The 57,671-nt window shown below is 59.7% G+C and carries 46 protein-coding genes (1 of these 46 running past the window's edge); 19 read left to right on the forward strand and 27 right to left on the reverse strand.

Features of this window, described 5'->3' with window-relative positions:
- Positions 1 to 327: 327 nt before the first annotated feature.
- Genes DK871_RS10750 through DK871_RS10770 form a run of 5 tightly spaced genes read right to left on the reverse strand, consistent with a single transcriptional unit; the run spans position 328 to position 5,885 of the window.
- Positions 328 to 1,101: an enoyl-CoA hydratase gene (locus tag DK871_RS10750; RefSeq protein WP_161905004.1), complete on the reverse strand. Its 774-nt coding sequence runs from the start codon at positions 1,099 to 1,101 to the stop codon at positions 328 to 330.
- A gap of 11 nt (positions 1,102 to 1,112) precedes the next feature.
- Positions 1,113 to 2,240 (reverse strand): acyl-CoA dehydrogenase, encoded by a 1,128-nt coding sequence (locus tag DK871_RS10755; protein WP_161905005.1) that lies wholly within the window; start codon positions 2,238 to 2,240, stop codon positions 1,113 to 1,115.
- Positions 2,241 to 2,249: 9 nt separating this feature from the next.
- Positions 2,250 to 3,434, reverse strand: a complete 1,185-nt coding sequence (locus tag DK871_RS10760) for an acetyl-CoA C-acyltransferase (RefSeq protein ID WP_161905006.1) — start codon at positions 3,432 to 3,434, stop codon at positions 2,250 to 2,252.
- 12 nt (positions 3,435 to 3,446) lie between these two features.
- Positions 3,447 to 4,214 carry an SDR family NAD(P)-dependent oxidoreductase gene (locus tag DK871_RS10765; RefSeq protein WP_161905007.1) on the reverse strand — a complete coding sequence of 256 codons (768 nt, stop codon included), beginning with the start codon at positions 4,212 to 4,214 and terminating at the stop codon, positions 3,447 to 3,449.
- Positions 4,215 to 4,235: 21 nt separating this feature from the next.
- A complete protein-coding gene (locus DK871_RS10770; protein ID WP_161905008.1) occupies positions 4,236 to 5,885 on the reverse strand; it encodes an AMP-binding protein in 1,650 nt (549 codons plus the stop codon).
- A gap of 336 nt (positions 5,886 to 6,221) precedes the next feature.
- Here DK871_RS10770 and DK871_RS10775 point away from each other — a divergent pair, with 336 nt between their 5' ends.
- The 5 genes from DK871_RS10775 to DK871_RS10795 all read left to right on the forward strand — a co-directional run bounded on the left by DK871_RS10775 (position 6,222) and on the right by DK871_RS10795 (position 15,007).
- Complete coding sequence (locus tag DK871_RS10775) at positions 6,222 to 7,115, forward strand: bestrophin family protein (RefSeq protein WP_161905009.1); 894 nt, start codon at positions 6,222 to 6,224, stop codon at positions 7,113 to 7,115.
- Between the two features lie 72 nt (positions 7,116 to 7,187).
- Positions 7,188 to 8,246, forward strand: a complete 1,059-nt coding sequence (locus tag DK871_RS10780; protein WP_161905010.1) for a tetratricopeptide repeat protein — start codon at positions 7,188 to 7,190, stop codon at positions 8,244 to 8,246.
- Between the two features lie 206 nt (positions 8,247 to 8,452).
- Positions 8,453 to 9,952 (forward strand): ATPase domain-containing protein, encoded by a 1,500-nt coding sequence (locus DK871_RS10785; protein ID WP_161905011.1) that lies wholly within the window; start codon positions 8,453 to 8,455, stop codon positions 9,950 to 9,952.
- Positions 9,952 to 11,622, forward strand: a complete 1,671-nt coding sequence (locus DK871_RS10790) for an ATP-binding protein (protein WP_161905012.1) — start codon at positions 9,952 to 9,954, stop codon at positions 11,620 to 11,622. The genes DK871_RS10785 and DK871_RS10790 overlap by 1 nt, the downstream gene beginning before the upstream one ends.
- 121 nt (positions 11,623 to 11,743) lie before the next feature.
- Positions 11,744 to 15,007 carry a hypothetical protein gene (locus tag DK871_RS10795; RefSeq protein WP_161905013.1) on the forward strand — a complete coding sequence of 1,088 codons (3,264 nt, stop codon included), beginning with the start codon at positions 11,744 to 11,746 and terminating at the stop codon, positions 15,005 to 15,007.
- Positions 15,008 to 15,076: 69 nt separating this feature from the next.
- On the opposite strand, the gene DK871_RS10800 is transcribed toward DK871_RS10795, so the two are convergent.
- The 5 genes from DK871_RS10800 to DK871_RS10820 form a co-directional block, all read right to left on the reverse strand.
- On the reverse strand, positions 15,077 to 15,454 hold the full coding sequence (locus DK871_RS10800; protein WP_003217591.1) for a response regulator: 378 nt from the start codon (positions 15,452 to 15,454) through the stop codon (positions 15,077 to 15,079).
- Positions 15,455 to 15,532: 78 nt separating this feature from the next.
- Positions 15,533 to 16,726, reverse strand: coding sequence for a hybrid sensor histidine kinase/response regulator (locus tag DK871_RS10805; RefSeq protein WP_161905014.1), 1,194 nt, complete (start codon positions 16,724 to 16,726; stop codon positions 15,533 to 15,535).
- Positions 16,720 to 17,319: a chemotaxis protein CheB gene (locus DK871_RS10810; protein ID WP_161905015.1), complete on the reverse strand. Its 600-nt coding sequence runs from the start codon at positions 17,317 to 17,319 to the stop codon at positions 16,720 to 16,722. The genes DK871_RS10805 and DK871_RS10810 overlap by 7 nt, the downstream gene beginning before the upstream one ends.
- The gene (locus DK871_RS10815; RefSeq protein ID WP_171905487.1) at positions 17,316 to 18,146 is read right to left on the reverse strand and encodes a protein-glutamate O-methyltransferase CheR; all 831 of its coding nucleotides are present in this window, start codon (positions 18,144 to 18,146) and stop codon (positions 17,316 to 17,318) included. Before DK871_RS10815 ends, DK871_RS10810 begins: the two co-directional genes overlap by 4 nt.
- Positions 18,147 to 21,644 (reverse strand): response regulator, encoded by a 3,498-nt coding sequence (locus DK871_RS10820; RefSeq protein ID WP_161905016.1) that lies wholly within the window; start codon positions 21,642 to 21,644, stop codon positions 18,147 to 18,149.
- Positions 21,645 to 22,059: 415 nt separating this feature from the next.
- Between DK871_RS10820 and DK871_RS10825 the strand changes: the two genes are divergently transcribed.
- The 3 genes from DK871_RS10825 (at position 22,060) to DK871_RS10835 (ending at position 27,656) form a co-directional block, all read left to right on the forward strand.
- A complete protein-coding gene (locus DK871_RS10825; protein WP_256677433.1) occupies positions 22,060 to 25,647 on the forward strand; it encodes a hypothetical protein in 3,588 nt (1,195 codons plus the stop codon).
- 140 nt (positions 25,648 to 25,787) lie between these two features.
- A complete protein-coding gene (locus DK871_RS10830) occupies positions 25,788 to 26,141 on the forward strand; it encodes a response regulator (RefSeq protein WP_161905017.1) in 354 nt (117 codons plus the stop codon).
- A 114-nt stretch (positions 26,142 to 26,255) separates the two neighbouring features.
- On the forward strand, positions 26,256 to 27,656 hold the full coding sequence (locus tag DK871_RS10835; RefSeq protein WP_161905018.1) for a DUF1254 domain-containing protein: 1,401 nt from the start codon (positions 26,256 to 26,258) through the stop codon (positions 27,654 to 27,656).
- Positions 27,657 to 27,710: 54 nt separating this feature from the next.
- On the opposite strand, the gene DK871_RS10840 is transcribed toward DK871_RS10835, so the two are convergent.
- The 5 genes from DK871_RS10840 to DK871_RS10860 form a co-directional block, all read right to left on the reverse strand.
- Positions 27,711 to 28,382, reverse strand: coding sequence for a DUF3313 domain-containing protein (locus tag DK871_RS10840; RefSeq protein WP_161905019.1), 672 nt, complete (start codon positions 28,380 to 28,382; stop codon positions 27,711 to 27,713).
- 176 nt (positions 28,383 to 28,558) lie between these two features.
- Positions 28,559 to 28,891, reverse strand: a complete 333-nt coding sequence (locus tag DK871_RS10845) for a hypothetical protein (RefSeq protein WP_161905020.1) — start codon at positions 28,889 to 28,891, stop codon at positions 28,559 to 28,561.
- A 111-nt stretch (positions 28,892 to 29,002) separates the two neighbouring features.
- Complete coding sequence (gene idi, locus DK871_RS10850; protein ID WP_161905021.1) at positions 29,003 to 29,536, reverse strand: isopentenyl-diphosphate Delta-isomerase; 534 nt, start codon at positions 29,534 to 29,536, stop codon at positions 29,003 to 29,005.
- Between the two features lie 87 nt (positions 29,537 to 29,623).
- A complete protein-coding gene (locus DK871_RS10855) occupies positions 29,624 to 30,421 on the reverse strand; it encodes a trans-aconitate 2-methyltransferase (protein ID WP_161905022.1) in 798 nt (265 codons plus the stop codon).
- The gene (locus DK871_RS10860) at positions 30,418 to 32,643 is read right to left on the reverse strand and encodes a cytochrome P450 (RefSeq protein ID WP_161905023.1); all 2,226 of its coding nucleotides are present in this window, start codon (positions 32,641 to 32,643) and stop codon (positions 30,418 to 30,420) included. The genes DK871_RS10855 and DK871_RS10860 overlap by 4 nt, the downstream gene beginning before the upstream one ends.
- A 358-nt stretch (positions 32,644 to 33,001) precedes the next feature.
- Between DK871_RS10860 and DK871_RS10865 the strand changes: the two genes are divergently transcribed.
- Positions 33,002 to 33,727 carry an aspartate/glutamate racemase family protein gene (locus DK871_RS10865; RefSeq protein WP_161905024.1) on the forward strand — a complete coding sequence of 242 codons (726 nt, stop codon included), beginning with the start codon at positions 33,002 to 33,004 and terminating at the stop codon, positions 33,725 to 33,727.
- 106 nt (positions 33,728 to 33,833) lie between these two features.
- Here the strand turns inward: DK871_RS10865 and DK871_RS10870 are convergent, their stop codons facing one another.
- The gene (locus DK871_RS10870) at positions 33,834 to 34,346 is read right to left on the reverse strand and encodes a GNAT family N-acetyltransferase (RefSeq protein ID WP_094774749.1); all 513 of its coding nucleotides are present in this window, start codon (positions 34,344 to 34,346) and stop codon (positions 33,834 to 33,836) included.
- A gap of 227 nt (positions 34,347 to 34,573) precedes the next feature.
- On the opposite strand from DK871_RS10870, the gene DK871_RS10875 reads away from it, so the two are divergent.
- The 4 genes from DK871_RS10875 to DK871_RS10890 all read left to right on the forward strand — a co-directional run bounded on the left by DK871_RS10875 (position 34,574) and on the right by DK871_RS10890 (position 38,799).
- On the forward strand, positions 34,574 to 35,545 hold the full coding sequence (locus DK871_RS10875) for a LuxR C-terminal-related transcriptional regulator (protein WP_161905025.1): 972 nt from the start codon (positions 34,574 to 34,576) through the stop codon (positions 35,543 to 35,545).
- A gap of 96 nt (positions 35,546 to 35,641) precedes the next feature.
- Entirely contained in the window at positions 35,642 to 36,514 is an 873-nt protein-coding gene (locus DK871_RS10880; RefSeq protein WP_161905026.1) for a transporter, read from the forward strand.
- Positions 36,515 to 36,535: 21 nt separating this feature from the next.
- Positions 36,536 to 37,690 (forward strand): MFS transporter, encoded by a 1,155-nt coding sequence (locus tag DK871_RS10885; RefSeq protein ID WP_161905027.1) that lies wholly within the window; start codon positions 36,536 to 36,538, stop codon positions 37,688 to 37,690.
- Entirely contained in the window at positions 37,687 to 38,799 is a 1,113-nt protein-coding gene (locus DK871_RS10890; RefSeq protein ID WP_161905028.1) for a class II histone deacetylase, read from the forward strand. The genes DK871_RS10885 and DK871_RS10890 overlap by 4 nt, the downstream gene beginning before the upstream one ends.
- Here the strand turns inward: DK871_RS10890 and DK871_RS10895 are convergent.
- On the reverse strand, positions 38,789 to 39,928 hold the full coding sequence (locus DK871_RS10895) for a glycerate kinase (protein ID WP_161905029.1): 1,140 nt from the start codon (positions 39,926 to 39,928) through the stop codon (positions 38,789 to 38,791). The genes DK871_RS10890 and DK871_RS10895 overlap by 11 nt on opposite strands.
- Before the next feature lie 205 nt (positions 39,929 to 40,133).
- Positions 40,134 to 41,234, reverse strand: coding sequence for a sugar diacid recognition domain-containing protein (locus tag DK871_RS10900; RefSeq protein ID WP_161905030.1), 1,101 nt, complete (start codon positions 41,232 to 41,234; stop codon positions 40,134 to 40,136).
- Positions 41,235 to 41,391: 157 nt separating this feature from the next.
- On the opposite strand from DK871_RS10900, the gene DK871_RS10905 reads away from it, so the two are divergent.
- Complete coding sequence (locus DK871_RS10905; protein WP_069558598.1) at positions 41,392 to 42,702, forward strand: MFS transporter; 1,311 nt, start codon at positions 41,392 to 41,394, stop codon at positions 42,700 to 42,702.
- Between the two features lie 48 nt (positions 42,703 to 42,750).
- Here DK871_RS10905 and DK871_RS10910 read toward each other — a convergent pair whose 3' ends face one another.
- A complete protein-coding gene (locus DK871_RS10910) occupies positions 42,751 to 43,455 on the reverse strand; it encodes an SDR family oxidoreductase (RefSeq protein WP_161905031.1) in 705 nt (234 codons plus the stop codon).
- Between the two features lie 101 nt (positions 43,456 to 43,556).
- Here DK871_RS10910 and DK871_RS10915 point away from each other — a divergent pair, with 101 nt between their 5' ends.
- The 3 genes from DK871_RS10915 (at position 43,557) to rarD (ending at position 46,469) form a co-directional block, all read left to right on the forward strand.
- The gene (locus DK871_RS10915; RefSeq protein ID WP_161905032.1) at positions 43,557 to 44,459 is read left to right on the forward strand and encodes a LysR family transcriptional regulator; all 903 of its coding nucleotides are present in this window, start codon (positions 43,557 to 43,559) and stop codon (positions 44,457 to 44,459) included.
- Positions 44,460 to 44,540: 81 nt separating this feature from the next.
- Positions 44,541 to 45,551 carry an aldo/keto reductase gene (locus tag DK871_RS10920; RefSeq protein WP_161905033.1) on the forward strand — a complete coding sequence of 337 codons (1,011 nt, stop codon included), beginning with the start codon at positions 44,541 to 44,543 and terminating at the stop codon, positions 45,549 to 45,551.
- 36 nt (positions 45,552 to 45,587) lie between these two features.
- Complete coding sequence (gene rarD, locus DK871_RS10925) at positions 45,588 to 46,469, forward strand: EamA family transporter RarD (RefSeq protein WP_161905034.1); 882 nt, start codon at positions 45,588 to 45,590, stop codon at positions 46,467 to 46,469.
- A gap of 69 nt (positions 46,470 to 46,538) precedes the next feature.
- Here the strand turns inward: rarD and DK871_RS10930 are convergent, their stop codons facing one another.
- The 7 genes from DK871_RS10930 to DK871_RS10960 all read right to left on the reverse strand — a co-directional run bounded on the left by DK871_RS10930 (position 46,539) and on the right by DK871_RS10960 (position 55,114).
- Positions 46,539 to 47,750, reverse strand: coding sequence for a dermonecrotic toxin domain-containing protein (locus DK871_RS10930; protein WP_218581388.1), 1,212 nt, complete (start codon positions 47,748 to 47,750; stop codon positions 46,539 to 46,541).
- A gap of 167 nt (positions 47,751 to 47,917) precedes the next feature.
- The gene (gene hppD / locus DK871_RS10935; RefSeq protein ID WP_161905035.1) at positions 47,918 to 48,994 is read right to left on the reverse strand and encodes a 4-hydroxyphenylpyruvate dioxygenase; all 1,077 of its coding nucleotides are present in this window, start codon (positions 48,992 to 48,994) and stop codon (positions 47,918 to 47,920) included.
- Between the two features lie 327 nt (positions 48,995 to 49,321).
- Entirely contained in the window at positions 49,322 to 50,053 is a 732-nt protein-coding gene (locus DK871_RS10940; protein WP_161905036.1) for a molecular chaperone, read from the reverse strand.
- 8 nt (positions 50,054 to 50,061) lie between these two features.
- Positions 50,062 to 50,787 carry a fimbrial protein gene (locus tag DK871_RS10945; protein WP_161905037.1) on the reverse strand — a complete coding sequence of 242 codons (726 nt, stop codon included), beginning with the start codon at positions 50,785 to 50,787 and terminating at the stop codon, positions 50,062 to 50,064.
- A gap of 315 nt (positions 50,788 to 51,102) precedes the next feature.
- Positions 51,103 to 53,724, reverse strand: a complete 2,622-nt coding sequence (locus tag DK871_RS10950) for a fimbria/pilus outer membrane usher protein (RefSeq protein WP_161905038.1) — start codon at positions 53,722 to 53,724, stop codon at positions 51,103 to 51,105.
- A 2-nt stretch (positions 53,725 to 53,726) separates the two neighbouring features.
- Positions 53,727 to 54,500, reverse strand: a complete 774-nt coding sequence (locus DK871_RS10955) for a molecular chaperone (RefSeq protein WP_161905039.1) — start codon at positions 54,498 to 54,500, stop codon at positions 53,727 to 53,729.
- Positions 54,501 to 54,553: 53 nt separating this feature from the next.
- Entirely contained in the window at positions 54,554 to 55,114 is a 561-nt protein-coding gene (locus DK871_RS10960) for a fimbrial protein (RefSeq protein WP_161905040.1), read from the reverse strand.
- A 290-nt stretch (positions 55,115 to 55,404) separates the two neighbouring features.
- Here DK871_RS10960 and DK871_RS10965 point away from each other — a divergent pair, with 290 nt between their 5' ends.
- Both DK871_RS10965 and DK871_RS10970 read left to right on the forward strand, forming a co-directional pair.
- Positions 55,405 to 56,949, forward strand: a complete 1,545-nt coding sequence (locus tag DK871_RS10965) for an EAL domain-containing protein (RefSeq protein WP_161905041.1) — start codon at positions 55,405 to 55,407, stop codon at positions 56,947 to 56,949.
- 194 nt (positions 56,950 to 57,143) lie between these two features.
- On the forward strand, positions 57,144 to 57,509 hold the full coding sequence (locus tag DK871_RS10970; RefSeq protein WP_161905042.1) for a histone-like nucleoid-structuring protein, MvaT/MvaU family: 366 nt from the start codon (positions 57,144 to 57,146) through the stop codon (positions 57,507 to 57,509).
- Positions 57,510 to 57,620: 111 nt separating this feature from the next.
- Here DK871_RS10970 and DK871_RS10975 read toward each other — a convergent pair whose 3' ends face one another.
- Positions 57,621 to 57,671 carry the 3' portion of a DUF4946 domain-containing protein gene (locus DK871_RS10975; protein ID WP_161905043.1) on the reverse strand. It continues 486 nt past the right edge of the window, so only the last 51 of its 537 coding nucleotides appear in the window; its start codon lies off the right edge, out of view; the stop codon is at positions 57,621 to 57,623.

The raw sequence follows: 57,671 nt of genomic DNA on the forward strand, positions 1-57,671 counted from the left end.
CACCGAGCCCAAGCGAGGTGCCGAGTGGTGGGGCAAGAGCCTTTTGGTTACTTTGGGGCTTTTCCAAAGTGACCCGCTGTCAGAGCGGAACCCTAAGCGGCCGTTACCGCAGCAATGGATATGTACACAATCCAACTGTGTCGCCTGTCAGGCCGCCTTCGCGAGCAAGCCCGCTCCCACAGTTGGATTGTGGGGTATCAGGTAGAGAAGTGTCGGCTGGTAGGCCGTCATCGCAGGCAAGCCAGCTCCCACAGTTGGATCGTTGGGGTGTCAGGTAGATAGGTGTCGGCTGGGAGGCCGCCATCGCAGGCCACACACCCATCAGGCTTACTTATCCTTGAATTCCGGCGCCCGCTTGGCCACAAACGCAGCCATGCCTTCCTTCTGGTCCTGGGTCGCAAACGCCGCATGAAACACCCGGCGCTCAAAACGCACGCCTTCGGACAGGCTGACTTCAAACGCACGGTTCACACTTTCCTTGACCATCATGCTGATCGGCACGGATTTACCGGCGATCAGGGTAGCCACCTTCAGCGCTTCCTCCAGCAGTTCATCGGCGGGCACGATGCGCGCCACAATCCCGCAGCGCTCGGCCTCTACCGCGTCGATAAAACGTCCGGTCAGGCACATCTCCATGGCCTTGGCTTTGCCCACCGCACGGGTCAGGCGCTGGGTGCCGCCCATGCCTGGCAGCACGCCCAGGTTGATTTCCGGCTGGCCAAACTTGGCGGTGTCGCCGGCGAGGATGAAGTCGCACATCAAGGCCAGTTCACAGCCGCCGCCCAGGGCGAAACCATTCACTGCGGCAATGATCGGTTTGCGGCGGTTGGCCACCCGGTCGCTGTCGCTGAACAGATCGTCCATATAGATCTGCGGGTAGGTCAGTTCGGCCATTTCCTTGATGTCTGCACCGGCCGCGAAGGCTTTTTTCGAGCCGGTCAGCACGATGCAACCAATTTCAGGGTTAGCTTCCAGGCTGTCCAACGCCTGGTTCAACTCGCTGACCAGTTGCGCATTCAAGGCGTTCAGCGCGTTCGGGCGGTTAAGCGTGATCAGCCCGACACGGCCCTGGACGTCAAACAGGATGGTTTCGTAACTCATGTATCGGCTCCTTAAAGATTGCGTGAGATGACCATGCGTTGAATATCGCTGGTGCCTTCGTAAATCTGGCAGACCCGCACATCGCGGTAGATCCGCTCCAGGGGGAAGTCGTTCAGGTAACCGTAACCGCCCAGGGTTTGCAAGGCGGCCGAGCAGACTTTCTCGGCCATTTCCGAGGCAAACAGCTTGGCCATGGACGCTTCCACCAGCGCTGGCTTGCCGCTGTCACGCAGGGCGGCGGCGTAATGCACCATCTGCCGGGCAACGGCGATCTGGGTGGCCATGTCGGCCAGGCGAAAGGCGACGGCCTGGTGTTCGATCAGCGGCTTGCCAAAGCTTTCACGTTCACGGGCATAGTCGCGGGCCGCTTCGAAGGCAGCGCGGGCCATGCCCACCGACTGGGAGGCAATACCCACGCGGCCGCCTTCAAGGTTGGCCAGGGCAATCTTGTAACCTTCGCCCTCCTCGCCCAGACGATTGGCCACCGGCACTTTCACGTCTTCAAACAGGATCTGGCAAGTGTCAGAGGCATGCTGCCCCAGCTTGTCTTCCACCCGTACCACGGTATAACCGGGCGAATCGGTGGGCACGATAAACGCGCTGATCCCACGTTTACCCGCAGCTGGGTCGGTGACAGCAAATACAATCACGACCCCGGCGTTTTGCCCGGAGGTGATGAACTGTTTGCAGCCGTTGAGCACATAGTGGTCGCCTTCAAGGCGCGCACGGGTTTTCAGGCTGCTGGCATCGGAGCCGGCCTGGGGTTCGGTCAGCGCAAAAGCACCCAGCATGGCGCCGCTGGCCAAGGGCGTGAGGAACTGCGCTTTCTGCTGGTCATTGCCAAACTTGAGGATCGGCACGCAACCCACCGAATTGTGCACGCTCATGATCGTGGAGCAGGCACCGTCGCCCGCGGCGATTTCTTCCAGGGCCATGGCGTAGGCAAGGTACCCGGTGTCGCAACCGCCCCACTGCTCCGGGACGAGCATGCCGAAAAAGCCCAGTTCGGCCATTTGCGCGATGGCCTCCTTGGGAAAGCGATGTTCGCGGTCCCACTCGGCAGCGAAGGGTTTCAAACGTTCCTGGGCAAATTGCCGCGCGGCGTCGCTGATCTGCAATTGTTCGTCATTGGGCAACATAGGTCATCCTCAATACAGGCATTCAACGGCCATGGCCGTGGCTTCACCACCGCCAATGCAAATGGCTGCGACGCCACGCTTGAGCCCTTTCTGGCGCAGGGCCGCGAGCAATGTCACCAGGATGCGTGCGCCAGAGGCGCCAATGGGGTGGCCCAGTGCGCAGGCGCCGCCGTGCACGTTGACCTTGTCGTGGGGAATCTCCAGCTTGCTCATGGTCACCAGGCTGACCACGGCGAAGGCCTCGTTGATTTCGAACAGGTCCACCTCGTCGAGGCTCCAGCCGGTCTTGCTCATCAGCTTACGGATCGCCCCCACCGGCGCCACCGGAAACAGCCCAGGCTCATCGGCAAACGCGGCGTGCCCGTGGATCACTGCCAAGGGCTTGAGGCCACGCTTGAGCGCCTCGGACTCACGCATCAGCAACAACGCCGCCGCGCCATCGGAAATCGAGCTGGAATTGGCTGCTGTCACTGTACCGCCGTCACGGAACGCCGGTTTAAGGCTGGCAATCTTGTCCAGCTTGGCTTTCGGCGGTTGCTCATCGTGCAGGATGGTTTTTTGTTCCTTGCCCAGGGTGACCTGCACGGGGACGATTTCGCTGGCAAAGCTGCCGTGGGTGATGGCCTCTTGTGCGCGGGTCAGGGAAGCGATGGCAAACGCGTCCTGGGCCTCACGGGTAAAACCATTGTGCTCGGCGCAGTCCTCGGCAAAGGTGCCCATCAGGCGGCCCTTGTCGTAGGCATCTTCAAGGCCGTCGAGGAACATATGGTCGAGCACTTTGCCGTGGCCCATGCGGTACCCGCTGCGCGCGCGGTCCAGCAGGTACGGGGCGTTGGACATGCTTTCCATGCCGCCGGCGATCACCACATCGACGCTGCCAGCGCGCAGCGAATCGTGGGCCAGAATTGTCGCTTCCATACCGGAACCGCACATTTTGTTGAGGGTGGTGCAGCGCGTGCCCTTGTTTAACCCGGCGCCCAGGGCGGCCTGGCGGGCAGGTGCCTGCCCAAGCCCGGCGGGCAGTACACAGCCGAACAGTACTTCGTCGACAGCATCGGTGGCGATACCGGCACGCTCGACCGCCGCACGAATGGCGGCAGCGCCCAGTTGCGGCGCGGTCAGGCTTTTGAGGTCGCCCTGGAACCCGCCCATGGGCGTGCGCACGGCGCTGACAATCACAATAGGGTCGTTCATAGCCATTGCTCCTTATTTGGCGGCCATGCGCAAGGCACCGTCGAGACGGATCACCTCGCCATTGAGCATGCTGTTTTCAATGATGTGGCGTACCAGCGCGGCATATTCGGCGGGTTTGCCCAGGCGTGGCGGGAACGGCACGCCGGCAGCCAGGGACTCACGAACCTCTGGGGTCATGCCGGCCATCATTGGCGTTTCGAAAATGCCCGGTGCGATGGTCATCACGCGGATACCAAAGCGCGCCAGTTCCCGTGCGGCAGGCAAGGTGAGGCTGGCAATCGCGCCCTTGGAGGCGGCATACGCAGCCTGGCCTATCTGCCCATCGAACGCCGCCACCGAGGCGGTATTGATGATCACGCCACGCTCGCCGTCGGCATTCGCCTCGGTTTCAGCGATAGCCGCAGCGGCCAGGCGCAGCAGGTTGAAGCTGCCGATCAGGTTGACGTTGATCACCTGGGTGAAGTTTGCCAGGCCATGCGGGCCATTCTTGCCGAGGATCTTCTCGCCGCGCACCACACCCGCGCAGTTGACCAGGCCATGTAAGCCACCAAATGCGTCTATCGCTGCCTTCACGGCCGCTTCTGCAGCGGCTTCCTGGCTGATGTCTGCCACGGCACTGCGGGCATTGTCGCCCAGTTGCTGGGCCTTGGCGGCCACGGCGTCGGCGTTCAAGTCCACCAGCATCACCTTGGCACCCGCGGCAATCAGCATTTCAGCCGTGGCCGCGCCGAGGCCCGACGCGCCGCCGCTGACCAGGAATACTTTGTTTTCAATCTGCATCGTTGTTTCCTTTTAAAGAGATCAAGCCACGGCCGCCTGGGCCTTGGCTATTTCCTGATTGCGCAAAATAAAGCGTTGCAGCTTGCCGCTCGGGGTCTTGGGCAAGTCGCTGACAAATTCGATTTCCCGTGGGTACGCATGGGCGGCCAGGCGCTGGCGCACATGCAGGCGCAGCTCTTCGGCCAGCTCCGGGGTGGCGCGGTATTGCTCGCTGATCACCACAAAGGCTTTGACCAGCTCGGTGCGCTCCGGGCAAGGCTTGCCGACCACCGCCGCCTCAACCACCGCCGGGTGTTCGACCAACGCGCTTTCCACATCGAAGGGGCCCACGCGATAGCCGGACGTGGTGATCACGTCGTCGCTGCGCCCGACAAAGCTGATGCTGCCGTCCGGGTTCAGCTCCACGGTGTCGCCGCTGAGGTAGTACTTGCCAACGAACGCTTTGGTTTTCACGCCGTCGTATCCGGCGAACCAGCACATGGGCGATTGCTCGCGGTCGATGGCCAGGATGCCGGGCTGGCCGGCCGGCAGCTCTTGATGGTCGTCATCCAGCACCACGATGCGATGCCCTGGCGAGGCAAAACCCGCCGAGCCCACGTGCACTGGATGCGCCAGGCCATGGTGGTTGCACAGCACCATGCCCAGCTCGGTCTGGCCGTAATGGTCGTGGATGGTCACGCCCAGGTGGTCGGCGAACCAGCGGATCACCTCCGGGTTCAACGGCTCGCCGGCGCTGCTGACGATGCGTAGCTTGCCCTTGATCGAACGCGCGAACTGTTCGCCACCGGCAATCAGCAGGCGATACGCCGTGGGCGAACCGGTCAGGTTGGTGATTGCGTATTTATTGATCACCCGGCAGGTGCTTTCCAGGGTGAACGGGCCATCGTAGAAGGTGATCGGATGCCCCATGGACAACGGCCCGGTCACGCCGAAATAGATGCCATAGGCCCAGCCAGGGTCTGCGACGTTCCAGAACGCGTCCTCGGGGCGCAGATCCACGGCGTCGCGCATGTAACCCTGGAACGCAACGATGGCCTTGAGCGGCACCGACAGCGCCTTGGACGGGCCGGTAGTGCCCGAGGTGAACATCAGCAGGAACGGCTCCTCTGCGCCCAGCAGCACTGGCTCACACTGAGGGGAGTAATTGGGCAGTTCGGCCCAGAAACTGTAATCGCCACGCACGATGCCTTCACCCTTGGCCCCGGCGACCGTGACGATGGTCGGGCAGTCGGCGACTTCCGCCAGCTTGGGGCGGTTCACTGCATCGGTGACCACCAGCGCTGCACCGGAACTGTTCAAGCGGTGTTCAATCGCCTTGGGACCGAACGCGGTAAACAGTGGCTGATAGACCGCGCCGATGCGCCAGGTTGCCAACACCACCACCAGCAATTCGGCGGTACGCGGCAGCAGGCCCGCCACCTTGTCACCGCGCTTGACGCCCCGGGCCAGCAGGAAGTTGGCAAAGCGCGCGGCCTGCTCCTGCAGTTCGGTAAAGGTCAAGGTGGCGCTACGCCCGTCCTTGCCTTCCCAGAACAACGCAATACGCCCCGGCAGCGCGTGACGGTCACAACACTCCACACAGGCATTGAGCGCTTGCAGATTGCCAGCCAGTGCGGCGTCGACGGTGTGCTGGTAATCAAACTCGGTGGTGGCAGCCAAATACTCACGCATCGCTTTCTATCCTTCTGTGTTTTTATTTTCAGGACATTTTCAACTCGATAAAACCGCTGGAATAGTCGCTCCAGAGCCGCGCAGCGGCAATGGTCAAAGCTTTCAACTTGGCTGACTGGTTTGGCCATGGCTATCTGTAGGAGCGAGCTTGCTCGCGAAAAACTCACAGGCGTTGCGTTTACTCAGGAAGCCCGCGTTATCGTTGACGTTTTTCGCGGGCAAGCTCGCTCCTACAAAGAGTCATTGAGTCGACTGATCAGGCGGTCGATCCAAGTGATTGGACGCGATGCATAGCAGGTTCTAATCTGACGGCCTGCACCGCTACAGAAGCCCGCCATGATCGTTCGCCCCAAACCCAACGTCCTGGGTATCCTGTTCTCCCTCAAAGGCTCCATTGCCAAGCGCATCGCCTGGCGCAGCCTGTTGGTCACGCTGTTGGCCTCGGTCATCGTGCTGGTGGAAACCCTGCACCCCGCCTACTTTTCCAAGGTCAATGCCACACCCTTCACCTTGCTGGGCTTGTCGCTGTCGATCTTCATGAGCTTTCGCAACAACGCCTGCTACGACCGTTGGTGGGAGGGCCGCAAGCAACTGGGGCAAATGGTCATTGATGTGCGCTCGCTGATTCGCGAGACCCAAGTACTGGGCGACACCGCCGAGCGTGCTGGCCTGCTGCGCGGCCTCTGCGGTTTTGCCCATAGTTTGGTCGCGCATTTGCGCCATGAGGATCAAGCCCGGGTGATACACCCTTGGATCACTGTGCCAGCAAACCACCCCAACCTGCCGGACAGTGTGTTGCAAACGGTCGGTGCCCGCTTTTCGGTCCTGGCCCAACAGGGCGTGATCAGCGAATGGCGCTACACCCAGCTGGAAACCCGGTTGGTCAGCCTGAGCCAGGTGCAGGCGGCGTGCGAACGGATCAAGACCACGCCACTGCCCTTCCCCTACACCCTGCTGTTACACCGCACCATTTACCTGTTCTGCATCCTGTTGCCATTCGCCATGGCCGAGCCACTGGGCTGGTTGACGCCAGTGTTCACGGCGATTGTCAGCTACACCTTCTTTGGCCTGGATGCGATCGGCGATGAACTGGAAGACCCGTTTGGCTTCGACGAAAATGACTTGCCGTGCGATGCCATTTTGCGGACATTGGAGCGTGAGATCCTTGCCGCCCTTGGTGAAGCCGACCTGCCGCCTGCCATGGAACCCGCAGACTATGTGCTGACCTGACTCGGGTTTGACACTCGCCGTGCACTGACCGAAGCTGTCCACTTTCAGCTGCCCAAGCTTTCGGACGCCTGCATGACAAAGTCACGCCGTTACTCCATCATCGGCCTGTGCGCCCTGTTGCTGATCGTACTGATCACCTGGTTTTTCTCCCGCACCCCGGCAGTGGCCGTCCCCCCGGCCATCGCTCATGGCTATTCCAAGGCCTTGAAGCAGGCGCATAACGGCGAGCCCGGCGCTGCACGTGTGTTGTACCAACAGCTGGGCCGGCCGGACCTGTCGCCGGAGCGCCGCGCCGCCTTGCATGCCGAGCTGCCCAATTACCCCAGCCCCCAGGCGCTGAAGCTGGCCGATAAAGACCTGGCCAATGAATCGGCGCAGGTGCGCGAGGCCGCGATTCACAGCATCGTCGGCCTGGTACCCACGGGCCAGCGCACTTTGCTGCTCGGCCCGGTACTGGATGATCCCGAGCAATCCGTGCGCTTTGCCGCCGCCGATGCTTTGCTTGGCCTGTCGCCCGACACCCTGGGCTTGTACTTCGGGCCGCTGCAGCAGGTGCTCGACGAATTTGTGAAAACCCTCAAGGCCCAGCCCGAAACCGCCGAAGGCTGGATTCAACTGGCGCGCCTGTACATCCACAGCGCCCTGCTGCCGGAGGCGCAAAACGCCCTGGAGCAGGCAATGCGTTTGCAGCCAGACAACCTGCAAGCGGTGGTGTCGCAAATCGAACTGCTGGACAAGCAAGGCAAGACCGACGAGTCGCGCCAACTGCTGGCCCGGCAACTGGCGGCGCACCCAGAGTCGGCCTACCTGCAACATGCCTTGGGTATGTGGCTGCTGCACCATGGCGAGCGCCCCTACGCCCTGCTCGGCCTGTCCAAGGCGGTGGAACTGGAACCGGACAATGCCGATTATCGCTACGACCTGGCCACCACCCTGCACGACCAGGACGAAGTAGAGGCGGCCCAGCGCCAGTTGGAAGAAATCGTCCAGCGGGATCCCGCCAACCGTAAAGCCCGCGTGTTGCTGGTCAACTACTGGAAAGAGACCGGGCAGTTGCAGAATGTCCAGGTGCTGCTCGCCCAACTGGAGCAACAGAACCCGGATGATCCGGCACTACAACAAGGCCTGTAGGAACGAGCTTGCTCGCGAAGGTCGTTAACGATAACGCGGGCGGCCTGGTTCACAGCGGCGCCCTCTGGGTCTTCGCGAGCAAGCTCGCTCCTACACGGCTGCAATTCATCCAAAACGTTGAACCGCTACGTGCCGCTACGGTCAAGTGAATATGGCGCGTCCCATTCGGCGTGCCCCTCTACTTGTACGTGACCTGAGGGCACTTCTTGAGTACATCCAAACAGCTGTTAAGTGAAAAGGCGGCCACCGGCATCGAAGGTCTTGATGACATTCTCGCCGGGGGGCTATCGCGCAGCCACGTGTTTTTGCTGGAGGGCGAACCCGGTACCGGTAAAACCACCGTGGCCCTGCACTTCCTGCAGGCCGGCGCACAGAACGGCGAACGTTGCTTGTATATCACCTTGTCCGAAACCGAACACGAGTTGCGCCAGGGCGCCAAATCCCATGGCTGGGACCTGGATGATCATATTCATATCTTCGAACTGACCCCACCGGAAAGCCTGCTCAACGCCGACCACCAGCAGAGCCTGCTGTATTCCTCCGACCTGGAACTGGGCGAAGCCACCCGCCAGATTTTCGAAGTGGTGGAACGCGTCAAGCCGACCCGCGTGGTGGTGGATAGCCTGTCGGAGATCCGCCTGTTGGCGCAAAGCTCCTTACGCTATCGCCGGCAGATTCTGGCGATCAAGCACTATTTCGTGCGCTATGACGCCACCGTACTGCTGCTCGACGACCTGACCACTGAATCCCTGGATAAAACCGTGCACAGCGTGGCCCACGGGGTGATTCGCCTTGAGGAACTGACCCCCAACTACGGTGCCGAGCGTCGTCGCATCCGGGTGGTGAAATACCGGGGCCAGAAATACCGTGGCGGCTTTCACGACTTCACCATCATGGGCGACGGCATACACGTATTCCCGCGCCTGGTGGCGGCCGAGCATCGCGGCGGTTACAGCCGCCAGACCTTGAGCAGCGGTATCCAGGAGCTGGATTCTTTACTTGGCGGGGGTATCGAGACCGGCTCCAGCAGCCTGATTCTCGGTCCGGCGGGTACCGGCAAATCCTTGATTTCGATGATCTTCGCGGCTGCCGCTGTGGCGCGAGGCGAAAAGGCTGCGCTGTTCATCTTTGATGAGGAGCTGGGCCTGTTGTTCGAACGCATGAAGAACATGGGCATTGACCTTGCCGCTTTACGGGACACCGGCAACCTGCTGATCGAACAGGTAGACGCCGCCGAACTTTCTCCCGGTGAATTTTCGCACCGGGTACGTCGCTGCGTGGATGAGCGCGGTATAAAAACTGTGGTCATCGACAGCATCAACGGTTACCAGGCCGCCATGCCCGAAGAAAACGCGCTGATCCTGCATATGCATGAGTTGCTGCTGTACCTCAACCGCCGTGGTGCCGCGACCTTCATGACGGTGGCCCAACATGGTCTGGTGGGTGATATGCAGACGCCGGTGGACATTACCTATCTGGCCGATACCGTCATTCTGCTGCGTTATTTCGAGGCCCTGGGCAAAGTTCGACGGGCGATTTCGATCATCAAGAAAAGGACTGGCTCCCATGAGTCGACCATTCGCGAATACCGCATTGGCAGTCACGGCATGACCGTCGGCGTGCCTCTGGATAATTTCCAAGGCGTGCTGCGGGGCATTCCAACCTATATGGGCGCAGGCTCGCCTCTGCTCAAGGATGAGGACTAGTGCCGGCCCTGTCTCCCCTCTCCGAGCGCGCGATCGTGCTGGCGCCCATGGGCCGCGACGGCTCATTGGCGCTGATGATGCTTAACGAAGCCGGCTACAGCGGCATGGTTGCCAATAACCTGGCCGAACTGTGCGAAGCGCTGGCGCAAGGTGCCGGCCTGCTGCTCATTGCGGCTGAAGCGCTGCGTGGCGTAGACCTGGAGCCCTTGCTTGAGCATTTGCATCAACAGCCGGCCTGGTCAGACCTGCCCATCGTCTTGATGACGCATCATGGCGGCAAAGAGCAGAACGGCTCGACCCGGCTCAGTGGCTTACTGGGCAACGTGACGTTTCTGGAGCGGCCGTTCCATCCCATCACCCTGATCAGCCTGGTCAGCGCCGCCCTGCGCGGTCGGCGGCGTCAGTACGAAGCGCGGGACCGGTTGATTGATTTGAGCGAGAGTGAGCTGCGCCTGCAGCGCACCCTGGAAACCCTCGAGCAGCAAGTGGAAGAACGCACAGCCCAACTGCGTCACAACGAAGAGGCCTTGCGCCAGTCGCAGAAAATGGAAGCCGTTGGTCAGTTGACCGGCGGTATCGCCCATGACTTCAACAACATGCTTACCGGCATTATCGGGAGCCTGGAACTGCTGCGCCGACGGGTGGCGCGAGGCAAGCTGGATGACCTGGACAGCCTGATCGACCTGGGTGTGACCTCTGCCAACCGCGCGGCCAGCCTTACCCACCGCCTGTTGGCGTTCTCCCGTCGACAATCGCTTGATTCCAAACCCGTGCAGATCAATCAGTTGGTCACGGCCATGGGCGAATTGTTGCAACGCAGCATCAACGAAAGTATCAGCCTGAACATGCGCTTGAGCGACGCCTTGTGGACGGCCGAAGCCGACCCAAACCAACTCGAAAGCGCCCTGCTCAACCTGGTGATCAACGCACGCGACGCCATGCCCACGGGCGGCACGCTCACGGTGGAAACCACCAACCGCCACCTCGACAGTGTCTTCACCGCCGCCTACGGCACCTTGACCCCAGGCGATTACGTAGAGCTGAGTGTCAGCGACAACGGCTGCGGCATTCCACAACACTTGATGGGCCGCGTATTCGATCCGTTTTTCACCACCAAACCTATCGGCCAGGGCACAGGGCTGGGGCTATCGATGATCTACGGCTTCGCTCGCCAGTCTCGCGGGCATGTGACCATCCACAGTGAAGTCAACAAAGGCACGACGGTCAGCTTGTTCCTGCCGCGTTTTATCGGCGAGCCCCAAGCCCAGGAGCCGCTCAACCCGACATTGCTGCCGTTTGCCAATGCAGGGGAAACGGTATTGATCGTCGAGGATGACCCCGCGGTTCGGGTGCTGGTCAGTGCAGTGCTCAAAGAACTGGGTTATGGGTTTATCGAGGCTGGGGACGCCAATACGGCAGTGCCAATCATCGAGTCCGAACGGCGTATTGACCTGATGATCAGCGATGTCGGTTTACCCGGTATGAATGGCCGGCAACTGGCGGAAATCGGCAGGCAAATTCGCCCTGAACTCAAGGTGTTATTCATTACCGGTTATGCCGAGCACGCAGCGGTGCGCGGTGGTTTTCTCGACCCTGGTATGCAACTGATTACCAAGCCGTTTACGTTCGATTTATTGACCGCCAAGGTCCGGGAGATGATCAAGGCCTAGAGTGGCCGCGCTACGTAATACGGCGTTACGGTTGAGCAGGAAATAGATGGAATCGTTGTGGTTGTTTTCCCACATATGTGGGCGAACAACATGTTACCCACATCGATTAGGAACATTTCTGATGACTGCTATTTCCAACTCACGCGTGCCGGATTTGCATACCCCTCAACTGGCAAAAGCCGATTCAACACCGCCACCTGCCCACCTCGAGATCGCGACAGAGCTTGCGGGACGGGGAGGAAGCCTTCAGCAAAGGGGGGACCGAAAGTTACTCGAGTTCTACACCCAGGACTTGAAGGAATTGTCGGCCGGCAATCAAGACTATCGACAGGCCACTGTTGAACGTATTCCGCCCGATTCGTCCTTCGGGCAGTCGCGTGCGCTGTTGGATAACATCCTTAAAAGCCCGGCGTTCAAAGACTGGGCCAAGGCGAATGACGTCGATCTCTCAAAAGAGATCACTATTAATCTCGCCAGCGGTACCATCGGCTTCACCACTATGGGTACCAAACCCCGAGATCCCTTCGACTTTTCGCCGCCCAAGCCATCCGCCGGATCCGCCGATATTCACAGCTTTATGGGTTGGCCGCTGCTCAAGAGCGCTGCCAAAACGCTGGCAGGCTCCGGCAACGTCATAAAGTTTGACCCCGCGACCACCGCGACCACCGCGACGATCGCTGAGATCGCCCAGTTTCATGGTCATACACTGCCTTTTGACAGTGCTCTTTCGCCTGCTGAGCAACAGGCAGCCATCACGCAGTACATCAACCAATGGGAGCATAAAGATGACCTGTTCCCTGAAAATTTCGATAAGCCCTCCCAAAAACATCTGGATAGTCAAGCCTCGCAACTGGGCGATCTGAATAACCGGAGTTCTGTGATTGCGGCAATAACGAAGGTTGCAGACAGTGTCGTTGAGGGGCTGGAAAACCACGGTTCCAAAAGTTCACCCGCCAATGAAAAAGACCGCGCAGAATACAATCTAATTATTAAGCAAAGGATTAACGCTATTCTGGATACGCCCATCCAGATAGATCCCGCGTCATCCTACTTCAAGGACCGCAATCTGAAACCAGGGGTGGCCGTGACGCTGCGCGACTACCTCGTAGGAAGTGGCCTATCACTTCCAACTAATGAGACTGAGTTAAAGAGCATTGCGCAGTCGTTGGCTAGTCCGCCAATTGAAACACCGACGCATGGCAATCTAGGGGGGGCGCTTTCATGGCCAACACCAATGAGTAATGCTGATCAGCGCGCACTCATCGCCATGACAAATAAGTTTTTGGAAGGCCAACCAGAACGCAACTTGCTCGACTATCTGACACGCGGTCTTGATCTGGGAGACGACGTCTCGAACGATCGTAGCAGTGCCATCGACCGCATCCTCAAGTCACCCAATGCTGAAATCTTCGCCCGCGCAGCCGAACGCGAATTTGGCGAAATTGCGTCGCCCGACGTAATCGCAGAATGGGTGTTGACAGCCCTCTACACGTCGATGGATGCCCTTGACGTCAACACGACTGCGCCAGACTCCAGCCGGACCAAAGTTGCAGGGTTCGACCTGGCCCACGTTAACCTCTCAGGCAAGAACACCGCCGAAATACACAGGGAGCTGGCTCATTACTTACTCGTAAACAAAATCGCTTCAGTGGAAAACCTGGAGCTTGCCATGGAAATCCTGTTGTCCCGCAAGGCACCGGAACTTCTGGTCAAGGACATACCTGCCGAGTTGGTCAAGGGCACCCACTCTTGGGTCAGTTTTACCACTGCAGTAGCGCGTCTCGAAGCCGAGGCCCCTGGCTCGACCAGCAAAATGACGTACGCCCAGGTCATGATGCGAAATGAGCTGGCACCGGTAACGCTGGCAGACAAACTGGTTGAGCAGCAGGCTCAAAACGACGCATTGAAAGACTGGAGTGTTCAGAACGGTGTGCTGGATTGGAACAGCGCAGATAGCTACTCAGAAGAAGATATGGCGAAGGTGCGTGCTGCATTCAAAGACCAGGTGGATCGCTTGAATGAGGCTTCCAATACGTTTGCAAAGATGCCCCCTAATCTTCATGACATGACAGTGGCCTACATAAAAGAGCTGAACCCGCATTTGTCGGAAGAGCAAATCAAACAAAAAGTGCTGACGCCAAAGGACTCCACCTTTTTGTCATTTCCAGGCCCCTACTCACTGCTGGATATATTCGTCCACACCGCGCAACTCCATAAGGAAGTGGATTTACATACCTATACCTCCAGCGATAAAAATATTGACCTTAGCACTATTTCCGTTCCGAAATTCCAAAACAATTTTGTGAACAGTCATTTTGAAGGCGGGTTGAGAGTGTATCTCGATGGATATGAACGAGCCACGCAATCGCAAGTCAAGCATCTGATTTCAAAGCTGCCACTTGAAGATCGGAAAATCATTGAACATGGGAAAATCTCGGTTTCTAAGGAAGTTGATGTTACGTACACCCCTTACTCTCTAATTCAAGAACAAAAAGACTCTTCCACCACCAGTGTATTTGTGCAAAGCGAAGTTGTGGATGCACGCGGCAATAAACGCACCCACACGTATGAGATAGACAGCGCCAAGAACACCATTCGAAAACGCCCCGATCTGGATGACACACGCCCAGGCCCCATTCCCGACGATAAAAGGAATGCAAAGCACCTCGTCCCCCTCGTCCCTGATGGCGACTACAAAGAAAATGTCCTCTCGCCCTGGCCTGATAACAGCACCAACGACGCGCCCAACAGTTTCTCCAGTGAAAAGACACAGTACATTGCTGATGCCATGGTGAAAAAAATTAACATCCGCAGTTACGCAAACGAACTGCGAGGTACTACCACATTCGATGGTGAAGTACCTTTTTATCAAAAATTGGAAGATTTCCTGGTGGGTCTTATTCCGGGTTACAACGCCATCACTCACTTTATCAAGGGCAACTGGCGAGAAGGCCTCATCGATTTGGCGTTCGACGCGTTCGGTTTTATCCTGGCCGGCGCCGGCGGTGCCGTACGGGCCGCGGGCGCTGGCGTCAGGACGGCCACATCTACGCTGGGAAGCACCGCGAAAAAGCTGTTGCGTGGCGCAATAGGCGCGCTCAACCCCATAGATGCCCAGGGCCTGCTACTGGCCGGAGCGCAGGAAGGTATCAGCTACTTGGCCAGCCGCGGCCCCGAGGGAAATAACCAACCCCGGATAAAAATCAACTATGACCCCGTAAAGGTATTCAGGAACGTTGAAAACGCCACCGTGGGCAGCGCCAAGATGCAGGGCAGCATGACTAAAATTGCGGCCACCCAGAAAAATGGCAAGTGGTATGCACTTGATCCCGTCAGCAAACAGCCCTATGGCCTGCCTTTAAAGGATTTCGTGCCTTCGGCATAAAGCCGGTATCAAGCTGAAAACACTTTGTATTAAAAGGTTCTTCTCAGCGTTCGAGAAGAACCCTGTTTATTACGCCAATAACCTCTGGATATGCTCCTGCAGCGTATCCAGATCAAACGGCTTGGCCAAAATCGGCGCATTGCGCGTGATCGGGCTGTTGCAGTCGAGAATCTCCTGCGGGTAGCCGCTGATAAAAATCACTTTCAACTCGGGACGCAATTTGATTGCAGGCTCGGCAATCTGCACGCCAGAAATCCCACCCGGCAGGCGGTAGTCAGTCACCATCAGGTCCAGGTGCGGCTTGGTCGCAAGGATTTCGAAGGCCTGCTCCCCGTCAATCGCCTTCAATACCCGGTAACCCAAGCCCGCCAGGTACTCACCCAGCACAAACATAATGGATTCGTCGTCCTCGACGATCAGTACGACATCTTGTGCATCTTCACTCATGGGAAGCCTTTGTCCGGTCAATTGCTGCAGTTACGACCATGGGGTCACGCAGAGGTTGCGTCGAGGTGACGATTGATTTCACTCCGCCACCTCCAGAGGCAGGCACACGCGAAACAGGGCGCCCTCGCCTATTTGGCTCTCGACCTCAATGGTGCCGCCATGGGCTGCCACGATCTGCTCGGAAATAAACAAGCCCAGGCCCAGGCCGGCAGCGGAATGGTTGGCCGAAACCCGTTCGAACTGCTGAAAAATGCGCTTCTGGTTCTCCTCGCTGATACCGATGCCATGGTCACGCACCTCTACCCGCGCTTCGCCATGCTCGGTATACACCCGCACCTGCACCGGGCTCTTGGCGCCATAACGCAGTGCGTTGGTCAGCAGGTTGGTGATCACTTGCTCGATGCGAAACTCGTCCCAATGACCCTCCACCGGGCTTTCGGCCTGCAATTGCATGGAGGACTCGGCGGCCGCCACTTGCGGCGCGAAGTTATCGACTAGGTTGCGCACCAGTTGCGCCAGATCGATGCGTGCCGGGCGAATCGACAGCTTGCCGGTGCGGATGCGCGACACGTCGAGCATGTCCTCGATCAGGCGGATCAGGCTCTGGATCTGGCGCTCATCGCGGTCAACCATGGCATGCATCTTGTCCAGGGTGAACGCCGCGGCGTTGTCCCGGGCCAGGTGCATCTTGCGCAGTTGGGTCTCCAGGATCAGCCCGTTGAGAGGCGTACGCACTTCGTGGGCGACGATCGACATGAAGTCGTCACGCATGCGCACCGCCTGCTCCAGCTCAGCCTGGGTGGCTTGCAGGCGCGTGAGCAACAGCTCCTGCTCACGGCGGCTGCGCTCCAGCTCTTCCACTTGCAGCTTCATCGCCTTGCTCTGGCGATACAGGTCGACGAACACATTGACCTTGCTCTTGACCGCGTGGATATCCAGGGGCTTGTGCAGGAAGTCCACCGCACCGCTTTCATAGCCCTTGAAGGCGTAGTTGAGTTCGCGGCCAGCGGCGCTGACGAACACGATGGGAATGTTCTTGGTCTTTTCGGTGCCGCGCATCAGTTCGGCCAGTTCGAAACCGTTCATGCCAGGCATCTGCACGTCGAGGATCGCCATGGCGAATTCATGTTCCAGCAACAGGGACAACGCCTCGTCGGCACTCAATGCCTTGAAGACCTGGCGATCCTCACGCTTGATCAGCGCCTCGAGGGCCAGCAGGTTTTCCGGCAGATCGTCGACGATCAGCAGTTTGGCCTGGACAGTACTTAACATGGGAAAGGTTCCAGGGAAGCCAGCAATGAGCCGATTCGGCTCAAGGAAAGAATATGGTCAGGTGTGTGCAAGGCCAGGGCCGCCAGAGGCATGACGGCAATGCGTGCCTCTTGTGGGTCCTGCACGATGGTAATGCCGCCCGATTGCTTGACGTGGGCCAGCCCGCTTGCGCCGTCCTGGTTGGCGCCAGTCAACAAAATGGCGAGCAGGCGGCGCCCATACACATCGGCCGCCGAGGAAAACAGGTAGTCGATGGCGGGCCGGGAGTGATGCACCCGGTCTTCCTGACTCAGGGACAGGCTGCGGTCCTGCTCGACCGACAGGTGATAACCAGGCCCGGCAAAGTACAAGGTGCCCGCCTCTACCGCTTCTTTGTCCCGAGCTTCCTTGACCGGGATATTCAGGCGCCGCGCAAAGACTTCCGCCAGTTGGCTGCGGCGCTCGTCCGGCAGGTGCAGCACGGCAATGATCGGCAGGCCGAAGGTGCTCGGCAGCTTGCCGAAAATACTCAGCAACGCCTCAACGCCGCCGGCGGAAGCGCCGACGACGATGGCTTCGATCCCCGAAATCGGGGTGTCTGGCGCGTCGCTCATGATTTTCGGTAGATCCGTTCCTGTTTGACCAAGGGCTCGAATTGCTTGCTGTAGGCGGAAAAATCCAGGGTTTCCTTGCTGCCCAGCACCAGAAAGCCGCGATGACACAGCGACTCATGAAACAAGCCAAACGCTCGATCTTGCAATTTTTTATTGAAATAAATCAATACATTACGACATGAAATTAATTGAGTTTCTGAGAATACGCTGTCGGTCGCCAGGCTGTGGTCGGCAAAGGTCACGTTCTCGCGCAGTGTCTTGTCGAAGATCGCGTAATCGTAAGCCGCTGTGTAGTAGTCGGCAAATGAACGTTGCCCGCCGGCCTGCTGATAATTGGCGGTATAGGCGCGCACGTTCTCCAGGGAAAAGATGCCCTGCTTGGCTTTCTCCAGCGACGCCGGGTTGATGTCCGTGGCATAGATGATGGTGCGTTCCAGCAAGCCTTCTTCACGCAGCAGGATGGCCATGGAGTACACCTCTTCGCCCGTGCTGCAACCGGCGATCCAGATCTTGATCGACGGGTAGGTCTTGAGCAACGGCACCACTTCCTGGCGAATCGCAAGGAAGTGAGAAGGGTCGCGAAACATCTCGCTCACCGGGATAGTCAAGAACTGCAGCAACTGCATGAACGCTGCCGGGTCGTGCAATACGCGCTCTTGCAGTGCGGAGATGGTCGCGCAGTCGAACTGGCGCAAGGCATGGGCCACACGGCGTTTGACCGACGCGCCCGAGTAGTCGCGAAAATCATAGCTGTACTTGAGGTAAATCGCCTCGATCAACAGGCGCAGCTCAATATCGCTGCTCTTATCCAAGAAACACTGCTCCACTTAAATGCGTTCCATCTTCGGTAGCCATACGCGACTCAGTGAGAACAGGCGGTCCAGGTCAATCGGCTTGGCCAGGTAATCGTTTGAGCCTGCTGCCAGGCAACGTTCCTGGTCGTCCTTCATGGCCTTGGCCGTCACGGCAATGATTGGCAGTTTTTTCCAGCGTGGGTCCTGGCGGATCAAGGCGGTGGCCTCGTAACCGTCCATCTCCGGCATCATCACGTCCATCAGCACCAGGTCGATATCGTCCACTTCATTGAGTCTGTCGATGGCTTCCTGGCCGTTACGCCCGATCACCACCACGGCACCTTTGTGCTCCAGGGCGCTGGTAAGGGCGAAGATATTGCGTACATCGTCGTCCACCAGCAGGATTTTGCGCCCTTCGAAGACCTTGTCGCGGCTGCGGGCGGTCTTGAGCATCTTCTGGCGGTCATGGGACAACAGGGATTCGACTTTGTGCAAAAACAGCGTGACTTCATCCAGCAGGCGCTCGGGCGAGCGCGCACCCTTGATGATGATCGAGCGTGAATACTTGCGCAGTTCGGCCTCTTCATCCCGGGTCAGGTTACGTCCGGTGTAGACGATTACCGGCGGGAACGAGCAGATGTCTTCGGTGGCCATGCGCTTGAGCAGTTCGTTGCCAAGCATGTCCGGCAGCTTGAGGTCGATGATCATGCAGTCGTAGATAGTGGTGCGCAGCAGGTCAAGGGCCTCCTGGGCAAAGCCTACGGCGGTGATCTCGATGTCATCGTCGCCGATCAGGCGGGCAATACTGTCGCGTTGCAGGTCATCGTCTTCCACCAGCAGGATGCGCTTGACCTTCTGGGTCAACTTGGCTTCCAGGCGCGCGAATACGTCTTTGAGTTCTTCGCGGGTGGTGGGTTTGACTGCATAACCGATGGCGCCCATGTGCATGGCGGCTTCGACGCGATCTTCCACGGAAATCACGTGCACGGGGATGTGGCGCGTGTCGGCGTGTTCCTTGAGGCGTTGCAGTACAGTCAGCCCGGAATGGTCGGGCAGGCGCATGTCCAGCAGGATGGCATCGGGGATGTACTGCTCGGCGAGGCTGTAGCCCTCGTCGGCACCGTGGGCCACCAGGCAGTGGTAACCCAGCTCGTGGGCGAGGTCGAACAGGATGCGCGCAAAATTCGGCTCGTCTTCCACCACCAGGATGCAACGGGTGCTGAACGGCGCCTTTTCGCGGTCGTCGGCAAAGCGTGGGATCAGCTTGGCGTCGGCCACCGGCAGCGGCGACACCTTGACAGGCGCGGGCGCCGGCGCGACCACCACTTGGCGCGGGGGCTCGATGGGCGCCGCGTCCTCGTCGCGTTCGACATACTGCTCAGGCAACACCAGCGTGAAAATACTGCCTTTGCCCGGTTCGCTGGTCACGCTGATGTAGCCACCCAGCAAGGTGGCCAGGTCACGGGAAATCGACAAGCCCAGGCCTGTACCGCCGTAACGGCGATTGGTGGTGCCGTCGGCCTGGCGGAAGGCTTCGAAGATGCTTTCCTGTTGATCCGGAGCGATACCAATGCCCGAATCGCGCACCGTAAAGGCAATGCCCTCCCCCGGCGCGCGGGACACCGACAGGCTGACCTCGCCCTGTTCGGTGAACTTGATGGCGTTGGACAACAGGTTCTTGAGGATCTGCTCCAAGCGTTGGCGATCGGTAAACAGCAGGGTTGGCGAGCCTTGCTGCACGTCCACCTGGAAGCCCAGTTTGCGGTCCATTGCCAGCGGCTCGAACATGCCGCGCAGGCCATCCACCAGGCGCTCGACACTCGCATTTTCCGGGCGCACTTCCAACTTGCCGGCTTCGACCTTGGAAATATCCAGGATGTCGTTGATCAGGTTGAGCAAGTCATTGCCGGCTGAATAGATCGACTCGGCAAACTTGACCTGTTCGGCACTGAGGTTTTCCTGGGGGTTATCTGCCAGCAGTTTGGCCAGGATCAGCGAGCTGTTCAGCGGTGTACGCAGCTCGTGGGACATGTTGGCCAGGAATTCGGACTTGTACTTGCTGGAACGCTGCAGCTCATCGGCGCGGTCTTCCAGCTCCAGTTGGGCCTGGTTCAGCTCGATGTTCTTGCGGTCCATGGCGTCGCGCTGTTCGGCCAGGGTCTGGGTCTGTTCGGCCAGTTGCTCGTTGGTCTGCTCCAGCTCAGCCTGCTGGGTTTCCAGGTGGGCCTGGGATTCCTTGAGGATGCGCGACTGCTCTTCCAACTCTTCGTTGGCGGTCTTGAGTTCTTCCTGCTGCACTTGCAGTTCTTCATTGAGCTGCTGGGTCTCGGCCAGCACTTCCTGCAAGCGCTGGCGATAGCGCGCGGCTTCGATGGAGGTGCCGATATTGCCGGCGATCAGCTCCAGTAGTTCGATATCACGCTCATCCAACGGGCGCAGGAACCCCAGCTCGACCACGCCGTTGACACGGTCGTCATCACTGGTGGGCACCACCAATACGCTGCGGGTCGCGCCCTCGCCCAGCCCCGAGCTGACCTTAAAGTAATCCACCGGCACATCATCCAGGCGAATCAGGCGATCGCGCTGGGCGGCCTGCCCGACGATGCCTTCGTCGCTGTAGATCGACTGTTCCTGTTGTTCCTGTTCGCGGGAGAAGCCATAGGTGGCCACGCGTTTGAGGCCGCCGTGTTCTTCACGCACGTACAGCGCCGCGACGGCCGAGCCCATGTACTGGGCGAAGAACTGCAGGATATTGCGCCCCAGCATGTTCAGGGTCAGTTGGCCCAGCACTTGCTCGGCCAGTTCGGTCTGGCCATTACGCAGCCAGGCGGTTTGCTCAAGGCGCCGCGCAATCTTCTGTTGTGACGCGAGGTTTGCACTGTAACTATTTGAAAGTGAAATTAAATTCTTCCTGCCGATGTAGGCAAGAAAACCACTCAGCCCCAATACGAACACCAGGTACAGGGTGACGCTGACCACCGTCGTACGGGTGACTTCTTCGTTACGGGTGATACGGAACTGCTGCTCCATTGCTACCGCGTCTTCGTATTCCTTGCGAATCTCATCGGTAAGACGTTTACCCCGGCCCGCCTTGACGGCCCCACGGTAATCACCGCTGTTGCGCTGCAGTTCAATCATCGACTGCGCGTAGTTATTCCATTCGGTCTGCAAGGTTTCCAAGCGCTTGAGTCGGTCGACCTGCTGCGGGTTGTCGGCTACCAGGTCCTGCAGATTGCGCAGGTCGGCAATGATCCGAGGCTTGGCCACTTCGTACGGATCAAGGAAATGCTCATCGCCAGTGATCAGGAAGCCGCGCATACCTGTTTCCAGGTCAACCGTCAGTTTGGACGTCTCATTGAGGTTGTTAATGACGCGGTCGGTGTGCTCCACCCACTGGATGACTGAGAGCAAGTAGGTAATCAGGCAGACGAAAAACACCGCGCTGAGCACGCCTACGCCCAGAGGCAGGGCCACGTTGCGGCTCAGCAGGGTACGAAAGCTTTTTTCATCGACGGACGACGCGGGTGTCATGGGCATGCCTTGGCCAAGTACGGAAAAACCCTAAGTTTGCCCGAATAACGTGGTTCAAAGCTATGTTTCTGCGTTGATTTGAAGCGATTGCCTACTCATTGCGCGTCGTGCTTCGTGAAATGCCTTTACGGGGGTTCAAGCATCTTGAAACAGATTCCACTGACGCTAACCAGCGGCATTTCCAGCGTGTATGCATTTTGCTGTGCTAAGCACGCTCGCCCTCTAAACCGGCGCGCCCAGGCTACCATGGGCCCGTTGAATGCCTGTCCGCAGGGGGCACTGACAACAGCTTCATACACGGTAACGACTTGGGTTCGGAACCTCGCCAAGACGCCTTCCCACAGACCAATACGTCTTTGGAACAGGGAGGGTCCGTAGGCACAGGTTCATTCTCTTTCCTGACCAGGTACTTTGTATGACGATCAAGTTGGAAAACCATCAGCCCCCTCTCCTTGCACCCTTTCCACAGCCTACGCCCATCATAACCAGTGCGGGCACACCCCCCATTCATACACAGACGAACGCCGGGCCCGAGGTCAACAGCCTCAATCTCAGCAAGCAAATGGGCGACCGTCAAAATTTGAAAACCCTCGGCGATGCCCTGGCCGGGATCGCCAAGCGCTTAGGCCCGGACGCTCCGGCTCATGAGGTGCTGGCGGCGCTCAAGAGAACCCCGATGGACGTTCACCCAGACTCAGCGAACCACGCGATAACGGGTGCCCGCACCACAGTCGAGTCGTTTATCAAAGGCATGGGGCTACCTTTACCGGACAGCCATTTCAAGGTGTCCGGCCTCTCGGTGGCGGTGATCGACCGCTCTCAAGTGCACCCGCTCGGCAACCTGGAAGGCGCATTGGGTTGGCCGGTGCCGATGAGTGCCGATGACCAGCAACAGCTGCGCAACCTCGCCCTGAACTATGCAGGCGTGCCTGCTCAACCAACGGTGAATCAACCACGAGGGCTGCTGGAAGCTTTACGCGAGCAAACCACTCTATCGCCCGAGGTACTGGCCGACCCGGTGAAAACCCTGAATGCGCTGGTCAGCTCTGCCCAGGCACAGGCGCTGGGCAAACATTTGCAGGAAAGGATGGAGCATGTCGCCACGCAAAGCAGCGCCATGGACCATCTCCTCGCCGCGATAACGTTGCAGCTGGACCCCGAGTCCATCACTGAGACGAACCGTAACCTGTTGGCCGGCTTCGATCTGGCCGATAAAAACAACTGGGGCAAAACCGCAGACACGGTGGTCGATGCGCTGGCCAAGCACTTGATAGCCAAAGGCAAAACCAGCCCCGACTTGGCCGCGGCCGCCGCTTATTTGTTGCTGTCATCTCGGGCACCGGTGTTTTTGATCAAAGACATCCCCAAAACCGTGACCTATGGCAGCCCGGCCTGGGTCAACCTGGCGGTTGCCGCCGCGACCATTGAAGCCCAAACCCCAGGCCGGGTTGCGAACATGTCTTTCGTTCAAGTCATGCTTGAGGCCGAGAACGCCAGCCTGGCCGACCTTGCAGTCACGCACGACGCTCAGCGTGAAGCCCTGATCGACTGGGGCGTTGTGCATGGCGTGTTGGAAAAAAAAGCTGATCACCTCTACAGCGCCGAAGAATTGACTGCCTTGCTGAACGAATTCAATGCGCGCAAGGCGTTGATGGCGTCGGCAACCGAGGTCTACGACAAAGACCTGCCCTCTCGTGCACTGAAAGCCGACACCGTGCTCAAAGAGCATTTTTCCGACTTGGAAGCGATATGGGATGAACGATTGATTCATGTCTCGATCCAGGGCCGCAGGCCCTGGGGAGATATCTTTTATGAGCCGGGCCCGGTCGGGCCGCATTCGCTCAGGGACATCGTGATGATGGACTTGAAAGGGCCACTTCGTTACAGCAGCAAAGATGCTCGGGTCCCGTTAGATAAGTTGAACGCCACCCCCTCGTTTGGCGTGCGCGAGTCGTTCAATCAGGAGTTCAAGGAGGCCATCAAGGAAAAGAAGGTCGCCGTGCACACCGGCATACGGCATATGATTTCTCAACTGCCCATGGAACAACGATTGGACTTCGAGTTGGGCAAGATCAGCTTTTTTCAAACCCAAACCACAACGCTGGGCACCGGCTTCACTGACAAAACCCTTCACCCCAAGGAAGAGGCGCTGTTGGTACGCATCGAGCGCGATGGCAAGACCACTGCTTATGAAGTCAGCTTCAATGAGGGCTCGATTCGAAGCCTTCATCCCAGCAGTGTCGGTCCGAGGAAGACGAGAAATCGCAACGAGGAAAGTGAAACCAAAGCGTTCAAACCTTCCAAGGGCGCCGATCAACTTGGCAAACAGCACGAAAGGACAGACAAAACGATACCTGACAGCTTCAGTTCTACGCGCACTCAACTCTTCGCCGATGCTTTCGTGGAGCATATCAACCTGGATGATAATGCCATTCGTGAGCAGGCACTTGGCCTCACGTACGACGATAAGAACCGTAAGCGGGCAGAGGCGTTCGAAGGTTTTGTTTTGAACCTGGTGCCGTTTTATTCCGCGATCAATAATTTTCGCGAGGGCAATATCGGCTCAGGCCTGCTTGACCTGGGCTTGGATCTTTTTGGATTCCTGACCGCCGGGGTAGCGACCGCCGGAAAGGTGCTCAAGATTGCCAGCACCACAGCGTCCGCCCTCAACAAAGGGGCGCGCGTGATCAGGGCCATTGGTTTGGCGACCATGAGCGCAGTAAACCCGTTGGGCGGGTTGGGTGATGCGGCCGTCGGCACCGTGCGACTGGCAGGTAAAGGGCTCGGCTACATCAGCCGCAAGGGTATAAAAGGCGTGAACACGCTGCGCGGCGCGACCGGTAGCTATGATCTGCTCAAGCTCGCCAGCAAAGACAGTGGCACCGTTGCGACGGGTATGTTGAAAATGGGCGGACAGAGCGTGGAGAGTGCCGCCGTCCTCAAACATGGCAAATGGTATGCGTTCGACCCCGATCAAATGCGCCCTTTTGGCAAGCCTCTTGATAACTTTACCCCGTCCACGGTCGCGGTGAATGGGCAACTTAACCAGAGCTACAGTGACAGGCTCTACCGATGGCTGAATGGCGATGCAGTCCCTACGCAGGGCCCACCTTCCGTTTTGGGTCAGTTCGTACCCACCGAATTAGTGGACGCACTGCAAAAGGCAAAAGCCCCAAAAAACCTTGATAGCTTCAACATGGGCTTCGAACACGGCGACCCGCTCAAGATACTGGGCTATTCAGCCGATATGAACCTCATGGAATTGCAAGCCCTGGCCTCGCAACGCTGGTTGAGCCCGGAGCAGGTCGGCACCCTTGCCAAACAAATCGTTCGCAAAAAGGTAGGCCTGATTCAGGAAGGCTTCACGCTGTTTCAACGAGATGTCAAAGCCGCTGGTGGCACCGTACTTCCCATGCCGCAAGAGTTTTACCTCAGCCAAGTCAACCTGACATCGCCAGGCGAATGCGCAGGTATCGCCAACACCACGGCGCTTGCCATTCTGTCTGGAGACGAAGCCGTTTACCTGGGCAATATGTTCAAGGCCGCAGCGACTCCCACGGCGGCCGATTCGTCGCGTTTTATCAAGGATCTCAATGCTTTTCATAACGCGGTCAGCGGTTCCCAGTCCTTCCACATGGGCAAGACCGTCACCCAAATGCCCTACCATAAAATCGGGTCGGAACTTGAAAAGGCCGCACCGCCCAAAATACTCAGGATTGCCTCTCAGGACCACGCCTTATTGGCTGGCGTCGTGATGCGCGATAACAAGCCTGTCTGGTTCTACCTAGACCCTAACTTTGGCCTGGCCAAGTTTGACTCAGCTGAAGCCCTGAAGGATGGATTGGAGCGCACCCTCAATCGCGGCACCAGCCCGTTTCAGCATCGGGCGCACGGCGATACCCCAGGTATGCCTGAATACAGCGTGAGCACATTCGATGCCAGCGACATGGGCACCTATGTTGACGCGAATGCCGTCAAGCGCATGGCGACGGCACCTTTGTGAGTCAACACGCAAGCTGACGGGACATTTTGCCTCGCTAAGGTCACAATGCCAGCAATTGCTTCGGAACTTGCTGGCATTCTTATCACTCACAACCTTATTGCCTTTAAGCCCAGCGCCTTCATTGCTCAGGAAAGTTCACTATGTCCCACACCTCCACCATCCTTGTAGTCGAAGACGACGCCATCGTGCGCATGCTGATCGTCGATGTCCTCGAAGAGTTGGAGTTCCAGGTGCTCGAAGCCGCAGACGCTGAGCAAGCATTGGAGGTGGTGAAAGATGCCGCCCAGATCATCGACCTGATGATGACCGACGTCGGCCTGCCCGACATGGACGGCAAACAACTGGCAACCAAAGCCCGTGAACTGCGCGCCACCCTACCGATTCTGTTTGCCAGCGGCTATGCCGAAAATATTGATGTGCCCGCCGGTATGCAGGTGATTGGCAAGCCGTTCTCGATTGATCAATTGCGTGACAAAGTCAAATCCATGCTCTAACGCCCCTTCCCTATTGTCCTTTGCAGAGATTAACGTGACGACCGGCCAATAAAACAGGAAACTCAGCGCCTTCACGCCACGCTCTCAGATAGCACTCAGGAAGGACGCAACAACATGATTGGAAAACCGACGCGCCTGCTGTTGGCGAGCCTCTCGATACTCATGAGCTCGGGCGCCTGGGCCGACTTCACCGCCAGCCCCAGCGAAGCCCGTGCCATCGCCAAGGAAGCCTACCTGTACGGCTTCCCGGTAGTGCAGATGTACAAGACGCTCTACACCCAGGCCGTTGACAAAGGCGGTGCTCACTTCAAGGCGCCGTTCAACCGAATCGACAATAGCGCCCCGGTGTTGACGCCCAAGGACACCGCAATCACCACCCCGAACATCGACACGCCCTACTCGTTCGTGTGGATGGACCTGCGCAAAGAGCCTTTGGTGCTGACGCTGCCCAAGATTGAAGATAACCGCTACTACTCGGTGCAGTTGATCGACCTCTACACGCAGAACTTCGCCTACCTGGGGACCCGCAGTACCGGCAATAACGGCGGCCACTACATGATCGCCGGGCCAGACTGGAAAGGTCAGCAGCCGGTGGACATCGACCGTGTGGTCTACAGCGAAAGCAACATCGCCTACGCCCTTTACCGTACGCAGCTGTTTGATGACAAAGACTTGGGCAAGCTCAAGCAGATCCAGAGCGGCTACAAGGTCCAGCCGCTGAGCAGTTATGTGAAGCAACCCGCGCCCGCCAATGTGCCGAAGATCCTGTGGCCCAAGCCGATGGCAACCATGACGGAAGGCCCGCAACTGTTTCGCTACCTGAACTTCATGCTGGCCTTTGCAGCGCCCCAGGACAGCGAAAAAGACCTGCTGGCGCGTTTTGCCAAGATCGGTATCGCCCCAGGTGCGCCGTTCAAGGTCAACCAGTTGACTGCCGAGCAGCGCAAGGCCCTGGAGGACGGTATCGCCGATGGCCGCGCCGAATTCGCCGCGTTCAAGAAGGCCAAGGTCGATACCCACCAAGTGACCGGCGCAGACCTGTACGGCAGCCGCGACCACCTGCAAAACAACTACCTGTACCGCTACGCCGGTGCCGAGCTGGGAATGTTCGGCAACTCCAGTGATGAAGCTGCGCACTTGAGCTACGTCATCGACAGCGAGGGCAAGCCGGCCAATGGTGCTCGCCACAGCTACACCGTGCATTTTGCCAAGGACCAGCTGCCGCCGGCCGATGCGTTCTGGTCGCTGACGATGTACGACGCCAAGACTAAATCGCTGGTGCCCAACCACAAGAAGCGCTACCTGATCAACTCGCAGATGCTGCCAACCCTCAAGCTTGACGCCGAGGGTGGCTTGACCCTGGCACTGCAACACCACGAGCCCCCCAAGGCTGAGCAGAGCAACTGGTTGCCGGCCCCGCCCGGCCCGTTTTATGCGGTATTGCGCATTTACCTGCCCAAGCCTGAAGTCGCCAGCGGCCAGTGGAAGCTACCAGCGTTGACGCCGCTTAAATAATCACGGCGAATAAAAAAGCGCGGCGGGTGATGACCCGCCGCGTTTTTTTTGGACTCAGTGTTTTTTCAGTTTCACGTAAGACTGATGCAGGTCCGACGCCCAGCCGTCGATGACGCTTTTCACATCGTCGGCCTTCATCACCTGAGAGTCATTGGCCAGCGGTTTGCCGGTGCCTTTGCGCACCACTTGGGCCAGCACTTTATGAGTGGCGCCATCGAGGAACTGCGCCTCGGTGCCCAGGGTGGTCTCCTGGTCGCGAATGCCGGTGCCGGTGCTTACTGCCGCGGCCACCAAGGCAACGGGAATATATTCATAAGGCTTGAGGCTTTCGGTCTTGCTGCTCACGGCGGTAATCGCCGCCCTTACCACGATCACCCCGGGGCCTGGGGCATTGGCCACGGGCAGCGACTGGGCCAGCTCGCGCTTGAGCGCCTGGTTGTAATAGTCGTTGATGCCGCGCAACGTGCTCTCGGGAATCCGGGAGGTGGCCTGGGGCTTGGGGTAAAACTGGGTGGGCTCGATGTACACCGCCGTGTAACGGCTCAGGTCCAGCTGTGGATCAATCCAGCGCATCACCTCAGCCCCCGAGGGTGACTTGGCTTCCTTGAGTTGGCTGTAGTTGGAGAGGAACCCTGAATACTCATTGGGTTGCACCACCTTGCTGGCGCAACCGGCCATACCGAGCGAGGCGACGCATAGTGTGCCGATCATTAGCCTTAGCTTCATTAGTGAACTCCCTGGCGACCATCATCGTGAGAACGAGTGGTAGGTATAGCATCTGATTTAACACTCGGTAGTTGGCAGGCTTACCGGTCTTGGAAATAGTCGCCGGACCAGGCTAACTGCCTGTGGCAAGGGAACCTCCCCTGCCACAGTTATCAGTTACCTGCTCTATTTCTGATTCACGCCGTTGCCGGGGCCGGGAAGTACGTCACGGCGGAACGGTGGACCGCGCGCTGATTAACGTAGGCACCATAGTCGATGTGCAATTCCTTAGACTTAGGCAGTTGGCTCTTATCAAGCACAACCTCCATATTCTTCTTCAGGTTGGCTTTTTTCAGGGTCAGATAGATGGCGATGCCACTCCCGAGAGGGTTACGCAGGAAGAACACGACTTCTTGTCCATCATCCACCCCGCAAATCGGTGGCGCGGTAATGGTGAGTTGATCCTCGGTCTCGGTAATCACAGCGGCAGGCAGGCCTTCGAACTCTAGTAACTCCGGGTTATAGCGCATTTGGCAATCCTCATCATGTCAATGAACCAAGCCTTCATTAAGCAGGCTCAGCCGCTATTAACAGGGTCAGGACGCTCGCCGTCTACTGTCATAAATGACAGTTCGTACGTGTCATGACGGTGAGTCGAATCCCGAGTGCTCCGACAAAAGGCGCTGCCATTGCATTCGAAACCAAGGCGTGAAGAGCGCGTGCGGCTCTGCAAGCCGTGCTGTTATTTCGGCGCGGGTCTGCCACTTGATATCGCTGACTTCCTCAGCGGAGGGTGAGGCCACAGCATCAGATTGAGCAACCAACACATGACAAAGTTCGTGCTCTGTACCGATCGAGCCAAAACAGGCACGGTACTCAAAATTATATAAAACACGGCAGGAAGCCCATATACCCAGTTCTTCGCGCAGTCGACGCGACGCGGCGTCCAGAATAGTCTCTCCCGGGGCCGGATGACTGCAGCAGGCGTTCGACCAGAAACCGGGCCAGAGCATTTTACTTGCCGCGCGACGCTGAAGTAGATGACGCCCATCGCTGTCGATTAAATGGACCGAAAATGCGCGATGCAACTGCCCCGCGCCCAAGTGCGCATTGCGTTTTTCGCACACGCCAATCTGTACATCTCGCGCGTCAACTAACACTACATCAGTGCTCATTCTGTATTTCCTTGAGTGCATTTACGCGTGTGCTTCCCGCATGGCGTAATCAGTGCGCGGGAGGCAGCTCCAGGTTTTTTAGCCAGGCTAGGGAACTTGCCCCCACGCACTGACGAACGCCAAGGCCGTGTCGGTGAACGCTGGGTCGGCACGCAGGCTGGCCATCCTATCCAGGTCGTGCTGGGTCAACAGACCGAGCTTGAGCAATGACGGCGCAGCCTGAGTGGTGGTTGCAGCCCAGAAGGTATCGGCTGGGCTGTCGTCGCCGATTCGACCCGCGAGGGTGCGATGGTCCACATTGCAAAGTCTTCGGTCACGCAGGCGATCAGGCAGCGTATCGGCCCAGAACATGTCTGACCCTATAGATTGCTCAAGGAGAGTAATGCCGGCCTGGGCTACTTTTCGAAATAGCGGATTCGTAGACCTCAAGCTCGGTTGCAGGCTCACGTCCTCGATCACCAACCAGCCGCCAGGGCGCACCCAGGTGGCAGCTCGCGTCAATATAGCTTCGCGCTCCCTGAGGTGGCACAGCAGCGCCCGGGCGTGCACCACGTCAAACGATGCGGGATGAAAATCATCGGTCGTGACATTGTGGGTCATCACCTTGATGCCGGGGATATCGACCAGGAAGCGGGTATCGATATCCGTGGCGGTAACAGTTGCGTCGGGATATCGCTGGCTCAACCAGCCAGCGAGCGATCCGGCACCGGCGCCCAGATCAAGGATAGCGGGCGCGTCCGGCAGATCCAATCGTTCAAAAAACCTATGGCTTAACGGGTCAAAGGCGCGCTCCAAGGTTTGCAACCTCGCCAATTGGCCTGCGTGTTGGTCCGCGAGATAGCTGCGGGTGTAGCCGGGTTGCTCGGTGGAAACAGGTGTGGTCAAAGCACGACCTCCAATTGATCAGGGCAGCGATTGAGAAACCCGCGCTCTTGGGGCTTAAACCCCGGAGCCCAGCGCAGGTCGGGAAAGGTCTGCAGCAGCATGCGCGCGCCGATCGTGATCTCCATCCGAGCGAGCATGGAGCCCAGGCAGAAGTGGCGCCCCGCTCCGAAAGCGAAATGGCTGGTCGCCTGTTCGGCGCGCAACATATTGAAGGCGTCCGGGTCGCTGAAGCGGGCCGGATCACGATTGGCTGAACCGATCAGGCAGGCCAGGGTTGCGCCACCAGGAATTGTTCCCGACGGCAGTTGCAGCGGTTCAGTCGCCTCTCGCAGCACAAGTTGCAAAGGCGGGTTGCGTCGCAGGGTTTCGGTGAGGGCGTTGTCCATCAGTGCTGGATCAGCGATCACCGCCTCTTTCGCGCCAGGTTCGCTCAACAGGTTGACAATCAGATTCGCCAGGGCGCCGTGACTGGTCTCGCTGCCTGCCGTCATCAGGATCGCGCAATAGGACCGTACAAAGGACTCGGACAACGGCTGGTCGTCAATACGTGCCGCCAGGAGTTGTGAAATCAAGTCGTCCTTGGGTTCTACACGCCGAGCGTCGATGTAAGGCTGGATAAAGTCGTAAAAACTGTCTCGGTTGGATAACCCGCCGGTCAACAGTGCTGGGTCCTGACGATAGTTGCCCATGTACGCGAAGCCGATGGCACACCAACGCTTGAGCCGCTCCACCTCCTCTCGTGTGTATGCCGGGAGGCCCAATGCATGAGCCATCACTCGCACCGGCAGCGCGGTGGTGAAATCGACAATCAGGTCCACCTGAGGCCGGCCCTGCATACGCGCCAGCAAGTCTGCGGTTACTGCGGTGACAGACGCTTCGAGCGCTACCAGCGCTTTGCTGCGAAACGACGGGGTTAGCAAGGCTCGGTGCTGGGCGTGTTCGCAGCCGTCCATGGTCACAATGGTGTGCCCCAGCAGCGGCCCAATCTGCCAGGTGTAGTTGCGATTGCTTGCCCCTGGGTGGGTCAACGCGGCTTTGACATCCACATGCCGACTAACCAGCCAAACATCGGTGGGCTCGTCGTACGCGATCGGCAGTGTGGTGCGTAAACGCTCATACAAGGGGTACGGGTCGATTTCGAACTGGCGGGACTTGAGGGTCGGCGGAGTCAGCGCCAGATCCACTTGCCGGCTGTGCTGTACCGTGGAGCCATCGGCCTGTAGGTGATAGCGCGAAACGCTGCGATGCCAGTCCCCCGCCGCCCGGACAACCTGACGCAACCGATCCGGGTCGGTCGCAGCGCACGGCTGGTAATGGGCATGCTCGGTAGAGGCTGCCGTGAATTGCGCAACTGCCGTGTTGACCATCTGATGAGCTGCTTCTATCGCGCCAGGCCAGTCCAGGCCAGCGGTGTGCGCGAGTATCGACACCAGGTTGAAGCGCTCGCCACACACCACATCTTTGGCAACCGAGTGGATATCGTTCGTCCACGCAATGATATCGGCAGCGTGCGTACGCAACCTGCTCCACGTTTCCACCTGCACAGGATGCTTGTACGGGTCCAGGGCTTCAGCGCCATCGATCAGATCAAAAAAGAACAGGGCGCCGAAGGAATCCCGGCGCAGCGGCAGATACTCAGCCAGGGCGAGCGCCGTATCGGTTTCTCGCATGCGTACCTGCGCCGCCTGCGCGCGCAGATGCTGGATCAAGTGCCCCGCGAGCCTCTGCCGCCAAGGTCCGCTGCCCCAACGCTGGGTCTCGGGCCACAAGTCATCGACCAGAACAGCCAGCATCGGGTCCTCGAACCGGCCGTGCTCACCGGACGGGACAGCATCGCCGCTGTCGGTCAACGCCTGCACGGCGGTGATGAAATGCTCCAGCGCGCCGTTTTCCGCCCAGGGTCCGTCGTCAATACGATCATCCAGCGTAAGCGCCCACAGGTACCAGCACACCAGAGTCTGCGCTCGGTGCGTGGGCGCCCGCCCGCACAATGCTATTCCCAGGTCGAGCAGTGCCGTGGTGGTCAACCGATGCGCGCCACGCCTTCCGATCAAACCGTATTGCTGCGCCCAAGCCAGCGCATGCGCACGCAGCCGTTTAGTGTCGGCACGCGGCGGTGCAACGGCGAAAGGTAGCTGGATATCGGGAATAGTGAGCGGTGCCGGTGACGAATGACTGTTGTGGCGGGTATCGGTGTCGCCTTCACAGTGTTGCGGTGCCATGAAAAGCTCCTCTGGAATGAAACTTTCAGTAGGGCTGACCTTATTTGAAATCAAAAACTCAGGATGTGAGAGGTATCCGAAGGTCACCCGGCAATGACAGTCTTTCGAAGTAGGGGAAAACGCAGCGTCGCCATCATGAGCGCTCAGGGGTTGTTCGGTCGTTCGTGCTGATTAGATATGGGGTTTGCAGCAAAATATACTGTCATTTCTCACAGGTATGGACGAGTCGTCCCAGCACCTAACAATGACCGATCACCCACGCTGCTTAAACTGCTCCGGTGAATTGGTCGGCAACTGCGTATGACTCACCAGCCTCGAGTGGGTAAGGTGAAGGCACATCCTTTTCCAGGAGCACCCTATGCGCACCATCGGCCTTATCGGCGGCATGAGCTGGGAGTCCAGCGCCGAGTATTACCGCCTTATCAACCAGTCTGTGCGCGACCAACTCGGCCCGCTACGGTCGGGGCAAGTGTTGATGTACAGCGTGGATTTCGGCCCGGTGGAACAGGCCCAGCATGCCGGGCGTTGGGACGATGCCGCGCTGATCCTGGAAGATGCTGCGCGACGCTTGCAGGCCGGGGGCGCTGATTGTGTGGTGCTGTGTACCAACACCATGCATTTAGTGGCACCGCGCATTGAGGCGGCGGTGTCGATTCCCTTCCTGCATATTGCAGATGCCACGGCGACGGCGGCTCTGGAGGCCGGGACCTTGACGGTGGGCTTGCTGGGTACCGCGTTTACCATGGAGCAGGACTTCCTCAAGTCCCGCCTTGCCGCCCAGGGGCTCAACGTGCTGGTGCCAGACGCGGATGAACGCAAGGCGGTGCACCGAATCATCTATGAAGAATTGTGCGTGGGCGTCGTCAGTGACGCCTCGCGCCAGGTGTATCAGCGGGTGATCCAGACGCTCGCGGCACGCGGTGCTCAGGCGATCATTCTCGGCTGCACGGAAATTTGCCTGCTGATCCAGCCCGAACACAGCGCCCTGCCACTGCTGGACACCACCGCGCTGCATGCGCAGGCCGCGGTGGGGTTTGCCTTACAGGGCACAGGTATCGCCACAACTTTTTTAGCCGCTACCTAAACCAGTGTGGGAGCTGGCTTGCCTGCGACGGCGGTGGTTCAGGCAAAGACTCAGTAACTGACACACCGCTTTCATCGAAGTTGTATAGATCCCTGTGCTTACTGGATCAAGCCGATGTGCGCAGGCGCGCCATGCTGAAGGTGTCGACAAACACGCCATCACGCAGGGCATAGTCGCGCAACCGCCCTTCCACTTCGAAGCCGAACTTGCGGTACAGGTTGTGTGCAGCTTCGTTATCGGCGTAGACCGTCAGTTCCACACGGCGCAGGTTCATCCAGTTGTCGGCCACCTCCAGCGCGGCCGCCAACAGCCGCGAACCGACGCCCTTGCCCTGCCACGCGGGCGCCACGCCCATACCCAATGAGCCAACGTGGCTCTGGCGTACACGCAAGTACTGCTCAAGCCCCAGTTGACCAATCACCTCAGTGCCCTGCACCGCCACCAGTTGCAGGCGCCGCTCGTTATCCATCACTAGGCGCTTGCGCCACATCTCAACCGACTGAAAAGGCATTTGCAGCACCTGACGGCAAACAGCCGGTTCGTTGTAGAGCGCGGCGACGCCCTCCAGGTGGGCCTCGGTAAAACGCTGGATCACGATAGACGGTTCAGGCACGTGCATTGCATTTCATCCTATGAAAGACAGGTGGCCGGCCAGTGTAGAGGCTAAGTCGCCCGCCTGACGAGCCGGAGTTTTCCCACCGGCCAACCAGCACCATCCTGCATCTGAACGATGGCGATCCCTGCGCGCAGCGCCGATACTCAACCCAGGCCCTGCCCCGTCAACCCAACGCTTTGGCCTTCACCCTGTGACGAGAACAACAAAAAAAGTCCCACAGAGGAACACCCATGAACCGTCTCGATCCCGCGAGCCTGTTACAGGCTTTCAGCACCCTGACCCTGGACCTGCAACGCCTGGCCCAACACCAGGACATCGAACACTTTCAACACCATGCCCTGGCGCGCCTCAACCCATTGCTGGCCTTCGACAGCGCCTGGTGGGGGCGCTCGGCGGTCATCAACGGGGTGCCGCACGAGCACAACAGCTACCTCTACCAGTTGCCCCCCGACTATCTGGCGGACTGGCAGTCGATCCGCCATCTGGACGTGACCGTTGCACGGGTGCATGCCTCGCCCGGCGAGGCGGTGATCATCGATATGCGCGACCCCGCCAACGGCAGCGCCTTGAACTGGCTGGGGCAACGCCACGGCTTGGGTGAACTGCTGTGTGTGATCCATATCGACCCGCAAACCCACCTCAGCCACCACCTGACGCTCTACCGCCAGCCCACTGCGCCCAAGTTCAGCGCGCAGGAGTGCCAGTTGCTCAATAACCTGATGCTGCACCTGGTGGCGGCGGTCTCGGCGAACCAGATCCGCACCTTGGTGGCCATGCGTGAAACCCTGACCAGCCCGCGCAATCTCGCCCTGGCGGTGTGCGACCCCCGGGGAGTATTGCAATGTGCCGAGCGCGGCTTTGTCGACCTGCTGCTCAGCGAATGGCCGCAATGGTGTGGCCCCACCCTGCCAGTGCCCCTGGATGAGCGCGGGCATGACGGTAAGCACATCCATATCCAGGTGTCCCCCGTGGGCGATCAATTGCTGCTGGCCGCGCGCGTCAACCGCGCCCTGCCCCAGCTCAGCCCACGGGAAAACGATGTGGCCCAAGGGTTTGGCGAGGGCAAGACCTACAAGGAAGTGGCCCGCGACCTTGGCCTCTCACCCAATACCGTGCGCCACCATATTCGCGCCATCTACACCAAGCTCGGCGTCAAGGACAAGGCACGCATAGCGCATCTGGTGCACGCCCCGCCCGACTGACCCTGCCCGTTTCTCCCACGGTTTACCACGGTCGTTTTTAACGGTCACGGACTGCTGTTGCCCTTTTTTCGGCCTCCTCACACGAGACGCTTCTTCATGACTTCCACATGCTTACGTAACCTGACAGTGCTGTGCGCCACCCTGCTCAGCCTCGACAGCCAGGCGGCCGACCTCAACGCCCGCGATTTTTTCGCCGCCCCACCGGGCACCACCCTGGGTGTGCTGTACCTGCCTGCCACCCGTGCCAGTGATTTCCATGGCCCTGCCGACAGCACCGGCAAGGCCGACCTGCGGGTCAACGCCGTGGCTTACCGCCAGGTGTATTTCACCGACGCCTGCGGCACGTTGTGCACGCCACAATTCATCCTGCCCTTTGCCGACATCAACGCACGCCTGCCCGGCGCCAACCAGCGCAGCCGCGAGCGCGGCCTGGGCGACCCACAGGTGGGCGGCACGCTGTTTTTCGTCAATGACCCCGCCTCGCGTACCTACAGCGGCCTGTTGAGCCTGATCACCGTGCCGGTGGGTGAGTACCACAGCCAAAATCCGGACGTGTCCCCCGGTGCCAATCGCTGGGGCGCCACCTTTGTCTACAACTACACCCACGGCATCGGCGAGAAATGGGTACTGGAAGCCAACCTGGAAGCCCAGCTCTATGGCCGCAATGACGATTACTTTGGCAGCGAACTCAAGCAAGCCCCGCTTTATCGCCTGCAGGCCTTCGCCTCCTATGACTTCAGCGCCGCCACTTACGGCGCATTGCGCCTGATCCAGGCCGACGGTGGCGCGCTACGCCTCAACAACCGCAGCCTCGACGACACCCACAAGCGCTATACCCAAGTCGGCTTCGAATTCGGGCATTGGCTCGACCGGCAGAACCAACTGATGGTGAGCCTTTCGCAAAACGTTGCGGCTTCCAATGGCTACGCCGGCACCGAGGCGTTGTTACGCCTGGTGCATGTGTTCTGATCCCTTTCCTGGAGCTTGAAAATGCCCACTTCTACCCCTGCAATAACGGCACGTTTGGCGGCGATCGTACTGTTTGCCGCCATCACCCCGACCATCCTGATGACCGCTCCCACCGTGGCCGCGCAGTTGGCCAGCCAGTGGCAACTGAGCCCGGCGCGTATTGGTGATTTGTTTTCCGTGGAGCTTGGCGCGATGAGCCTGGCGACCTTGCCCGCCTGGTGGTGGCTCAAGCGGGTTGACTGGCGCACCGCCGCCCGGGTCGCCGCGCTGTTGTTCATTGCCGCTAACCTGCTGTCGATGCTCGCCGACACCTACGCCGTGCTGCTGGTGTTGCGTGGTGCCAGCGCCCTGGCCGGCGGCTCGTTGATGATCCTTTGCCTGGCCAGTGCCGCCACCACCGCCAACCCCAGCCGGGTGTATGGCTTATGGGTGATGGGGCAGTTGGTCGTCGGTGCCCTCGGCCTGGTGGCGCTGCCTGGCTTGTTCGAACGGTTTGGCTTGAATGCCTGCTACCTGATCCTGGCAGGGTTGATGACCCTGCTGCTGCCATTGGCGCGGGCTTTTCCCGCTGGTAGCCCAGCGTTGCCGGCCAACCGCGAGCCGGTATTGCCCGGCTCACGCTTGAAAGCCGCCCTGGGGGTTGGCGCGGTCCTGGCCTTTTACATCAGCCTCGGGGGGGTGTGGACCTTTATCGGTGCCTTGGGCGCCAGTGCCGGGATTTCGGCGCAGCACAGCGGCGAAATCCTCGCCATCGCCACCGTGATGGGCATTGCCGGGGCCGCAAGCGCCTCACTGATCGGCGCTCGCCTGCCGCGTGGTGCGCTGTTGTTGCTGGGCTACACGTTAATGGCAACAGCGGTGCTCCTGTTGCTCGGCCAGCCCGCCTTGCTGCGATTCGCCCTGGCCGCGCTGCTGTTCAAATTTACCTGGACCTTCATCCTGCCGCTGATCCTGGCCTGCCTGGCCGACCTCGATCACAGCGGCAAGCTGATGAACGCCTCCAACTTGGTCATCGGTGGCGGCCTGGCCATCGGCCCGGCGCTCGCCGGCCGCCTGATCGAAGCCAGCGGCGGGTTCAGCCTGTTGCTGCTCGGTGCAGCCGCTATCACCTTGCTGTCCCTGGTGATGATCGTCGCCAGCCGTCCCCACTCCTCCACTGAACTGGAACTGGTATGAACCTCACCACCGCGTTTTTTTTCGACGAAATGAGCCTGTGGCACAGCGCCGGCGCCCATGCGCTGACCCTGCCTGTGGGCGGCTGGGTGCAGCCGCCGGCCGGCAGCGGGCATGCCGAGTCACCGGAGACCAAGCGGCGCTTGAAAAGCCTGTTGGATGTCTCCGGACTCAGCCGCCACCTGCACCTGCATAGCGCGCCGCCCGCCAGTGAAGAGGACCTGCTGCGCGTCCACAGCCGTGCTTACCTGCAACGTTTCAAAGCCTTGAGCGATGCCGGCGGCGGTGAGCTTGGCCCCCAGGCACCAATAGGGCCTGGCAGCTATGAGATCGCGCAACTGTCCGCCGGTTTGACCCTGGCCGCCGTGGACGCGGTGCTCAAGGGCCAGGCGCACAACGCCTATTCGCTGTCGCGGCCACCGGGGCATCACTGCCTGGCAGACAGCGCCATGGGCTTTTGCTTTCTCGCCAACATCGCCATTGCCGTCGAGGCCGCCAAGGCCTGCAACGGGCTGGGCAAAGTCGCCGTGATCGACTGGGATGTGCACCACGGCAACGGCACGCAGTCGATCTTCGAAGAACGGGCCGATGTGTTAACGATTTCCCTGCACCAGGACGGCTGCTACCCGCCCGGTTACAGCGGCGAGCAGGATCGCGGCCGGGGCGCCGGCCTGGGCGCCAACATCAATATCCCGTTGCCGCCAGGCAGTGGTCACGCCACCTACGTACAGGCCATGGAGCGCATCGTGCTGCCCGCCCTGGAGCGCTTCGAACCGGAATTGATCATCGTTGCCTGCGGTTATGACGCCAACGCCGTCGACCCGCTAGCGCGCATGTTGCTGCACAGCGAATCGTTCCGGTTAATGACCCGTGCCCTGCGTCTGGCAGCCGATCGCTTATGTCAGGGCCGCTTGGTGCTGGTACACGAAGGCGGCTACAGCGAAGCCTATGTGCCGTTCTGCGGCTTGGCGACCCTGGAGGAATTGAGCGGCGTGCGCACAGCGGTGCAAGACCCGATGCTTGAGTTTGTGCAATTGCAGCAACCCGGTGCGGCGCTGCAGGGGTTTCAAGAGCAGTGGGTGGAGCGGTTGGCGCGCGGGGTCAGCGAGTAGCTGCCAGGCGCCATACGCGCGCAATGTCCGAGGCCCGCTCGCGCAACAGACGCGGGGCCTCGTGGCAGGCCTGCTCAAGTGACATCGGCCCCGACGGCAAGGCGAACGCTGCGTCCACACCATGAGCGTACATCTGCTCGTAGCCATCGCCCAAGGTGCCCGCGATCACGATCACCGGCACGCCGTGTCGCTGAGCAATGCGTGCTACGCCAAACGGAGTTTTGCCACGCAGGGTCTGGGCGTCGAAGCGGCCTTCGCCGGTGATGACCAGATCGGCGCCACGCACCGCTTCATCGAGGCCAACCAGTTCAGCCACCACCTCAACCCCTGGACGAAACTGGGCCGCGAGGAACGCCTTGGCGGCAAAGCCCAGGCCACCGGCGGCGCCGCTGCCGGGTTCGTCGCGCACATCCTGACGCAGCACCTGGGCGCAATGGTCGGCGAAGTGGCCAAGGGCAGCGTCCAGCTGTGCGACTTGCTCGGGGCTCGCGCCTTTTTGCGGGCCGAAAATCGAAGACGCTCCGTGAGGGCCGCCCAGGGGGTTGTTGACGTCGGCGGCGATTTCAAACCGCACCTGCGCCAGACGCGGGTCGAGTTGTTCAAGGCTGATATGGGCCAGGCGTGCCAGCGCCAACCCACCCGCCGGCAGTGGCTGGCGTTCGCTATCCAATAGCTGCACGCCAAGGGCCTGCATCGCCCCCGCGCCGCCATCGTTGGTGGCACTGCCGCCAATCGCCAGGATAATGCGCTGCGCCCCGGCATCCAGCGCGGCGCGGATCAACTCACCGGTGCCGTAGGTCGTACTTGAACACGCGTCGCGCTGCCCCGGCGCGACAAGTTGCAGGCCGCTGGCCTCGGCCATCTCGATCATCGCCGTATGGCTGTCGGCCAACCAGCCCCAGCGCGCCTCGACGCTGTCGCCCAGCGGGCCTCGGACCGTGTGCCTACGCAGTTCACCCTTACACGCGGCGAGCACCACATCCACCGTGCCTTCGCCGCCATCGGCCATCGGGCATTGAAGCACCTGCGCATCCGGCCAGACCTGGCCCCACCCATCGGCAATCGCCTGGGCGACGCCTGCGGCACTCAGGCTGTCTTTGAATGAATCGGGGGCGATCACGATTTTCATGGGCTTTCTCCGGTTTTTATAGCGCCCATGCTGCCAGTTGGCTGAGGGAATGACGCGGTGCCGATGCACAAGTGTGGGGCGGGTTTGTTGTTCATTCCGACAATGCCCGCTGTAGGAGCGAGCTTGCTCGCGAAAAACCGGAGCGCGCTGCGGTGAATCAGGTGCCCCGCGTTATCGTTAACGATCTTCGCGAGCAAGCTCGCTCCTACAGGGGGTGGGGCAGCAGTTGTACGCCCAGGTACAAGGCAAGCATTCCATCGAGGGTCAGCGGGTCTACGCCGCTGAGTTCAGCGATTCGCTCCATGCGATAACGCAGGCTGTTGCGGTGAATGCCCAAGGCGTCGGCACACGCCTGGCTTTGCCCGTCGTGTTCACACCAACTGCGCAACGTGGCGAGCAGTTGCCCGTTGCTGTCCTTGGCCAACACTTTGCGCAACGGGTTGAGCAGTTCGTCCAGGGCGTCGTCGTTGCGATGACGCCACAGCATCACTGGCAGGCGATAGCGGTTAAGGGTCAACAGGCGTGATTGCGGCAGGATATCGCGGCCATAGGCAAGCAGATCCCCTACCCGGCGGTAACAGCGGCGCAGCCCCGCCAAACCTTCCGCTTGCCCGCCGATGGCCACGCGCAGGATGTTCCAGCCCAGGCCGTCGAGCTTTTCCAGCAAGCGGGGATTATCGATCTGCACCGCGGCGGGTCGGCACCACAGCAAGGAAAACTGCGCAGAACTGACGCACCAACTGTCCGGGTAACGGCTGGCGAGCCAGGCGCTCAAAGCCTCCGCCGTTTGGCCGGGGCCCAGTTCAAACAGGTACGGCGTGCGCGCCAGTTGTGGCTTGAGCCCCAGTTGCTGGGCTTCGTCCACCAAGCGCGGGGAGTCGCCGCTGTCAGCCAAGAGCAGGGCCAGCAGATCATCGCAACGCTGGCGCCGCCATTGTTGCTCGGCTTGCTGGTGGCGTTGGCTGACCAGCATTTCAGCGGTCATGCGCACCAGTTCGGCATAGGTGCGCAGCCCATCCGGCTCACCGGTGATACCCAGCACGCCGATCAGGCGTTGATCATGCAGCAGCGGCAGGTTGATGCCCGGCTGTACGCCCTTGAGGTGCTTGGCGGTCTGCCCGTCGATTTCCACCACCCGCCCATTGGCCAATACCAGTTGCGCACCTTCATGGCGAGTATTGATACGCTCCGGCTCGCCGCTGCCCAGGATCAAGCCCTGGCTGTCCATGACATTGACGTTATGGGGCAGGATTGCCATGGTGCGATCGACAATCTCCTGCGCCAGGGCATGATCCAGCTCGAACATGGGGCTAATTTCCTGAAAAAGGTTGTACACCGGCACAGCGCAAAGGCGGCTTGACTGTGCGCCGGCACAAAGACAGTCGCCCATCACGTCACCGAGACTGTTGGGGCGGTCAACGTTACCCTCGCGCCGCGAAAAATCATAATAAAGAGAGAATCCCATGTCACAGAGCGCCACTGCCGCACTGGCCAGCGATGACGATAAAAACGCCATCTACAAGCGCGTTACCCTGCGCCTGATCCCCTTCATCTTTATCTGCTACCTGTTCAATTACCTCGACCGGGTAAACGTTGGCTTTGCCAAGTTGCAGATGCTCGATGCGTTGAAATTCAGTGAAACCGTGTACGGCCTGGGGGCAGGGATTTTCTTTATCGGCTACGTGCTGTGCGGCGTGCCGAGTAACCTGGCGCTGACCCGGTTCGGCCCACGGCGCTGGATCGCGTTGATGATGATCGTGTGGGGCACGCTTTCCACGTGTTTGCTGTTCGTGACCACACCCACGCATTTCTACACCTTGCGCCTGTTTACCGGTGCCGCTGAAGCCGGCTTCTTTCCAGGGGTGGTGTTGTACCTTTCGCAGTGGTTTCCGACCTTTCGCCGCGGGCGGATCATGGCGCTGTTCATGTCGGCGATCCCGGTTTCGGGTTTGCTCGGCAGCCCGTTTTCCGGCTGGATTCTCAATCACTTCGCTGCCGGCCAAGGTGGCCTGGCAGGCTGGCAGTGGATGTTCCTGCTGCAAGGTATCCCCACCGTAATCCTCGGCGCCCTCGCCTACTTCCTGCTCAGTGACAGCTTCGCCAATGCCAAATGGCTCAAGCCCCATGAGCGTGCGGTGCTGGAAGCCGACCAGGCCACTGACCTGGCGAACAAGCCGAAAACCACCAGCGACTCCCTGGCCGAAGTGTTCAAGAACCCGGCGATCTGGGCGTTCGGCCTGATCTACTTCTGCATCCAGAGTGGCGTGTATGCGATCAACTTCTGGCTGCCGTCGATCATCAAGAACATGGGCTTCAGCGACAACCTGGTGATTGGCTGGCTCAGCGCGATTCCGTATCTGTTGGCGGCGGTGTTCATGTTGCTGGTGGGCCGCTCTGCCGACTTGCGCAAGGAGCGCCGCTGGCATTTGGTGGTACCGATGTTGATGGGCGCCCTCGGCCTGGTCATTGCGGTGAACTTCGCCACCACGCCGGCCATTGCCATTCTCGGCCTGACCATCGCCACCATGGGCGCGCTGACCGGCCTGCCGATGTTCTGGCCGGTGCCCACCGCCATGCTCAGCGCGGGTGCGGCGGCGGGTGGCTTGGCGTTGATCAACTCCATGGGGCAGATGGCGGGCTTTCTCAGCCCGTATATCGTGGGTTTTGTGAAGGACGCCACCGGGTCCACGGATGTGGCGTTGTACCTGCTGGCGGCGGTGATTGTGGGTGGGAGTGTGCTGGCGTTGCGGATGACGCGCACGCTCAAGGCCTGACGCCCTCAAAGTGGGAGGGGGCTTCTCCCTCCCACTTTGGTCATGTATTTACAACAGCCCGCCACCGTCGATATCAATCACTGCCCCGGTCATAAAGCCATTTTCCATGGCCAGCACATACCCCGCCGCCACTTCTTCAGCCTGCCCCACCCGCCCAACCGGCAACCCTTGGCCCGCCTTGGCAAACATCGCCAAACGCTGCTCTTCGCCAAGCCCGGCATAGGCCGGTGTATCAATCACCCCAGGGCTGACCACATTCACACGACGCGGCGCCAGTTCCTTGGCCAATTGTTTGCCCAATGCCTCGGTCGCAGCGTTAATACCCGTCTTGATGAACTGCCCTGCCGCCAACTTGCGCCCCAGTTGGCCCGACGTCAGGGTGATGCTGCCCTGTTCATGCAAAAAGGGCAGCGCCTGTTGAATGGCACGTAGTGCGCCCCAGAGCTTCACATCGAAGTTGTCCTGGGCTTCATCCAGGTCGGTTTCAATCAAAGGCTTGGCTCGTACTGAAGGCCCCGAGGTGTAGACCAGGTGGTCAAGGCGCCCCACGGCTTCGAACAGTTGCTTTAACGAGGCGCTGTCGGTGACGTCCACCGGTTCGCTGCGCAGCCCATGGTCGGAACTTGACGCCAAGCGGCGCCCGGCCACGACCACCTTCGCACCGCGCGCCAAGGCTGCCTGGGCCACTGCCGCGCCGATACCGCTGCTGCCGCCAATAACGATGATGGTTTTACCGCTCAGAGAAGAGGTCATGAGAAAACTACCTGGGTCAGAAAGTGAGCGTTCATCTTCCCAGCTTGGTAATCGATGAAAAATCCGGGTAAAACGACAAGATCTTTAAAGGATTTTTATCAATGAGCTCGATTCTTGACCTTGAAGTGTTCGTGCGCAGCGCCGACACCGGCAGCCTGACGGCCGCCGCCCGTGGCCTGGGCCTCACGCCGGCGGCGGCGAGCATTGCCCTCAAGCGCCTTGAAAACCGCCTCGGCATCCGCCTGCTCGCCCGCTCCACCCGCAGCATGCGCCTGACCGAAGAAGGCCGGCGCTACCTGGACAGCGTGCGCGTGGCGCTTGAAGCGCTATCGGAAGGCGAACACGCCATCAAGCAACAAGGCCAGAGCCTCAGTGGTTTATTGCAGTTGGCCGCGCCCTCGGACTTTGGCCGCAATGTGCTGCTGGGCTGGCTGGATGAGTTCAAGGTGGAGCACCCCGCTATCCGTCTGCAACTATTGCTCAACGACAGCAATGCCGACTTGTTTCGCGACACCGTCGATATTGCCTTGCGCTTTGGCGTGCCGAGGGACTCCAGCCTGGTGGCCCTGCCGGTGGTACCCGATCACCATCGCATTGCCTGCGCCAGCCCCGACTACCTGGCGCGCCACGGCACCCCGCTTAAGCCCGCAGACTTGGCCCACCACAGCACGCTGCGCTATATGCGTCGGGGCCAGGCCAATAGCATCTGGTATTTCCGCCAGGGCGCGTTGCTCCAGGAAGTTGAAGTGAGCGGTGACTACCTCAGCGATGACGGCGAGATTGTCCGCCGCTGGGCGTTGGCGGGCCACGGAATTGCCTATAAAGCCAACCTGGATGTGGCGCGCGATATCCAGGCTGGACGATTGGTGCCCCTGCTACCCGACTGGCAAGGTGAACCCACGCCGTTCAACCTGATGTGCCCTCACCGCCTGCAAGTGTCAGAACGCGTGAAAGTGCTGCACCGATTTTTACAGGCCCGCTGCCTGACTTTGCTACGCACATGAAGAAATGCGCTCAGGGCTTGTTCCAGAGCGCTCGGGTCTGCTATTGCATCACTTACATTTGCCAGCCATGAGGAGCTTTGCATGATTTACCGCACATTGGGCCAGTCCGGGTTGAAGGTCAGCGCACTCACCCTCGGCACCATGATGTTTGGCGAACAGACCAGCACCGAAGATTCGCTGCGCATCATCGACAAGGCCTGGGACCAGGGCATCAATTTCATCGACACAGCGGACGTATATACCGGCGGGCGCTCCGAGGAACTCGTCGGCGAGGCGATCGCGCGCAATCGCCAGGATTGGGTGGTGGCCTCCAAGGTCGGCTTCGGCCCTGCCGATGGAGTGCCCAACCGCAGTGGTTTGAACCGCAAGCGTCTGTTCAACGCACTGGAGGCCAGCCTTGTACGCATGGACACGGATTACCTGGACATCTACTACTTGCACCGCGAAGACCACGACACGCCGTTGGAGGTGACCGTGTCCGCCATCGGTGACCTGATCCGCCAGGGCAAGGTCCGCTATTGGGGCCTTTCCAATTACCGGGGTTGGCGCATCGCTGAAGTGATTCGCGTGGCTGAGCGCCTGGGCGTCGATAAACCCATCATCAGCCAGCCGTTGTATAACATCGTCAACCGTCAGGCCGAGGTCGAGCAGATCACCGCCGCAGCGGCTTATGGGCTGGGTGTGGTGCCTTATAGCCCGCTGGCCCGAGGGGTACTCAGCGGCAAGTACGCTCCAAATGTCACGCCCGAGCCCGGCAGCCGTGCCGCGCGCCAGGACAAGCGCATTCTGGAAACCGAGTGGCGGGTTGAATCACTGCGCATTGCCCAGCAGATCCAGCAATACACCCAAGGGCGTGGCGTGGGGATCGTCGAGTTTGCCATCGCCTGGGTGCTGAACAATGCGGCGGTGAGTTCGGCGATTGTCGGGCCACGGACCGAGGCGCAGTGGGACGCCTACACCGGGGCGCTGGCGGTGAAGATCAGCGCTGAAGACGAGGCGTTCATTGATTCGCTGGTCACGCCGGGGCATTCGTCTTCGCCAGGCTTCAATGATGTCGGGCATTTTGTATCCGGTCGGTTGGCGCGCCTGTAGACTACCCGCGCAATCATTGGCTTTCGCGAGGACAGCGTGTCTAAAGGTGTTGTGTCATCGGTCTTGGCCTCGGTGTTGTTTGCCGTGATGTATTACTTCACATCCCTGCTTACACCGCTGAGTGGCCTGGAGATTTTCGGCTGGCGCATGTTGCTCACCGTGCCCTGCATGACGGTGTTCATGCTCGTCAGCGGCGAGTGGCGCAGGGTGTTGGAGCTGCTGCGCATGCTGGCGGCCAAGCCACGGCTGATTGGCGGTGTGCTGGTGTCGTCAGCCCTGCTCGGCGTGCAGTTGTGGCTGTTCATGTGGGCGCCGCTCAACGGCCGCAGCCTGGACGTGTCGGTGGGGTATTTCCTGCTGCCGTTGACCATGGTGCTCACCGGGCGCCTGGTCTACGGCGAGCGCCTCTCACGGCTGCAACAGATCGCCGTGGTGTTTGCCGTGCTGGGTGTGTTGAACGAGTTGTGGCAGACCGGTGGTTTTTCCTGGGCAACGCTGGTGGTGATCATCGGCTACCCGGTGTACTTCGTGGTGCGTAAATACCTGACCACCGATCATCTGGGCGGTCTGTGGCTGGACATGGCATTGATGCTGCCGGTGGCCTGGTGGTTTGTCCAAAGTGGCGAACAAGGCTTTGCCGTACTTGATGGGCATCCAAAGCTCTATGCACTGATTCCCATGCTAGGCGTTATCAGCGCCTCGGCGCTGGTGAGCTATATCATTGCAAGTCGCTTGCTGGCGTTCAGCCTGTTCGGGCTGCTGAGCTACGTGGAGCCGGTGCTGTTGCTGGCGGTGGCTTTGCTATTGGGTGAAGGCATCCAGGGTGGGCAATGGCTGACCTATATCCCGATCTGGCTGGCGGTGATGGTGCTGGTGTATGAAGGATTCAAGCATTTGGTGCGTCAGCGCCGAGCTTGAAGGGGAAGCTGGAATAGAATGCGAGGCGCGGGGGCATCCATACCCCTCTGTATGACGACGTAGATCGAGTCAGGTCCTTACTTGCGTGGTCGGTTCCTCGTACGTGCCGACCTGCCCCTCGATGACATCGGCCACGTTGTTGAACCCATCCCTCCATGCGCCATAGTAGGGAATAGTGCTTTGGACTTGGCTGCCGACACTTTCCAGGGTGGCATCCATCTGTTCCTTATCAACCCCAAACAACTTGCCGATCCGATTGTCATGGTTCAATTCAAGCAGTGTTCCTTTCACGGGATTCTTCAGTATTTCTTCGATGGAGTTGGCAACGTCGCCAGACACGCCTAGCTCTTTGAGTGCCATCCCAATACCGTGCAACGGGTTTCTGAGTTGCTTCACGAACTCATCCAGGAGCGCGCGCTTATCATTGGCGCTCACATTGTCCAATGAAACGCTGACCACTTTTTTGGTGTATTCGTTAAGCGTCATCGGCTCCAGCGGTTTATTGTCGTTCAAACCGTTTTGGGCGAAAAACCATTCTTTCCCATTGTTTCCATGCATGTTTCCATACGCGTCGTATTTATAAAGTATCTTTTTTCCGTCTTCTTGATACCCGATATAGGTCGCTGCTCCATCGGTCTCTTGTTTGTACAGCTGCGTTCGCGTCAGCCCGCTGACCTGAACGGGAGGAACCGAAGCGTCTTTGTTCAAACGCTCGAAAATGTCACCTTTCTCATAGCCAAAACTGCCCACCACTGCATTGATGTCGCCCTCAGCGAACTCGCCGAACTTCTTGTTAACCCGTTCCTCCTGCTTCGGCGCTTTATCACTGGAAAAATGCTGGGTAAACCGCTTTCGCTCGGTCGGGTCATTGGCTACTTCCTTGAGCCAGGCCGTCATCTCCTCTGCATTCTTGAACTCATGAAACGATGTCACTTCATCTTCCGGCATATACAGGACGAGATTAGGCCCCTCTTCTGTAGGCGGCACCCGCTTGATCACCATCATGTCGTTGGACTGAACGCCGTCGACGGCAAATGTCGAGACCTGCACCCCTGGACTTCCCGGTTTGTCAGGTGACACCGCTGCCTTCGTCAGTTGATACCCTTCGGCGCTGAGTGCGCCGCCCAGGTACTCGGTTTCACCGTCATCGAGAAACTTTTTACGCGCCTGATCGACCGGGTCTGCATGGCCGGTGGAACGAACATTGCGCACAAGCCCTGCCTGCTCTGTTGATACAGATGGGCCGATCGGGCGTTGAAGGGTAGGAGAATTCACATGCATAAGAGAGCCTCTTCATATTGGACACGCAGGCTTTTGTCTGCGCCCTACCCTTTGAGTGATATTTCAAGAAACATCTGTTCCCAACAAGCCGCAGGTCATTTGCAACTCGATGCATCAGGCACAAAAAAGCCCGGTAAAAACCGGGCTTTTTCGTTTCAGCCAGTCAATCAATCAGCGGTCAATACACCACGACGCACCTGGTCGCGCTCGATCGACTCGAACAGCGCCTTGAAGTTGCCCTCGCCAAACCCATCGTCGCCTTTGCGCTGGATGAATTCGAAGAACACCGGGCCCATCAGGGTTTCCGAGAATATCTGCAGCAGCAGGCGCTTGTCACCGGCAACCGACGAGCCATCCAGCAGGATGCCACGCGATTGCAACTGGTCCACCGGCTCACCGTGGTTCGGCAGGCGGCCTTCAAGCATTTCGTAGTAAGTGTCGGGCGGCGCGGTCATGAAGCGCATGCCGATCTTCTTCAGCGCGTCCCAGGTCTTGACCAGGTCGTCGGTGAGGAACGCCACGTGCTGGATGCCCTCGCCGTTGAACTGCATCAGGAACTCTTCGATCTGCCCGGCGCCCTTGGACGATTCTTCGTTCAACGGGATACGGATCTTGCCGTCCGGCGCGCTCATGGCCTTGGAGGTCAGGCCGGTGTACTCGCCTTTGATGTCGAAATAACGCGCCTCACGGAAGTTGAACAGTTTCTCGTAGAAGTTGGCCCAATAAATCATGCGCCCGCGATAGACGTTGTGGGTCAGGTGGTCGATGACCTTCAGGCCTGCGCCTACCGGGTTGCGATCAACGCCTTCGAGGTACACGAAGTCGATGCCGTAGATCGAGTTGCCTTCGCCGAAACGGTCGATCAGGTACAACGGCGAACCGCCAATGCCTTTGATTGCCGGCAGGTTCAATTCCATCGGGCCGGTGTCGATATGGATCGGCTGGGCCCCCAGCTCCAGGGCACGCTTGTAGGCCTGTTGCGAGTCCTTGACGCGGAACGCCATGCCGCACACCGACGGGCCGTGCTCGGCCGCGAAGTAGGAAGCGAGGCTGTCGGGTTCGTTGTTGAGGATCAGGTTGATCTCGCCCTGACGATACAGGTGCACGTTCTTGGAACGGTGGGTCGCCACTTTGGTGAAGCCCATGATCTCGAAGATCGGCTCCAGGGTGCCTGGGGTGGGCGAGGCGAATTCGATGAATTCAAAGCCCATCAGGCCCATTGGGTTTGCGAGTTGGTCGGTCATGTTCGGTGCCTCATCATTCTTGTAGGTAGCAATTGATTAGTTGCGAGCAAGGATGAGGCTGGAGGGTGGCGCACAAGAGAGGCCCCGCACGCTGCGGGCGAGGAAGTCACCAAAGATGAGGGGGGAGCCAAGTAGCTTCATGGTGTCATCAGTCTCTGACGGCCGAGGCTTGCGTGAGCGCAAGTCCATATTCTTGTATGCGTAAACTGATTCTACACAGCGTAACCAGGTTTGTCCGTAGTCTTATCAAATCCCTATTGCCCTGCCCGGCGCAAGGGGTTTGTTGCACAGGTAGATACCCAGCAGGAGATTGCGCCGCCCACTTAGTTACCGGCCTATGCGCTGCGTCCTCTCATGCGTCGCGCCATAGTCATCCAATGTGGTGAAGCGCAGCGTCGGCGTACCTCGCCACGGTACAACCCAACCCGGCATGATCAACTCGGCCGTTGAGCGCGGTGCCAGCATCGGTGGGTTTTCATGGCGGTATTCGACGCCCTCAAGGTTGAGCGCCACGCTGGACAAGGTCACATGAAAGGCACTCGGGTTGCGCACCCGCAGCACCGGGCGGTCGTCTGCCAGTTGCCATTGCAGCGCCGCCACGGCATCTTCCGCCCTGCCTGGCAACGCATTAGGGCGCAGGAACAGTTTGATGCGCGTGCGAAACGCCAGTTGCAGGTGATGGCTTGCGGCGTCAGTAGGCCGGATGCCCAGCACATTCAGCCAATACACCGTTTCCTGGGGATCGGCCATGGTGTGTCTCGGCACCGGGTGATAAATCACCCGCAATGCGTGGCCCTTGCCGGGGTTCATTCGCAGAATCGGTGGTGTGACAGTAAAGGGTACGTCACTCAGTTCCGGCGCTGTCTGGGGGTCGCCTTCATCGATCCACACCTGCACCAGCCTCGGGCTGTCCGCCTCGTTGCGCAGGTTGAGGGTCACTCCCCGTACAGCGGCTGGGTAAATAAGCCGGGTGCGATCAATGATGATTTCCGCCTGAACCATCGCGATATGAGCCGCCATTACCAGGCCGAACGCGCATTTCAATAAGACTTGGGGCATCACGTCGATTACCGATAGGCCATGGTGAAGGTCGCCAGCCCATTGGCCGTACCGGGTCGGACGGTGGCGCCGGTTTGTATATAGCGCGCCGTCAACGGAATCTGGAAGGTGCCGTTGCCAGTGCTGCCCGCCAACCATTGATTTGGCGTGCCGATGGTGGCAGCGTCGGGGCCGTAGCTGATCAGGCGGTTGCCAGACAGCAGTTGCAGCGCCACGCCCTTGGCAGTGGAGTTGGCGGTCAATGTCAGTTGGTCGCTGCGATTGGCCGGTTGGGTCTGGTCGGTCAAGGTCAACAGCACATCGCTCTCAGCGCCCCCGCCACCGGCGCATTGCAAGGTAATGGTGCGGGTGGCATTGCCGGCCACGCTGCCAATGCCCTTGAACGCCCTGCTCTCGACCGCCCCCAGCGGGATTGCCACGGAGGGCGTGGAGACCGTGCAGGTAGGTTTGCTCGGCGGGCCGACTTCTACACTGGCGAAGTTGAACGCGTGGTGCGTGTCGCTGGTGTACAGGTACAAGCCTGCGAAGGTCTGCGGCGTGATGGTGCCGCCCTGGATCGGGCCAGTTACCACGAAGAACAAGCGTCCGCGCAAGCCCCACGTAGGCAAACCGGGATGGATCGGTCCGCGCAGCACCGTGACTCCGGTGGTTACGGTTTGCATCGGCCCCACGTCACGGTCCTGCGCCATAAACGCAAACCCGACGCCTTGCACGCCGGTCAGATGAACCGGCATGACGACCCCTGAGTGGAAGAAGTTACGTCCCGTCCAGGGAATCTCCCGAGCAATCCGCGTGGACGACCAATAGCGAACAATAAGGTTGGGCGGATAGGTGCACCTCAACCCGTGCGCTACCTCGACGGGGTAGCCATCCGGGTTTCCCAGGGCCTGGCCGACCACAGGGTTGGCGGGCACCGTAATGCGCGGCACCGACAGCACTGTCGGCGGCGCGGGCGTACACGTCGCTTTGGCATGGGCTTGGGGGGGCGCTAACGAGGGCGACGCAGATCATCATGACAAGCCCTGCCAGACGTTGCGTATAGATGCTGATCATCGGCCGGTGACCTCATCGTTGGCGGTGTTGGCGTGGCACCGGCTGACCAGCTGGTCGGCATTTTCCTGGCGGTGCCCCGGTGGCCGCGGTGGCAGACGGTATGGGATATAGCAGCGGTCACTTGCCGCCTCGGTCCAACGCACGGTCAGCGTGCCCTGGTCGGCCACGCCGCGCACAAACGCCTTGCCCGCTTGCCCAATTACCCCGACTTCCCTGCCCTGCTCGTCGAACACCTGAGCGGCAAAAGGCAGCGGCTGACCGTTGCGATGGGTCGCCTTGATCACCACCGCACGGCCACTGACGGTCTCGAACTTGACCAGCGACACTGCGCCCCCTGTCGGTACCACCGAGTGATTCGACTCCTTGAGTTCCACATCCATGGGCATGCCTTCGGGGTCGATATCCACGTCATTGGGATGGTAGGCCCGCAAGCTCGGCAACACGCCATAGCCGTGTGAGTCGATGCGTACACCCCCACCGATCTGCGCGCCCTGGGCAGCCGGTGCATACACCAGTGCCGACGCTTCACCGAGGCTTTGCGAGAGGGTCACGCCACCGCCATGGGCAATCAGCCCGCCGTCTGCGCTCATGGACACTTGTGCGTTGTTGCCACTCTGGCCGTAACCGGCGCGCAGGTTGGCCGTGCTGCTGCGATACCCGGCGTAGGCATTGAAGCTGGAACCGGCCTGGCTCCCCGTGCCCTGGCTGCCGGCCAGGCCGTAGTGCCCCTCTGACGCCTCGCCGAGCAAGCCATTGATGCCCACTTGCTGTTGACTGCCCTTTGACTCACCGGTGTCGCGCGACAACGCGCTGCTCAGGGTCGGCGCCGATGTGCCCTGGCCCAGCGGCATCGACAGGGTCAGCGCCAGACGATTATCGACGCGACCGGGTTGCAACGCGCGGCCGAAAAAAATCGCGTCACTGTGGTCACGATCGCTGGGTGGGTCGGCGTCGCTGACCCTTGAGCGCTGCGCCGAAATGTTCCAGTTGAGCTGCTTCCAGCGTGATCCATAGCTGAGGGTGAAGGAAGTCTGGCGACCTTGCCGGCTCGCCCAGTAGTCAACCGAACTGCCGTACAGGCTCAAGGTGCCTTGCCCCAATTGCTGGCTGATCGTCAGGTCGAGACGGCTTTTCTGCCGGGCATAGCCCTCGATGTTCCCCTGCTGACGCGCCAGTTCCTGCACATTCAAAGCATCCGGCAGGCTCAGGTAGCCGGCCGTGGAGAAGCGGTAGGCGCCCAGCGCAAAATGGGTTCCGGAAAACGGCAGGTTCTTGTTGTAGGCCAGGCCCCAACTGTGTCCGCCAACCACCCCGTTGCCCTCAACGCGGGTGCGCGAGTGCGTGGTGTCCAGGGCAAACGCGCCGATAGGCGTACTCATCGCCAGCCCGGCCTTGCCCTGCAAGTATCCCTGGGAAACCGCGCTGCCGCCGTACAGGCTCAGGCCATCGGTAAGGCCATGCTGCAAGGTGCCCTGAAACACCATGGGGCGGGTCTTGCTGACCCCGCGTTGCTGCACTTGGCCCAACGTGGTGCTGTAGTGAGTGGCGCCCTGGCGCAATAACTGTGGGGCCACGGAATACGGCACGACAAAGGTGGTGCGGCGCCCGTCCACCTCGGTGACGCTGACATTGAGGTCGCCACCGTAGCCCGTGGGATATAGGTCGTCGATGACAAAGGGCCCTGGGGCAACCTGGGTTTCGTAGATCGTGTAGCCGTTCTGGCGCACCGTTACCGTGGCGTTGCTGTCGGCGATGCCGCGTATCTGCGGTGCATAGCCTTGTTGCGACGGCGCCAGCATGCGGTCATCGGTCGACAGGGTGATGCCCCGCACCCGCACGCCGTCGAGGACCTGGCCGTTACTGAAGCTGTCGCCAAGGGTCAGTTGCGAACGCCAGGCCAACAAGGGCCGTTGCAGGTACGTGGCGGTGTGTTGATAAGGCAACAGACCGCCACGGGAAGTCCAGGCCTGGCTGCCTTGGTGGCGCAGGCGCCAGTCGCCGAGGTTGACGCCGCCGTTGAGGCCCAGGTAACCCCGACCTTCCCCCGTCCCCGAAGTCACCGCTGCGGCGCTGAAGGTGTAATTGAGCAGGGCAACGTCGAGTCCCTTGTCCCAGCGGGCCGGGTCAACGTAACCGCGCGCGGCACGGCTGAGGTAAGCCTGCGGGATATTGACGTCGAGCGTCAGGGTCTCAATGTCGATCTGGCTGCTGGCCAGGGGGATCCATTGAGTAAAATCACGGCACTGCGTGTCGGCGCTGCGTTCGTCAGGTGGCAGCACGACTCCGAGTTGGGCAAGTTCCAGCGCACTCACGCAAGGCTGGACATCGTCCTGCCCCTTCCGGGAGACAAAGCTGATTTCACGGCGCCCCACGAATTGCCCATTGAGCATCACATCCACACGGTAGACGCCCGGCGCCAATGCATTGCCCGTATTGAAACGCGAAATATCCACCGCCGTGGACAAGCCGGTGGTAAACGCCTCGATATCAAACAATAGCGGCGCGGCTTCGGCCGGCAGGCATAAGGTCGTGAACACACCCAGCGACACCATCAGCCGCGAATTGCACAACAGCCAGGCAAACACGGGATGCCCCGTAAATGGCAGGTAAACAGACATAATCAAAACTTCAGGGGGGCTCGCTGCGGCGCGGAGAATGCGCCGTAATCATTGATGTATTTGAAATGCACCTGGGCGTCTGCGGGGATCGTCGGCAGGGTGCCGCGTACAGGCAGTTCGAGGCTGGCACCTGGCGGCACCATGCCTTCTTGTACCGGTATCAGGTGGGCGTCAAGCCGAGGGCCCAGCGCCAGTGCCACCTCGTTGAAGGTCACGTGAAAGGCCGTAGGGTTGTGTACGCGCAGTACGGCTGCGCGCTCGGTGCGCCTCAGACTCCAGCGCAGTTGTGCGGGCGCCTGGTCTGCACTGCCCGGTAAATGACGGGGGCGAAAAAACACTTTGGTGCGGATACGAAAAGCAAACTGCAGGTGGTTTCCTTCAGGGGTTTGCTCGTCAAGCTCGGCCGCGTTGACTTTAGGGGGGATTTCCACGGCATTGAGCCAGAACAGTGATTCTCGATCTGACGGCAGCGGATCCTGGGTGTAGACCAGCCGCACACCCTGGCTTCTCCCCGGATCCAGGCGAAACACCGGGGGCGAGAGGCTGAAAGGTACGTCGCTATGGGAGGGATCTGGAGTGGCATCGCCTTGATCCAGCCACACCTGGACCAGGCGCGGTGCCCGTTTATCGTCGTTGGTCAAGCGCAGGGTGATTTCACGGCGCTGCTGGGGGTAGATATGCCGTGTGCCATCGATCACCACACCCGCGCGGGCCGTGGACGGTAAGCCGGCGATGAGCGCAAAGGTGAGGCTCGCCAGCAATGTGCGAAAAAACATGCGTCCTTCCTTCAAGGCAGGGCCTGGCACGTCGCCAGGCCCACTGGCCTTGATCAGGGGAATGTCACGGAATACAGCACTTGCGTGCTGATCGGGCCGGCGGTCGCTGCCCCGGTGGCGAAGTACTGAGCTGCAAATGGCAACGTCACCGTGCCGCCGTCTGGCACTGTCGCGGTACTCGAACTCAGGCCCAGCCGCAGGTCCAGGGGCAGGTTGGTGACGCCGTCCACAATCTGTACTTCCACGAACTTTGCCGGTTCGGGTGTGGCTGGCGCCTGATTGACCAGGTTACCGGTCGCCGGGTTGATGGCCGGGCTGCTGCTCTCGAATAACACCGCGACCACCGTGTCCTTCGGGCAACTGCCGACTTGGATAAAGAACGGTTTTACCCCCGCCGTCTGCCCGGCTGCCTTGAGTGCGCTAGCCTGGACCTTGTGCAGCGCAATGGCAAAGTCCGGCCCGGCGCCAGGCGCAGCGCCTGCCCCGCCACTGATGCTGCAGGTGGTGCCAGTGATCTCACCGGTCAGGGTGATAGTGCCGTCCGCCGCGAACGCCGGCAGAGCGACAACGCTGTTAGCCATCAACAAGGCAACGGCCAGTGCGATTTTTTTCATTGCTGCAAATTCCTGTGGAGTCGTTAAAAGGCTGCAAGGCGGCTTCCGACATTCGAAAGGCACGCGCCGACCGTCCCGCCAAAATTGGGCTAGCACGGCACTGAGAGAGGCTGGAGGGGTACGGTCCTGAGTCTCTTACTTCTTGCAACGATGGCTATGGTGCCTAGATGAAACTCCCGCCACAACTGACCGAACGGCTAGGTCAACCCGCTCAAAACAACTGAGCAGGCCTGCGTATTGCCATCTATCATCGGCATATCTCACTCTTTTTCTCACGACTGACCGCCCCTATGCCCCTGACCGTCAAAGGCCCACGAAGCCGAGCCGCACGCTATTTCATCAGTGCAACCAGCGGCGCGTTACCCATCTTGCTGGGGGTTGTGATTCTGTATTGGCAAGCCGAGCGCACCCTCGAACAAAGTACGGCGCAAACCGCTCAAGAGGCGGTGCGCCAGTTCGACCTGATGCTCGACAATACCGCCATCGCTGCCCAGGCTTTGCTGCCGTTGGCCGGTAAGCCTTGTGACAGCGCCGCCAAGTTGGCGCTACGTGAACAAGTCACGCGCCGGCCGTTTGTGCGGGCCACGACGCTGTCCTGGCAGAAGAACATCTATTGCAGCTCGTTGTTTGGCGACAGCTACCAATCGCCTGTCAACCCGGACGACTACGTGGATGGACGCCTGTGGTTGATGAAAGGCAACCCCGTCACACCCGATACCGCCCTGCTGGTGTACCGCCTGGTCCAAGGCGATCAAGGTGCGTTTGCCTCGGTTGACGGTTACCACCTCACTAACGCTTTGCGCTTGATCAGTCGTTACGCCTACCTGATTTTGCAAGTTGGCCCGAATTGGCTGGATGATGACGGCAAAGTGCATCAAGGCGCGCTGCCGAAATTTGCCGTGGCGCCACACCGCTTGGCTTCCGAGCGCTATCAGTACAGCGTCGAGGCCGGGATGCCCGACGGTGAGGTCTGGCGCTATATGCAGGCGCGATATCCGGCCCTGTTCAGCCTAGTAGTGTTCTTCGGGATATTGGCGGGGCTGCTCGCTCACTGGCTGCAAAAACGTTCGTCCGCGCCGACCCACGAGTTACAACGCGCCTTGGGGGCCAATGAGTTCATCCCGTATTTCCAACCGGTGGTACGCGGTGACACCCGCCAATGGGCCGGCTGTGAAGTCCTGATGCGTTGGAAGCATCCCAAAGAAGGCCTGGTGCGCCCGGACCTGTTTATTCCCCTGGCCGAAGACTCCGGCCTGATCGTGCCGATGACCCGCGCACTGCTGCGCCAGACCGCCGCGCAACTGGCGCCCCATGCCGCGCGCTTCAGCCCTGGCTTTCATATCGGCGTGAATATCACTGCGCGCCATTGCCAGGACATGGCGCTGGTGCAGGACTGCCGGGAATTTCTGGCCGCGTTTCCACCCGGCCAGGTCACCCTGGTGCTGGAGTTGACCGAGCGGGAGTTGATCGAACCCACCGAGACCACCCGCCGCCTGTTCGAGGCGCTGCATCAAATGGGGGTCATGATTGCCATTGATGATTTTGGCACCGGCCACTCCAGCTTGGGCTATTTGCGCAATTTCAATGTCGACTACTTGAAGATCGATCAGAGCTTTGTCGCCATGATCGGTGCGGATGCGCTGTCGCGACATATTCTGGACAGCATCATAGAGTTGTCGGTCAAGCTGGATCTAGGCATTGTTGCCGAAGGCGTAGAAACAGCCCAACAGTGTGAATACCTCGTGGCCCAGGGCGTGGATTTCCTACAGGGTTACCTGTTTGGCCGACCATCACCCTGCGATGAATTCATTAAATCGTTGGGCATCGTGGAATAGCCTTGCGCGACCTAGGATGAAAGATTGGTCTTTCTTTAAAAGACATGATTTACTCGGGATGAATTAACTACTACAATTTTTTCTGCCTGTGCAGAACTCGCAGAAGGGTCTTTTTCGTTGACGTAGCTTAACGTTCTTGGCTTATAGCTTTGTCTGCAGTTGATATCAGCAACTACATTATTGGAGTACAGATTTTGTCCAGACTCGCCGAATTTCGCGCAGCAGAAAAAGCCCTTCAAGAGCAGCTCGCACAGCTGGAATCCTTGAAGAACGACGCTGGCCTGAAGAAAGAAATCGAATTCGAAGAAAAGCTCAAGACGCTGATGGGCAAATACGACAAGAGCCTGCGTGATGTGATCGCTATCCTCGATCCCGCGCCACGCAAAGGCAGTGCACCGGCCGCCGCCGCGCCTAAACAGCGCCGCGCACGGGTGGTCAAGGTTTACCACAACCCGCACACCGGCGAACTGATCGAGACCAAAGGTGGTAACCACCGCGGCCTCAAAGCCTGGAAAGAAGAGTACGGCGCTGCCACTGTAGACTCCTGGCTTCGCGGCTGAAACATGTACTAAAAAATAGCCCCGTATACGCGGGGCTTTTTTTGCTCTAACGGTTCGGAATCGAACTTAACTCAGCGTTCATGTTGTTCAAATTCGCTCAATTTGAGCGCGTCAAAGTTTCAGGCTGTTACGCACCGAACTGACTTCCTCCTTGCTCGCCTC

Source organism: Pseudomonas sp. L13 (genome assembly GCF_009935965.1).
In the GTDB taxonomy this organism is placed as follows: domain Bacteria; phylum Pseudomonadota; class Gammaproteobacteria; order Pseudomonadales; family Pseudomonadaceae; genus Aquipseudomonas; species Aquipseudomonas lactis.

Coding starts and splice junctions, on each gene's coding strand:
- DK871_RS10960 (WP_161905040.1), bottom strand. CDS start 55,114: ATGAAAAAAATCGCACTGGCCGTTGCCTTGTTGATGGCTAACAGCGTT.
- DK871_RS10950 (WP_161905038.1), bottom strand. CDS start 53,724: ATGTCTGTTTACCTGCCATTTACGGGGCATCCCGTGTTTGCCTGGCTG.
- DK871_RS10915 (WP_161905032.1), top strand. CDS start 43,557: ATGAGCTCGATTCTTGACCTTGAAGTGTTCGTGCGCAGCGCCGACACC.
- DK871_RS10895 (WP_161905029.1), bottom strand. CDS start 39,928: ATGAAAATCGTGATCGCCCCCGATTCATTCAAAGACAGCCTGAGTGCC.
- DK871_RS10765 (WP_161905007.1), bottom strand. CDS start 4,214: ATGCAGATTGAAAACAAAGTATTCCTGGTCAGCGGCGGCGCGTCGGGC.
- DK871_RS10860 (WP_161905023.1), bottom strand. CDS start 32,643: ATGGCACCGCAACACTGTGAAGGCGACACCGATACCCGCCACAACAGT.
- DK871_RS10880 (WP_161905026.1), top strand. CDS start 35,642: ATGACTTCCACATGCTTACGTAACCTGACAGTGCTGTGCGCCACCCTG.
- DK871_RS10810 (WP_161905015.1), bottom strand. CDS start 17,319: ATGAGCGACGCGCCAGACACCCCGATTTCGGGGATCGAAGCCATCGTC.
- DK871_RS10835 (WP_161905018.1), top strand. CDS start 26,256: ATGATTGGAAAACCGACGCGCCTGCTGTTGGCGAGCCTCTCGATACTC.
- DK871_RS10940 (WP_161905036.1), bottom strand. CDS start 50,053: ATGCCCCAAGTCTTATTGAAATGCGCGTTCGGCCTGGTAATGGCGGCT.
- DK871_RS10865 (WP_161905024.1), top strand. CDS start 33,002: ATGCGCACCATCGGCCTTATCGGCGGCATGAGCTGGGAGTCCAGCGCC.
- DK871_RS10885 (WP_161905027.1), top strand. CDS start 36,536: ATGCCCACTTCTACCCCTGCAATAACGGCACGTTTGGCGGCGATCGTA.
- DK871_RS10825 (WP_256677433.1), top strand. CDS start 22,060: ATGACGATCAAGTTGGAAAACCATCAGCCCCCTCTCCTTGCACCCTTT.
- DK871_RS10780 (WP_161905010.1), top strand. CDS start 7,188: ATGACAAAGTCACGCCGTTACTCCATCATCGGCCTGTGCGCCCTGTTG.
- DK871_RS10770 (WP_161905008.1), bottom strand. CDS start 5,885: ATGCGTGAGTATTTGGCTGCCACCACCGAGTTTGATTACCAGCACACC.
- DK871_RS10840 (WP_161905019.1), bottom strand. CDS start 28,382: ATGAAGCTAAGGCTAATGATCGGCACACTATGCGTCGCCTCGCTCGGT.
- idi (WP_161905021.1), bottom strand. CDS start 29,536: ATGAGCACTGATGTAGTGTTAGTTGACGCGCGAGATGTACAGATTGGC.
- DK871_RS10775 (WP_161905009.1), top strand. CDS start 6,222: ATGATCGTTCGCCCCAAACCCAACGTCCTGGGTATCCTGTTCTCCCTC.
- DK871_RS10910 (WP_161905031.1), bottom strand. CDS start 43,455: ATGACCTCTTCTCTGAGCGGTAAAACCATCATCGTTATTGGCGGCAGC.
- hppD (WP_161905035.1), bottom strand. CDS start 48,994: ATGACCGACCAACTCGCAAACCCAATGGGCCTGATGGGCTTTGAATTC.
- DK871_RS10875 (WP_161905025.1), top strand. CDS start 34,574: ATGAACCGTCTCGATCCCGCGAGCCTGTTACAGGCTTTCAGCACCCTG.
- DK871_RS10870 (WP_094774749.1), bottom strand. CDS start 34,346: ATGCACGTGCCTGAACCGTCTATCGTGATCCAGCGTTTTACCGAGGCC.
- DK871_RS10845 (WP_161905020.1), bottom strand. CDS start 28,891: ATGCGCTATAACCCGGAGTTACTAGAGTTCGAAGGCCTGCCTGCCGCT.
- DK871_RS10900 (WP_161905030.1), bottom strand. CDS start 41,234: ATGTTCGAGCTGGATCATGCCCTGGCGCAGGAGATTGTCGATCGCACC.
- DK871_RS10755 (WP_161905005.1), bottom strand. CDS start 2,240: ATGTTGCCCAATGACGAACAATTGCAGATCAGCGACGCCGCGCGGCAA.
- DK871_RS10760 (WP_161905006.1), bottom strand. CDS start 3,434: ATGAACGACCCTATTGTGATTGTCAGCGCCGTGCGCACGCCCATGGGC.
- DK871_RS10920 (WP_161905033.1), top strand. CDS start 44,541: ATGATTTACCGCACATTGGGCCAGTCCGGGTTGAAGGTCAGCGCACTC.
- DK871_RS10820 (WP_161905016.1), bottom strand. CDS start 21,644: ATGACACCCGCGTCGTCCGTCGATGAAAAAAGCTTTCGTACCCTGCTG.
- DK871_RS10890 (WP_161905028.1), top strand. CDS start 37,687: ATGAACCTCACCACCGCGTTTTTTTTCGACGAAATGAGCCTGTGGCAC.
- DK871_RS10930 (WP_218581388.1), bottom strand. CDS start 47,750: ATGCATGTGAATTCTCCTACCCTTCAACGCCCGATCGGCCCATCTGTA.
- DK871_RS10955 (WP_161905039.1), bottom strand. CDS start 54,500: ATGTTTTTTCGCACATTGCTGGCGAGCCTCACCTTTGCGCTCATCGCC.
- DK871_RS10805 (WP_161905014.1), bottom strand. CDS start 16,726: ATGTTAAGTACTGTCCAGGCCAAACTGCTGATCGTCGACGATCTGCCG.
- DK871_RS10905 (WP_069558598.1), top strand. CDS start 41,392: ATGTCACAGAGCGCCACTGCCGCACTGGCCAGCGATGACGATAAAAAC.
- DK871_RS10795 (WP_161905013.1), top strand. CDS start 11,744: ATGACTGCTATTTCCAACTCACGCGTGCCGGATTTGCATACCCCTCAA.
- DK871_RS10750 (WP_161905004.1), bottom strand. CDS start 1,101: ATGAGTTACGAAACCATCCTGTTTGACGTCCAGGGCCGTGTCGGGCTG.
- DK871_RS10945 (WP_161905037.1), bottom strand. CDS start 50,787: ATGCCGGTTCATCTGACCGGCGTGCAAGGCGTCGGGTTTGCGTTTATG.
- DK871_RS10965 (WP_161905041.1), top strand. CDS start 55,405: ATGCCCCTGACCGTCAAAGGCCCACGAAGCCGAGCCGCACGCTATTTC.
- DK871_RS10800 (WP_003217591.1), bottom strand. CDS start 15,454: ATGAGTGAAGATGCACAAGATGTCGTACTGATCGTCGAGGACGACGAA.
- DK871_RS10830 (WP_161905017.1), top strand. CDS start 25,788: ATGTCCCACACCTCCACCATCCTTGTAGTCGAAGACGACGCCATCGTG.